The organism is Dyella sp. (assembly GCF_035503745.1).
Taxonomy (GTDB): Bacteria; Pseudomonadota; Gammaproteobacteria; order Xanthomonadales; family Rhodanobacteraceae; genus Dyella_B.
The window spans coordinates 55,108-112,778 of record NZ_DATJTC010000005.1; the positions used below are offsets into that span (position 1 = coordinate 55,108).

At 62.9% G+C, this 57,671-nt stretch carries 47 protein-coding genes and 3 tRNA genes (2 of these 50 only partly in view); 31 read left to right on the forward strand and 19 right to left on the reverse strand.

Going from position 1 to position 57,671, the window contains the following annotated elements; all coding sequences use genetic code 11:
* Positions 1–2,577, reverse strand: the 5' portion of a protein-coding gene (gene acnA / locus VME63_RS01255) for an aconitate hydratase AcnA (RefSeq protein WP_325429442.1). The gene continues 159 nt to the left of window position 1, outside the view; only the first 2,577 of its 2,736 coding nucleotides appear in the window; the start codon lies at positions 2,575–2,577; its stop codon lies off the left edge, out of view.
* A gap of 394 nt (positions 2,578–2,971) precedes the next feature.
* Here acnA and acnB point away from each other — a divergent pair, with 394 nt between their 5' ends.
* A complete protein-coding gene (gene acnB, locus VME63_RS01260) occupies positions 2,972–5,563 on the forward strand; it encodes a bifunctional aconitate hydratase 2/2-methylisocitrate dehydratase (RefSeq protein ID WP_325429444.1) in 2,592 nt (863 codons plus the stop codon).
* A 209-nt stretch (positions 5,564–5,772) separates the two neighbouring features.
* A complete protein-coding gene (locus VME63_RS01265; protein WP_325429445.1) occupies positions 5,773–6,675 on the forward strand; it encodes a LysR family transcriptional regulator in 903 nt (300 codons plus the stop codon).
* A 1-nt stretch (position 6,676) separates the two neighbouring features.
* Here VME63_RS01265 and hflD read toward each other — a convergent pair whose 3' ends face one another.
* The 3 genes from hflD to VME63_RS01280 are packed head-to-tail and all read right to left on the reverse strand — an operon-like array spanning position 6,677 to position 8,923.
* Entirely contained in the window at positions 6,677–7,300 is a 624-nt protein-coding gene (gene hflD / locus VME63_RS01270) for a high frequency lysogenization protein HflD (protein WP_325429549.1), read from the reverse strand.
* 10 nt (positions 7,301–7,310) lie between these two features.
* Positions 7,311–8,435, reverse strand: coding sequence for a tRNA 2-thiouridine(34) synthase MnmA (gene mnmA / locus VME63_RS01275; RefSeq protein ID WP_325429447.1), 1,125 nt, complete (start codon positions 8,433–8,435; stop codon positions 7,311–7,313).
* Entirely contained in the window at positions 8,432–8,923 is a 492-nt protein-coding gene (locus VME63_RS01280; protein ID WP_325429449.1) for an NUDIX hydrolase, read from the reverse strand. The genes mnmA and VME63_RS01280 overlap by 4 nt, the downstream gene beginning before the upstream one ends.
* 126 nt (positions 8,924–9,049) lie before the next feature.
* Here VME63_RS01280 and clpS point away from each other — a divergent pair, with 126 nt between their 5' ends.
* Together clpS and clpA are read left to right on the forward strand one after the other, a co-directional pair.
* Positions 9,050–9,376 (forward strand): ATP-dependent Clp protease adapter ClpS, encoded by a 327-nt coding sequence (clpS, locus tag VME63_RS01285; protein ID WP_325429451.1) that lies wholly within the window; start codon positions 9,050–9,052, stop codon positions 9,374–9,376.
* Between the two features lie 77 nt (positions 9,377–9,453).
* Positions 9,454–11,724 (forward strand): ATP-dependent Clp protease ATP-binding subunit ClpA, encoded by a 2,271-nt coding sequence (gene clpA / locus VME63_RS01290; protein ID WP_325429453.1) that lies wholly within the window; start codon positions 9,454–9,456, stop codon positions 11,722–11,724.
* Positions 11,725–12,003: 279 nt separating this feature from the next.
* On the opposite strand, the gene infA is transcribed toward clpA, so the two are convergent.
* Together infA and VME63_RS01300 are read right to left on the reverse strand one after the other, a co-directional pair.
* On the reverse strand, positions 12,004–12,222 hold the full coding sequence (infA, locus tag VME63_RS01295; protein ID WP_115476254.1) for a translation initiation factor IF-1: 219 nt from the start codon (positions 12,220–12,222) through the stop codon (positions 12,004–12,006).
* Between the two features lie 81 nt (positions 12,223–12,303).
* Positions 12,304–12,579: a polyhydroxyalkanoic acid system family protein gene (locus tag VME63_RS01300; RefSeq protein ID WP_325429455.1), complete on the reverse strand. Its 276-nt coding sequence runs from the start codon at positions 12,577–12,579 to the stop codon at positions 12,304–12,306.
* Between the two features lie 99 nt (positions 12,580–12,678).
* Here VME63_RS01300 and VME63_RS01305 point away from each other — a divergent pair, with 99 nt between their 5' ends.
* The 11 genes from VME63_RS01305 (at position 12,679) to VME63_RS01355 (ending at position 21,457) form a co-directional block, all read left to right on the forward strand.
* Positions 12,679–13,449 (forward strand): FHA domain-containing protein, encoded by a 771-nt coding sequence (locus tag VME63_RS01305; protein WP_325429457.1) that lies wholly within the window; start codon positions 12,679–12,681, stop codon positions 13,447–13,449.
* Between the two features lie 112 nt (positions 13,450–13,561).
* A complete protein-coding gene (gene serC / locus VME63_RS01310; RefSeq protein ID WP_325429459.1) occupies positions 13,562–14,647 on the forward strand; it encodes a 3-phosphoserine/phosphohydroxythreonine transaminase in 1,086 nt (361 codons plus the stop codon).
* An 87-nt stretch (positions 14,648–14,734) separates the two neighbouring features.
* On the forward strand, positions 14,735–15,823 hold the full coding sequence (gene pheA / locus VME63_RS01315; protein ID WP_325429461.1) for a prephenate dehydratase: 1,089 nt from the start codon (positions 14,735–14,737) through the stop codon (positions 15,821–15,823).
* On the forward strand, positions 15,820–17,136 hold the full coding sequence (gene aroA / locus VME63_RS01320; RefSeq protein ID WP_325429463.1) for a 3-phosphoshikimate 1-carboxyvinyltransferase: 1,317 nt from the start codon (positions 15,820–15,822) through the stop codon (positions 17,134–17,136). Before pheA ends, aroA begins: the two co-directional genes overlap by 4 nt.
* Positions 17,137–17,191: 55 nt before the next feature.
* On the forward strand, positions 17,192–17,971 hold the full coding sequence (kdsB, locus tag VME63_RS01325; protein WP_325429465.1) for a 3-deoxy-manno-octulosonate cytidylyltransferase: 780 nt from the start codon (positions 17,192–17,194) through the stop codon (positions 17,969–17,971).
* Positions 17,968–18,429, forward strand: coding sequence for a low molecular weight protein-tyrosine-phosphatase (locus VME63_RS01330; protein ID WP_325429467.1), 462 nt, complete (start codon positions 17,968–17,970; stop codon positions 18,427–18,429). The genes kdsB and VME63_RS01330 overlap by 4 nt, the downstream gene beginning before the upstream one ends.
* A 54-nt stretch (positions 18,430–18,483) precedes the next feature.
* The gene (gene uvrC / locus VME63_RS01335; protein ID WP_325429469.1) at positions 18,484–20,310 is read left to right on the forward strand and encodes an excinuclease ABC subunit UvrC; all 1,827 of its coding nucleotides are present in this window, start codon (positions 18,484–18,486) and stop codon (positions 20,308–20,310) included.
* Between the two features lie 43 nt (positions 20,311–20,353).
* Entirely contained in the window at positions 20,354–20,965 is a 612-nt protein-coding gene (pgsA, locus tag VME63_RS01340) for a CDP-diacylglycerol--glycerol-3-phosphate 3-phosphatidyltransferase (RefSeq protein ID WP_325429471.1), read from the forward strand.
* 37 nt (positions 20,966–21,002) lie between these two features.
* Positions 21,003–21,078, forward strand: a tRNA-Gly gene (locus tag VME63_RS01345).
* A gap of 147 nt (positions 21,079–21,225) precedes the next feature.
* Positions 21,226–21,301, forward strand: a tRNA-Gly gene (locus tag VME63_RS01350).
* 82 nt (positions 21,302–21,383) lie between these two features.
* Positions 21,384–21,457, forward strand: a tRNA-Cys gene (locus VME63_RS01355).
* Positions 21,458–22,069: 612 nt separating this feature from the next.
* Here the strand turns inward: VME63_RS01355 and VME63_RS01360 are convergent.
* The 4 genes from VME63_RS01360 to VME63_RS01375 all read right to left on the reverse strand — a co-directional run bounded on the left by VME63_RS01360 (position 22,070) and on the right by VME63_RS01375 (position 24,427).
* Positions 22,070–22,366, reverse strand: a complete 297-nt coding sequence (locus tag VME63_RS01360; protein WP_325429551.1) for a HigA family addiction module antitoxin — start codon at positions 22,364–22,366, stop codon at positions 22,070–22,072.
* Between the two features lie 73 nt (positions 22,367–22,439).
* Complete coding sequence (locus VME63_RS01365) at positions 22,440–22,718, reverse strand: type II toxin-antitoxin system RelE/ParE family toxin (protein ID WP_325429473.1); 279 nt, start codon at positions 22,716–22,718, stop codon at positions 22,440–22,442.
* A 487-nt stretch (positions 22,719–23,205) separates the two neighbouring features.
* Positions 23,206–23,754 carry a hypothetical protein gene (locus VME63_RS01370; RefSeq protein ID WP_325429475.1) on the reverse strand — a complete coding sequence of 183 codons (549 nt, stop codon included), beginning with the start codon at positions 23,752–23,754 and terminating at the stop codon, positions 23,206–23,208.
* 31 nt (positions 23,755–23,785) lie between these two features.
* Positions 23,786–24,427 carry a Pr6Pr family membrane protein gene (locus VME63_RS01375; protein ID WP_325429477.1) on the reverse strand — a complete coding sequence of 214 codons (642 nt, stop codon included), beginning with the start codon at positions 24,425–24,427 and terminating at the stop codon, positions 23,786–23,788.
* Between the two features lie 262 nt (positions 24,428–24,689).
* Between VME63_RS01375 and VME63_RS01380 the strand changes: the two genes are divergently transcribed.
* From VME63_RS01380 to VME63_RS01400, 5 genes are all read left to right on the forward strand, one after another.
* Positions 24,690–27,203: a TonB-dependent receptor gene (locus VME63_RS01380; protein WP_325429479.1), complete on the forward strand. Its 2,514-nt coding sequence runs from the start codon at positions 24,690–24,692 to the stop codon at positions 27,201–27,203.
* Positions 27,204–27,495: 292 nt separating this feature from the next.
* Positions 27,496–28,767 carry a TolC family protein gene (locus VME63_RS01385; protein ID WP_325429481.1) on the forward strand — a complete coding sequence of 424 codons (1,272 nt, stop codon included), beginning with the start codon at positions 27,496–27,498 and terminating at the stop codon, positions 28,765–28,767.
* On the forward strand, positions 28,764–29,840 hold the full coding sequence (locus VME63_RS01390) for an efflux RND transporter periplasmic adaptor subunit (protein WP_325429483.1): 1,077 nt from the start codon (positions 28,764–28,766) through the stop codon (positions 29,838–29,840). Before VME63_RS01385 ends, VME63_RS01390 begins: the two co-directional genes overlap by 4 nt.
* Positions 29,837–32,899 carry an efflux RND transporter permease subunit gene (locus VME63_RS01395; protein WP_325429485.1) on the forward strand — a complete coding sequence of 1,021 codons (3,063 nt, stop codon included), beginning with the start codon at positions 29,837–29,839 and terminating at the stop codon, positions 32,897–32,899. Before VME63_RS01390 ends, VME63_RS01395 begins: the two co-directional genes overlap by 4 nt.
* Before the next feature lie 19 nt (positions 32,900–32,918).
* Positions 32,919–34,346 (forward strand): deoxyribodipyrimidine photo-lyase, encoded by a 1,428-nt coding sequence (locus tag VME63_RS01400; RefSeq protein WP_325429487.1) that lies wholly within the window; start codon positions 32,919–32,921, stop codon positions 34,344–34,346.
* On the opposite strand, the gene VME63_RS01405 is transcribed toward VME63_RS01400, so the two are convergent.
* On the reverse strand, positions 34,316–35,515 hold the full coding sequence (locus VME63_RS01405; RefSeq protein WP_325429489.1) for a cation:proton antiporter: 1,200 nt from the start codon (positions 35,513–35,515) through the stop codon (positions 34,316–34,318). The two genes, VME63_RS01400 and VME63_RS01405, sit on opposite strands and share 31 nt — an antisense overlap.
* A 43-nt stretch (positions 35,516–35,558) precedes the next feature.
* Positions 35,559–37,013: an MFS transporter gene (locus tag VME63_RS01410; protein WP_325429491.1), complete on the reverse strand. Its 1,455-nt coding sequence runs from the start codon at positions 37,011–37,013 to the stop codon at positions 35,559–35,561.
* A gap of 165 nt (positions 37,014–37,178) precedes the next feature.
* On the opposite strand from VME63_RS01410, the gene ligA reads away from it, so the two are divergent.
* Complete coding sequence (ligA, locus tag VME63_RS01415) at positions 37,179–39,569, forward strand: NAD-dependent DNA ligase LigA (RefSeq protein ID WP_325429493.1); 2,391 nt, start codon at positions 37,179–37,181, stop codon at positions 39,567–39,569.
* 5 nt (positions 39,570–39,574) lie between these two features.
* A complete protein-coding gene (gene epmA, locus VME63_RS01420; RefSeq protein WP_325429495.1) occupies positions 39,575–40,543 on the forward strand; it encodes an EF-P lysine aminoacylase EpmA in 969 nt (322 codons plus the stop codon).
* Positions 40,544–40,548: 5 nt separating this feature from the next.
* On the opposite strand, the gene VME63_RS01425 is transcribed toward epmA, so the two are convergent.
* Positions 40,549–41,205 carry a response regulator transcription factor gene (locus tag VME63_RS01425; RefSeq protein ID WP_325429497.1) on the reverse strand — a complete coding sequence of 219 codons (657 nt, stop codon included), beginning with the start codon at positions 41,203–41,205 and terminating at the stop codon, positions 40,549–40,551.
* Between the two features lie 159 nt (positions 41,206–41,364).
* Here VME63_RS01425 and VME63_RS01430 point away from each other — a divergent pair, with 159 nt between their 5' ends.
* Entirely contained in the window at positions 41,365–42,066 is a 702-nt protein-coding gene (locus tag VME63_RS01430) for a response regulator transcription factor (RefSeq protein ID WP_325429499.1), read from the forward strand.
* Positions 42,067–42,193: 127 nt separating this feature from the next.
* Positions 42,194–42,454 carry a hypothetical protein gene (locus VME63_RS01435; protein WP_325429501.1) on the forward strand — a complete coding sequence of 87 codons (261 nt, stop codon included), beginning with the start codon at positions 42,194–42,196 and terminating at the stop codon, positions 42,452–42,454.
* A gap of 284 nt (positions 42,455–42,738) precedes the next feature.
* On the opposite strand, the gene VME63_RS01440 is transcribed toward VME63_RS01435, so the two are convergent.
* The 6 genes from VME63_RS01440 to VME63_RS01465 form a co-directional block, all read right to left on the reverse strand.
* Positions 42,739–43,440, reverse strand: coding sequence for a pirin family protein (locus tag VME63_RS01440; RefSeq protein WP_325429503.1), 702 nt, complete (start codon positions 43,438–43,440; stop codon positions 42,739–42,741).
* Positions 43,441–43,588: 148 nt separating this feature from the next.
* Positions 43,589–44,380: a hypothetical protein gene (locus VME63_RS01445; protein WP_325429505.1), complete on the reverse strand. Its 792-nt coding sequence runs from the start codon at positions 44,378–44,380 to the stop codon at positions 43,589–43,591.
* 144 nt (positions 44,381–44,524) lie between these two features.
* On the reverse strand, positions 44,525–45,985 hold the full coding sequence (locus VME63_RS01450) for an MFS transporter (protein WP_325429553.1): 1,461 nt from the start codon (positions 45,983–45,985) through the stop codon (positions 44,525–44,527).
* 217 nt (positions 45,986–46,202) lie between these two features.
* The gene (locus VME63_RS01455; protein ID WP_325429507.1) at positions 46,203–47,408 is read right to left on the reverse strand and encodes an acetyl-CoA C-acyltransferase; all 1,206 of its coding nucleotides are present in this window, start codon (positions 47,406–47,408) and stop codon (positions 46,203–46,205) included.
* A gap of 134 nt (positions 47,409–47,542) precedes the next feature.
* Positions 47,543–49,930 carry a 3-hydroxyacyl-CoA dehydrogenase/enoyl-CoA hydratase family protein gene (locus VME63_RS01460; protein ID WP_325429509.1) on the reverse strand — a complete coding sequence of 796 codons (2,388 nt, stop codon included), beginning with the start codon at positions 49,928–49,930 and terminating at the stop codon, positions 47,543–47,545.
* An 87-nt stretch (positions 49,931–50,017) separates the two neighbouring features.
* Positions 50,018–50,632: a TetR/AcrR family transcriptional regulator gene (locus VME63_RS01465; RefSeq protein ID WP_325429511.1), complete on the reverse strand. Its 615-nt coding sequence runs from the start codon at positions 50,630–50,632 to the stop codon at positions 50,018–50,020.
* A gap of 228 nt (positions 50,633–50,860) precedes the next feature.
* Between VME63_RS01465 and ndk the strand changes: the two genes are divergently transcribed.
* From ndk to der, 7 genes are all read left to right on the forward strand, one after another.
* Positions 50,861–51,286, forward strand: a complete 426-nt coding sequence (gene ndk, locus VME63_RS01470) for a nucleoside-diphosphate kinase (protein WP_325429513.1) — start codon at positions 50,861–50,863, stop codon at positions 51,284–51,286.
* A gap of 8 nt (positions 51,287–51,294) precedes the next feature.
* Complete coding sequence (rlmN, locus tag VME63_RS01475; RefSeq protein WP_325429515.1) at positions 51,295–52,419, forward strand: 23S rRNA (adenine(2503)-C(2))-methyltransferase RlmN; 1,125 nt, start codon at positions 51,295–51,297, stop codon at positions 52,417–52,419.
* Entirely contained in the window at positions 52,409–53,203 is a 795-nt protein-coding gene (gene pilW / locus VME63_RS01480) for a type IV pilus biogenesis/stability protein PilW (protein ID WP_325429517.1), read from the forward strand. The genes rlmN and pilW overlap by 11 nt, the downstream gene beginning before the upstream one ends.
* 71 nt (positions 53,204–53,274) lie before the next feature.
* Entirely contained in the window at positions 53,275–54,255 is a 981-nt protein-coding gene (locus VME63_RS01485; protein ID WP_325429519.1) for a RodZ domain-containing protein, read from the forward strand.
* 152 nt (positions 54,256–54,407) lie between these two features.
* On the forward strand, positions 54,408–55,058 hold the full coding sequence (locus VME63_RS01490; protein WP_325429521.1) for a tetratricopeptide repeat protein: 651 nt from the start codon (positions 54,408–54,410) through the stop codon (positions 55,056–55,058).
* Positions 55,055–56,254 carry an outer membrane protein assembly factor BamB gene (gene bamB, locus VME63_RS01495; protein ID WP_325429523.1) on the forward strand — a complete coding sequence of 400 codons (1,200 nt, stop codon included), beginning with the start codon at positions 55,055–55,057 and terminating at the stop codon, positions 56,252–56,254. Before VME63_RS01490 ends, bamB begins: the two co-directional genes overlap by 4 nt.
* Before the next feature lie 18 nt (positions 56,255–56,272).
* Positions 56,273–57,671: the 5' portion of a ribosome biogenesis GTPase Der gene (gene der / locus VME63_RS01500; RefSeq protein ID WP_325429525.1), read on the forward strand. The gene runs 2 nt beyond the window's last position; only the first 1,399 of its 1,401 coding nucleotides appear in the window; its start codon is at positions 56,273–56,275; the stop codon is cut by the window's right edge — 1 of its three bases falls inside, at position 57,671.

Here is a 57,671-nt window from a genome sequence, read left to right on the forward strand (position 1 = left end):
GCCGTCCTTGAGCCCGGTGATCTCAAAGGTTTCCTTGCCGGTCAAGCCCAGTGATTTGGCGTTTTCGCCGTCCTTGAACTGCAGCGGCAACACGCCCATGCCCACCAGGTTGGAGCGGTGGATGCGTTCGAAGCTTTCGGCGATCACCGCTTTGACGCCCAGCAGCAAGGTACCCTTGGCGGCCCAGTCGCGCGATGAGCCGGTGCCGTATTCCTTGCCGGCGAGCACTACCAGCGGTGTATGGTCGGTTTTGTATTTCATCGCCGCATCGTAGATGGCCATCTGTTCGCCGGAAGGCACATGCAGCGTGTAGCCGCCTTCCACGCCATCCAGCATCAGGTTCTTGATACGGATATTGGCGAAGGTGCCACGTACCATCACATCATCGTTGCCGCGGCGCGAGCCGTAGGAGTTGAAATCCTTAGGCTCGACGCCCTTGGAAATCAGGAAGCGTCCGGCCGGGCTGTCTTTCTTGATCGAGCCGGCCGGCGAGATGTGGTCGGTGGTGATCGAATCGCCAAACAGGCCCAGCACGCGTGCGCCGTGGATGTCCTCGATCTTGCCGGTCTCCATCGTCATGCCCTCGAAATAGGGCGGGTTCTTGATGTAGGTGGAATCGCTCCACTTGTAGACCGAGCCGTCCGGCGATTCGATGTGGTTCCAGCGCGTATCGCCCTTGAACACGTCGGCATAGTTTTTCTCGAACATCTGTGGATTGATCGCGCCGGCGATGACGTCGGAGATTTCCTTGTTGCTCGGCCAGATGTCCTTCAGGTACACCGGCTTGCCGTCCGTGTCTTCGCCGAGCGGATCCTTGGACAGATCCACATCCAGCGAGCCGGCCAGCGCGTAGGCGACGACCAGCGGCGGCGAAGCGAGATAATTCATCTTCACCTCCGGATGCACGCGGCCTTCGAAATTACGATTGCCCGACAGCACCGATGCCACCGCAAGATCGCCCTCGGCAATGCCCTTGCTGATTTCCTGCGGCAGCGGGCCGGAGTTGCCGATGCAGGTCGTGCAGCCATAGCCCACGATGTAGAAGCCGACCTTTTCCAGCTCCTTGAGCAACCCGGTTTTTTCCAGATAGTCGGTCACTACCAGCGACCCCGGGCCGATCGAAGTTTTCACCCACGGCTTTGCCTTCAGGCCCTTGGCGGCGGCTTTTTTCGCCAACAAGCCGGCGCCCAGCATCACGGCGGGATTGGAGGTATTGGTGCACGAGGTAATGGCGGCAATCACCACCGCGCCGTCTTGCAGATGAAACTCATGGCCGTTCATCGATACGCGCGGCCCCTTGGCCAGCGCACTTGCATCGTGCCCCACGGCGGTGCCGCCACCTTCGTTGGCAAAGCGCGCTTCGCCGCCGTTGCGATTGGCGGTCAATGCGCCGAGGCTGTCATGGAAGCTCTTCCTCACGCCTTCCAGCAGCACGCGGTCCTGCGGACGCTTCGGGCCGGCCATGGACGGTTTCACGTCCGCCAGGTCCAGTTCCAGCGTGGTGGTGAATTGGGCATGTGGCGTGTTTTCGTCGTGCCATAGGCCCTGCGCCTGGGCATACGCCTTGACCAGTTCGATCTGATCGTCTTTGCGGCCGGACAGGCGCAGGTAGTTCAGTGCTTCCTGGTCGATCGGAAAAATGCCGCAGGTCGCCCCGTATTCCGGCGCCATGTTGCCGATTGTTGCGCGATCGGCGAGCGGCAGATGCTTGAGGCCATCGCCGAAGAACTCGACGAATTTGCCGACCACGCCGAGCTTGCGCAGCATCTGCGTCACCGTCAGCACCAGGTCGGTGGCGGTGACGCCTTCGGCGAGCTTGCCGCTGAGCTTGAAGCCGACCACTTGCGGAATCAGCATCGACGAGGGCTGGCCGAGCATGGCCGCCTCCGCTTCGATGCCGCCCACGCCCCAACCCAGCACGCCGATGCCGTTGATCATGGTCGTATGCGAATCGGTGCCGAACACGGTATCCGGATACAGCCACTTCTCGCCGTCAACCTCTTTGGCGAACACCACGCGCGCCAGGTGTTCAAGGTTCACCTGGTGCACGATGCCGGTACGCGGCGGCACCACCTTGAAGTTATTGAAAGCCTTCTGGCCCCAGCGCAGGAACGAGTAGCGCTCCTGGTTGCGGTGGAATTCGATCTCGACGTTTTTTTCCAGCGCTGATTCGGAGCCGTACACGTCCACCTGTACCGAGTGATCGATCACCAGTTCGGCGGGCGCCAGCGGGTTGATCTGCTTGGCGTCGCCGCCGAGCTTCACCACCGCATCGCGCATCGCGGCCAGGTCGACCACGCAGGGGACGCCGGTGAAATCCTGCAGCACCACGCGCGCGGGCATGAAAGAGATTTCGGTATCGGGCTCGGCTTTGGGGTTCCACTTCGCCACCGCTTCGATTTCCTTCGCGGTGACATTGACGCCATCCTCGTGGCGCAACAGGTTTTCCAGCAGGATCTTCATGGAATAGGGCAGCCGCTTGATGTCCAGGCGCTGTCCGAGCTTGGTCAGGCTGGCAATGTTGTAAGAGCTGCCGTTGACCTTCAGGGTGTCGCGGGTGGCGAATGAATCCAGCATGGGGGTAACTCCTGTTGCGTGAAGTCAGGCGGACGCACGAGGCGTAGCAGGCAAATGCTAAACCAGCGAACGTTAGGGCAATTGCAAGGAGGGTCTTCTTCCGTCTGGGGATACGGCAAAGTTTGGGGCAAATCGAAAGGCGCGCAAGCCACTTTGGTGGCATTTCCAGCACGAACGCATTGCAAGATTTCGAATGCAGCCGGAAATGCCTTCTCCGATTGCGACGCCGATGGCGCGACTGGCAAAATATACGCTTGAAGGAAGCCCCCAAAGGGCATGAGGGCAGGCCATCGGGCTTGCCCGGCCCAGGCAGCGGCCGTGCCCCACCCCATCATGGGACGTATCCGCCCCCGCGGCGGAGGCAGCCCTTTTGTCAGCCAAAGGACGAGATCATATGCTCCAAGCCTATCGCCAACATGTTGCCGAGCGCGCCGCGCTGGGCGTCCCCCCGCTGCCCTTGACGGCCCAGCAGACTACCGAGTTGGTCGAGCTGCTCAAGCATCCGCCGGCGGGCGAAGAGGGCTTCCTCGTCGAGCTGATCGCCTACCGCGTGCCGGCCGGCGTGGACGATGCGGCCAAGGTCAAGGCCTCCTATCTGGCCGCCGTCGCCTTCGGCAGCGAAACGTGCGCGCTGATTACACGCCAGAAGGCGACCGAGCTGCTCGGCACCATGCTCGGCGGCTACAACATCCATCCGTTGATCGAGCTGCTCGACGATGCGCAGGTCGGCGGCATCGCGGCCGAGGCGCTGAAGAAAACCCTGCTGATATTCGACGCCTTCCACGACGTGAAGGACAAGGCCGACAAGGGCAACGCCAACGCGAAGGCCGTGCTGCAAAGCTGGGCCGATGCCGAATGGTTCACCAGCCGCCCGGAAGTGCCGCAGAGCCTCACCATCACCGTGTTCAAGGTGCCGGGTGAAACCAACACCGACGATCTCTCGCCGGCTCCCGACGCGACCACCCGCCCCGACATCCCGTTGCATGCGCTGGCGATGCTGAAGAACAAGCGCGATGGCGCGCCGTTCCAGCCCGAGGAAGACGGCAAGCGCGGCCCCATCCAGCAGATTCTCGACCTCAAGAACAAGGGCCACCTGGTCGCCTACGTCGGCGATGTGGTCGGCACCGGTTCCAGCCGCAAGTCCGCCACCAACTCGGTGTTGTGGTGGACCGGCGAAGACATTCCCTTCATTCCCAACAAACGCTTCGGCGGTGTGTGCCTGGGCAGCAAGATCGCGCCGATCTTCTACAACACGATGGAAGACGCCGGCGCGCTGCCGATCGAGCTGGACGTGTCCAAGATGGACATGGGCGAGGTGATCGAGCTGCGTCCGTATGACGGCAAGGCGCTGAAGAACGGCCAGGTCATCGCCGAGTTTCAGGTGAAGTCCGACGTGCTGTTCGACGAAGTGCGCGCCGGCGGCCGCATTCCGCTGATCATTGGCCGCGGCCTCACCGGCAAGGCGCGCGAAGCGTTGGGCTTGCCGCCGTCGAACCTGTTCCGCCTGCCGCAGAGTCCGGCCGATACCGGCAAGGGCTATACGCTGGCGCAGAAGATGGTCGGCCGCGCCTGCGGCCTGCCGGAAGGCAAGGGCGTTCGCCCAGGGACCTATTGCGAGCCGAAGATGACCTCGGTCGGCTCGCAGGACACCACCGGCCCCATGACGCGCGACGAGCTGAAGGACCTGGCCTGTCTGGGCTTCTCGGCGGACCTGGTGATGCAATCGTTCTGTCACACCGCCGCTTATCCCAAGCCGGTGGACGTGAAGACCCACCATGAGCTGCCCGCCTTCATTGCCACCCGCGGCGGCATTAGCCTGCGCCCGGGCGATGGCGTGATCCACTCCTGGCTCAATCGCATGCTGCTGCCCGACACGGTCGGTACCGGCGGCGACAGCCATACGCGTTTCCCGATCGGCATTTCCTTCCCGGCCGGTTCCGGCCTGGTCGCTTTCGCAGCGGCCACCGGCGTGATGCCGCTGGACATGCCCGAGTCGGTGCTGGTTCGCTTCAAGGGCGAGCTGCAGCCGGGCGTGACGCTGCGCGACCTGGTCAACGCGATTCCGCTGTACGCGATCAAGCAGGGCCTGCTCACCGTCGCCAAGCAGGGCAAGAAGAACATCTTCTCCGGCCGCATCCTGGAAATCGAAGGCCTGCCGAACCTGAAAGTGGAACAGGCGTTCGAGCTGTCCGACGCCTCGGCCGAGCGCTCGGCTGCCGGCTGCACGGTGCACCTCAACAAGGAACCGATCATCGAGTACCTCAACTCGAACATCACCTTGCTCAAGTACATGATCGCGCAGGGTTACCAGGATGGGCGCAGCCTGCAGCGCCGCATCAAGGCGATGGAAGCCTGGTTGGCCGACCCGCAGCTGCTGGAACGCGATGCGGATGCCCCGTACGCGGCCGTGATCGAGATCGACCTGGCCGACGTGCACGAACCGATCGTGGCTTGCCCGAACGATCCGGATGACGTCAAGACGCTCTCCGACGTTGCCGGTGCGGTCATCGACGAAGTGTTCATCGGCTCGTGCATGACCAACATCGGCCATTTCCGCGCCGCCTCGAAACTGCTGGAAGGCAAGCGCGATATCCCGACGCGCCTGTGGGTGGCCCCGCCGACCAAGATGGACCAGCAGCAGCTGACCGAGGAGGGTCATTACGGCGTGCTCGGCACGGCCGGCGCGCGCATGGAAATGCCCGGCTGCTCGCTGTGCATGGGCAACCAGGCGCAGGTGCGCGAGGGCGCGACGGTGTTCTCCACCTCCACCCGCAACTTCCCCAATCGCCTGGGCAAGAACTCCAACGTGTACCTGGGTTCGGCGGAACTGGCGGCCATCTGCTCGCGTCTGGGGCGTATTCCGACCAAACAGGAATACATGACCGACATCGGCGTGATCAATGCCAACGGCGACAAGATCTATCGCTACATGAACTTCGACCAGATCGCCGACTTCAAGCAAGTGGCCGATACCGTCGAAGCGTAAACACGCCGCACAGCAACCCTCCTTCCCCTGCGCGCAGCGGGGGAAGGCTGGGGTGGGGGCGAGTCCGCCACGTTTGCGGCAAGCTGGTGCAACCCCTCCTCGGTCCTCCCCTGCAAGCAAGGGAGGAGGCACATACTTGCCAAGCCCGGCCTGTGCCGGGCTTCGTCGTTTATGCTTTTGCCCACGGCAACGGTGGAGCAAGCGCGCGGATGATGTCTTCCCAACTATCGGTCGTGTCGTTGCGCGATCTCACCCTGGTGCAGGCTGTGCATCGGCACGGCAGCTTCAACAGCGCCGCGCGCGCCATGCATATCAGTCCGTCCGGCTTGTCCCATCAGGTGCAGAAGGTGGAGCAGGCCCTGGGCGCGCCGTTGTTCGAACGCGGCGGGCGCCGCATAGTGCCTACCGCCGGTGGCCGCAGGTTGCTTGAGCAGATCGATGCGGTGCTGCTGGCCGCCGAGCATCTGCAGCAGGCCGCGCGTGCCGGTGCCGTGGCTTTCGGCGGCGAGCTTCGGCTCGGTGTGCCGGTGTCGCTGGGACCGTATCTGCTGCCGCACCTGATCGAGCCTTTTCCCCAGCATTTTCCTGGCGCGCGGCTAAGCCTTTCGGAAGGCAAGCCGCGCGGATTGCTACGGCGCCTGCACGAAGGCGAGCTGGACGCGGTGCTGGCGCCGCCGGCCTCCACCGTGAGCGGTGTCGCCGTGAGCCCGCTGTTCTTCGAGCCATGGGAACTGATGCTGCGCGCCGATCATCCACTGGCCGGCAAGCGCAACGTAACCTTGGATCAACTCAGCGCCAGCGACGCGATCCTGATGGCCGAAAGCCACGCCGATGGCGAGGGCTATGTGCAGGACGTGAGCCTGGAGAGCCTCGCCGCGCTGGTCACGCTGCGCGGCGGCTACGCGCTGGTCCCGGCGCTGGCGCACGATCGGCTCGCCTCCATGCCCGACGTCGTGCTGGCGAAGATCAAAGGGCAGGCGACCGGGCGCGAAATCGCGCTGTACTGGCGCGAAGCCTCCCCCTGGCGCGGTGATCTGCAGGCGTTTGCGCAATTGCTGCGCAGATTGGCCCGCCAGCGCCCGGGGTTGCGCGTGATCGACACGGGGCACTAAGTCAGCGGTTGTCCAGCGTGGTGCCGGTCAGCAATCCGCGCGCAAGCATGCTGCACTGCCGGCGATGCAGCAGCAGCTGCCATTGGCGGCCGCCGATCTGCCGCCACAACACCGCCGAGCGCACGCCCGCCAGCAAGCTGGCGCGCACGCGTTCCACCAGCGCCGGTTGCTGCAGCCATTGCGGATTGCCCGTCACCATCACGCGCGGACGCAACGTCGAGATGGTGTTGGTGTAGAGCGCGGCCAGGCGCCCGAAAACCTGCGGCGAGCTGAGACCAAAATGGTCCACCTGGCGCTTGGTCGCCAAGATGCCCTGCTGCAGGTCGTCGAGCAGATCCTTGCGATGGGCCAGGCTGCGCTCCAGCCGCATGACCGTGACCACCATGCGGGTCATGGACATGTCGCGGCTGCTTTCGTCCAGTTGCCCGATCAGCGTACGCAACCCCAGGCGAATGCCCGATACGTTGCCGTAGACGCCGATTACCGAAGGTGCGTCGATGCGAAACACGCTGGCCAGGCTGGCGTCCAGCGCCAGGTCGTCGCAGCGGCCTTCGTTGGCCAGCTGGTGCGCAAGGGCCGAGGCCTGGAACAAACCGGCCAGCGCCAACACGCGCTCCTCGTTGATGGCTAAAGCATTAAACACGCAGTGACACTCTCGTTGCTGGGTCGTGGATGCCGCCGAACGCGGCGTCGGTCGCACAGATCACGGCGCCGCCCAGGCATTCCTCGCGGTCGTAGAAGACCACCGATTGCCCTGGCGTCACGGCGCGCTGCGGATCGTCGAAGCGTACTTCGATCTGGTCATGGCTTACCGACACCATGCAGGCCTGATCGTTCTGGCGATAACGGGTCTTGGCGGTACAGCGGAACTCGGCGGCCGGCGGATGTCCCGCCACCCAGGTGGGCGACTGGGCAAGCAGCCGCCGGGAATACAGCCATTGGCTTTCGCCACCCTGGGCCACGTACAGCACGTTGGCCGCCACGTCCTTGCCGACCACGTACCACGCTTCGCCGCTGGCGCCCTGGCGGCCGCCGATTCCCAGGCCGTTGCGCTGGCCCAGGGTGTAGTACATCACGCCCTGGTGCTCGCCGATCAGGTGCCCCTCGGGACTGCGCATCTGGCCTGGCCGGGCAGGGATGTATTGGCTCAGAAACTGCCGGAAATCACGCTCGCCGATGAAGCAGATGCCGGTGGAGTCTTTCTTGGCGTGGGTAGGCAATGCCGCTTCGCGGGCCAGGTCGCGCACCCGTGATTTTTCGATCTCGCCGATCGGGAATAAGGTGGCCGCCAGCTGCTGCTGGCCCAGCGCATGCAGGAAATAGGTCTGGTCCTTGCCCCCATCGACCGCGCGCAGCAGGCGGTGGCGGCCATCCAGGCAATCCACTCTCGCGTAATGTCCCGTGGCGATCTTTTGCGCGCCCAGCGCCCGGGCTTCATCCAGAAATGTCTTGAATTTGATTTCGCGATTGCACAGCACGTCCGGGTTGGGCGTGCGGCCGGCGCGGTATTCGGCCAGGAAGTGCTCGAACACCCCGTCCCAGTATTCGGCGGCGAAGTTGCGCGCATGGAAGGGAATGCCCAGCCGCCCGCACACGGCGACGGCGTCCTTGCGATCGGTGTCGGCGGTGCAGGGCCCGTTGCGATCGTCTTCCTCCCAGTTTTGCATGAACAGGCCTTCGACCGCGTGGCCGGCCTGTTGCAACAGCAGCGCGGCCACCGACGAATCGACGCCGCCGGAGATACCCAGCGTCACCTTCATGACAGGCCGCCGTCGGGCATCAGATTGCCCACGATCGACAGCGGCAGGCGCTGCCCGGCCAGCCAGTCCTCGATGCTCATCAGCACCATGGGGCTGCGCAGGCGCTCGCCCAGCCCGGCGATTTCGCCGTGGGTCAGCCACAGCGCTCGGCGCACGCCCGTATCGAGCGGCTGCTGAGGATCGTGATGCAAGGGCCTGGCGGCGAAGGTGAAACGCACGATCACCTCACCGTGCTCGCTGCTGCGCCACTGGTGTACGCCGATCAGGTGGGTCAGCTCCACTGTCCAGCCGGTTTCCTCCCGCGTTTCGCGCACGGCGGCGTGATGCAGGCTCTCATTGTCATCCAGATGGCCCGCCGGCTGGTTATAGGCGAGACGGCCGTTCACTTCCTCCTCGACCATGAGGTAGCGATCGCCCTCGGCCACCACGCAGGCTACCGTGACACGCGGGCGCCAGGCGCCGTTAGAGGAATCGTCGGATGGGTTCATCGGGAGTCAAAGGCCCAGGGGAGGGTCTGGAAATAGCGTTATTGTGCCATTACCTCAAGCCCGGCCGCCGAGGAGCACAATCATCCAAGGCGTATACTGGAACCGAACAGGCACAAATCCGGAACGATGGCGAACGAACCCGAACAAGAACACGGCAGTGGACACGGACTGGCCGTCGAAGTATCCAAGCCCGAAGTAGCGCGTCCCCCGCTATTTCAGGTTTTGCTGCTCAATGACGATTTCACACCTATGGACTTTGTGGTCGAGGTACTGCGTAGCTTCTTTGGCATGGATCAGGAGAAAGCCGTACAGATCATGTTGCACGTACACACCCGCGGTAAGGGCGTGTGCGGGGTGTTTACCCGGGAGGTGGCCGAAACCAAGGTTACCCAGGTAAACGAGTATTCACGTGCCAACCAGCATCCTCTGTTGTGCACGATGGAAAAAGTCTGACTGGAAACGGTCTGATTGGCCCCCATCTTGCATCCAACGCGGTGAATCCGCCCATCATTGCAGTGGAGTAGGTCCGGATGTTCAGCAAGGATCTCGAAGTCACAATCGGCCAGTGCTACAAGCAGGCCCGCGAGCAGCGCCACGAGTTCATGACGGTGGAGCACCTGCTGCTCGCCCTCACCGAGAACCAATCGGCGCTGGGTGCCCTGCGAGCCTGTGGTGCGGACCTTCCGCGTTTGACCCATGAGCTGGAAAAAATCATCGCCGAGACCGTGCCGGTATTGCCGCATGGCGACGAGCGCGATACCCAGCCCACCCTCGGTTTCCAGCGCGTGCTGCAACGCGCGGTCTATCACGTGCAGTCGTCCGGCCGTAAGGAAGTCACCGGTGCGAACGTGCTGGTGGCGATCTTCGGCGAGAAGGACTCGCACGCGGTGTACTTCCTGCACCAGCAGGAAATCACGCGGCTGGACGTGGTCAATTACATTTCCCACGGCATCGCCAAGATCGGCGACGAGCCGTCCTCCAGCATGCCCGGCAGCGAACGTGATAACGAAGAAGGCGGCGAGGGCAAGGGCAATCCGCTCGGCGAATACGCCTCCAACCTCAACGAGCTGGCGCTGGAAGGCAAGATCGACCCGCTGATCGGCCGCCAGGACGAGATCGAGCGCACCATCCAGGTGCTATGCCGCCGCCGCAAGAACAATCCGCTGTATGTCGGCGAGGCCGGCGTAGGCAAGACGGCGCTGGCCGAGGGCCTGGCCAAGCGCATCGTCGATGGCGAAGTGCCCGAAGTGCTCGAAAACGCCACCATCTGGGCGCTGGACCTGGGCGCGCTGGTCGCCGGCACCAAATATCGCGGCGATTTCGAGAAGCGCCTGAAAGCCGTCATCGGCCAGCTGAAGAAGCAGCCGGGGGCCATTCTCTTCATCGACGAGATTCACACCATCATCGGTGCCGGTTCCGCGTCGGGCGGCACCATGGACGCCAGCAACCTGATCAAGCCGATGCTGGCGTCGGGCGAGCTGCGCTGCATCGGTTCGACCACGTTCCAGGAATTCCGCGGTATTTTCGAGAAGGATCGCGCGCTGGCGCGCCGCTTCCAGAAGATCGACGTGGTCGAACCCAGCGTGGCGGAGAGCTTCGAGATCCTCAAGGGTCTCAAGTCGCGCTTCGAAGAGCATCACAGCGTGTCCTACACGGTGGAAGCGCTGAAGGCGGCGGTGGATCTGTCGGTCAAGCACATTCCCGATCGCCTGCTGCCCGACAAGGCCATCGACGTGATCGACGAGGCGGGCGCACGCCAGCGCCTGCTGCCGGCCGAGCAGCGCACCGGCAAGGTCGACGTGCCGGAGGTGGAATACATCGTCGCCAAGATGGCGCGCATCCCGGCCAAGCAGGTGTCGGCCTCCGATCGCGATGTGCTGAGGAATCTGGAGCGCAACCTCAAGATGGTCGTGTTCGGCCAGGATCCGGCGATCGAAGCCCTGGCGGCATCGATCAAGATGGCTCGTTCGGGCCTGGCCGATCCTTCCAAGCCGATCGGCTGCTTCCTGCTCGCCGGCCCGACGGGCGTGGGCAAGACCGAGGTCACCAAGCAGCTGGCCATGCAGTTGGGCATCGAGATGATCCGCTTCGACATGTCCGAGTACATGGAAGCGCATTCGGTCTCGCGCCTGGTCGGCGCTCCTCCGGGCTACGTCGGCTTCGACCAGGGCGGCCTGCTGACCGAGGCCGTTACCAAGCACCCGCATGCGGTGCTGCTGCTGGATGAAATCGAGAAGGCGCATCCGGATGTTTTCAACATCCTGTTGCAGGTGATGGACCGCGGCGTGCTGACCGATACCAACGGACGCGAGGCCAACTTCAAGAACGTGGTAGTGGTGATGACCACCAACGCCGGTGCGCAGCAGGCGTCGCGTCGGGGCATCGGCTTCGTCAAGCAGAGCCACTCGATGGACGCGATGGAAGTGATCCGCCGCACGTTCACGCCGGAATTTCGCAACCGCCTCGATGCGATCATCCAGTTCAATGCGCTGGACTTCGACCATATCCTGCGCGTGGTCGACAAGTTCCTGATCGAACTGGAATCGCAGCTGAGCGAGAAGCACGTGACGCTGGATGTGGATGCCGATGCCCGCCGCTGGCTGGCCGAGCACGGCTTCGATCCGCAAATGGGCGCGCGCCCGATGGCCCGCGTGATCCAGGAGAAGGTCAAGCGCGTGCTGGCCGACGAGCTGCTGTTCGGCAAGCTGGCCGACGGCGGCAAGGTGATGCTGAGCGTGCGCGAGGGCGAGCTGCAGGTGAATACCGAAGCGGCGGAGCCGGTGCCGGCGGCGGTGTCTTGAACGGATGGCCAGTCGATCGCGCAACCGCGGGAGATTGGCCACGGAAATGTCGGGTTTCAGACGCGAGTATGCGCGAAAGGCGCAGCGGCATCGGGAGCCGAACGACAGGCAGTACGACCGCAAGATGGAGGACAGAGTCAAACGGATGGATCCGGAGGAGCTCAGCGAATTGCTTTATGGCGATGACACCGAATCGGAAGCTGGTTGATTCTCCTATCCAAGACGAAAAAAGCCGCGCATGTGCGCGGCTTTTTCGTAAGGTGCCGGAAGCTGCGCAGCTTACTTCATGCGGTAGGTGATACGCCCCTTGGTCAGGTCGTAAGGTGTCATTTCCACCTTGACCTTGTCGCCCGTCAGGATGCGGATGTAGTGCTTGCGCATGCGGCCCGAGATGTGGGCGATGACAATGTGGCCGTTTTCCAGCTGCACACGAAACATGGTGTTGGGCAGGGTTTCCACCACCGTGCCTTCCATTTCAATGACGTCGTCTTTGGCCATGCGTTCCGGGAATATGCGCCGGCCACCATGGCCGCGTAAGCCCTCGATTATGCCACGTTTTGCAGGCGGGTCAAAGAAGCGTTAAGTGAAGTGTTCGTCCAGCTTGCGCCGGATTTCCTGCTCGATCATGGTCTTGAGCGGAGAAAACAGCAGTCCGAGCTGGGCCGTCACGCGGATTTCCTGGGCCTGGACGGCGATTTTGCCGCTGATCCCGGGGCGTTCGAATACCAGCGCGCCATCCTGCCAATGGCTCTTGAGGTCGAATTTCTCGCGCATGCGGTCGGCGACTTTGTCGATGACGCCGTGGGCGTCGGCTTCGGAGAGGCGATGGGGGCGGCGGATATCGATGCTTGGCATGGTCGGTTCGGGCTGGCAGGTCGGACATGATAAAGCGTTCCCGATGTCGATAGTTCCTACGCTTCTGATAGAGTCGCGCCGTCACGTTGTTGGTCGTTTATGCGCATCGAGTTTCCTCATTCCGCCCGGGCAAGTTTTCCTTGGAGTCAGTCGCTGCTGCGCATCGGCAGCGAGCCCGACAACGACCTGATACTTGCCTCGGGCCAGGCGGCAGCGCACCACTTGCGGATCTGCGTGGATCGCCGTGGCTGGGTGCTGGAAGTGCTGCCCGATGCCAACCGCGTCTACGTCAACGCCCGGCCGGTGCGCGAGCGCGCCATCCTGCGCCCCGGCGATACGCTCAGTGTCGGCGACTGCCGCATGCTGCTGTGCGTGGATGAGGCGCCAGAGGGCAGGGTTTCGCCCGGCCTGCCCGAGCAGGAACCCTGCACAGTGGCGCTGCGCGCTATCGCCGGGCCGCTCTCCGGGCAGGTGTTGCCGGTGCTGGAGCGGCTGGAACTGGGCCCTCACGGCCGCCTTCCGCTGGATCTGCCGCAGGGCGAAACGGCTTCGCTGGTCATTTTCTGGCGTGATGGCCAGTTACGCCTGGAAACCGAGCAGCCGCTAGCATCGCGCTATCCCCTGCGTGTGAACGGGAGCGCCACCCGGCAGACGGTGTTGTTGCCCGGTGACCAGATCGGCATCGGCATGCACCGTTTTGCGCTCGACGCCCCAGGCCTGGAGCCCGAGCCGGAAATCCTCGTGCCCGATCCGCCCGTCGAACCGCTGCCCGAAGATTTGGCCGGTCCGCGAGGCGAGGTCTGGTGGCTGATCGCGACAGCCGCGGTGCTTGCTTTAGGCATTGCCCTCTTGCTCTTCGTTCATTTCTGACAATTTCAAGTCGCAGGTACGGGATCTTCGAGCCGCAAGTGCTGCGTCCCGTTGACGATGCCTTGCTGCGGCGCGCCATAATGCGGCAGTCATCCTCGATGGGACATGCCGTGTGAGCAGGGTTTGGAACTTCAGCGCAGGTCCGGCGGCACTCCCGTTGCCGGTGCTCGAACGGGCGCAACGCGAATTGCTCGACTGGAACGGCAGCGGCGTCTCCGTGATGGAGCAGTCCCATCGCGGTAAACGATTTATCGCCATGGCCGAACAGGTCGAGGCGAACCTGCGCGAGCTGATGGGCATTCCATCCGACTACGCGGTGTTGTTCCTACAGGGGGGCGCCACCCAGCATTTCGCGCAAATACCCATGAACCTGGCCGGCGATGGCGCCAGTGCGGACTACATCCTCACCGGGCACTGGAGCGAGAAGGCGGCCAGCGAAGCGGCGCCCTACGTGCGCGTCAGTATTGCCGCGACCGACAAGCCCGACGGTTATCTGCGCATACCCCCGCGCGATACCTGGCAGCTTGATCCGAAGGCGGCCTACGTCCACATCGCGACCAACGAAACGATTCACGGCGTCGAGTTCGAGGACATCCCGCACGTGGGCGACGTGCCCCTGGTCGCGGACATGTCGTCCAACATCCTGTCCGGCCCGATCGATGTCCGCCGTTTCGGGCTGATCTATGCCGGCGCGCAGAAAAATATCGGTCCGTCCGGCCTGGTGCTGCTGATCGCCCGCCGCGACCTGCTCGAACGGCAAGCGCGCCCGATGGCACGGATCTTTCGCTACGCCGAGCATGCCGCCAACGAGTCGATGCTCAATACGCCCAACACGTGGGGCTGGTATCTGGCCGGACTGACCTTCGAGTGGCTGAAGGAAAACGGTGGCCTGCCGGCCATGGACGAACACAATCGGCTCAAGGCCGCACTGTTGTACACGGCCATCGACGGCTCGGGCGGTTTCTACAGCAATCCCGTCGATCCGGCCGTGCGTTCGCGCATGAATGTCCCCTTCATTTTGCACGACAGCGCCTTGGACGCACTGTTCCTGCAGGAGTCCGAGGCAGCGGGGCTGATGGCGTTGAAGGGGCACAAGGCGGTAGGCGGCATGCGCGCCTCGCTGTACAACGCGGTGCCGGTGGAAGCGGTGCAGACGCTGGTTGTCTTCATGCACGATTTTGCCGCACGCCACGGCTGATATCGTGCGAGGACTACGGACATTCCCGTTCGTTTCAGGCACTATGCGCCTTCGATTCAGACTTCTTTACGCTTGGACATCCATCGCATGAACCAACCCAAGTCATCGCTGGCCGAGGTGCGCGAGCGCATCGACAGCATCGACCGGCAGATCCAGGAGCTGATCTCCGAACGCGCTAACTGGGCCCGTGAAGTGGCCCGCGTGAAGGGCGAGGGGCTTTCCGCGATCGACTATTACCGTCCCGAACGCGAGGCGCATGTGCTGCGCATGGTGGTGGATCGCAATCATGGGCCGCTGTCCGATACGGAGATGGTGCGCCTGTTTCGCGAAATCATGTCCTCGTGCCTGGCCCAGGAAGATCCGCTCAAAGTGGGTTATCTGGGGCCCGAGGGCACCTTCAGCGAACAGGCCGTGCGCAAGCACTTCGGGCATGCCGCCTACGGCCTGCCTCTGGGCAGCATCGAGGAGGTATTCCAGGAGGTCGCCGCGGGCCACGCCGATTTCGGCATCGTGCCGGTGGAAAATTCCGGGCAGGGCATGATCCAGATTACGCTGGATCTGTTCCTCACCTCCGACGCACGCATTTGCGGCGAAGTGGAGCTTCGCGTGCACCAGTGCCTGCTGTCGCAGAAGGATTCGCTGGATGGCATCAAACGGGTCTATGGCCATGCGCAGTCGCTGCAGCAATGCAAGACCTGGCTGCGCGTGAACCTTCCCGATGCCGAATGCATCGCAGTGACCAGCAACGCCGAGGGCGCGCGCCTGGCACGCCATGCCGATGACGCGGCGGCGATCGCCGGCGCCACGGCGGCCAAGGTCTATGGTTTGAAAGTGGTGGAGAAAGCCATCGAGGACCGCGCCGACAACACCACGCGTTTCCTTGTCATTGGCCGCTCCTTGTTTCCGGCCTCGGGCAACGATCGCACCTCCTTGCTGATCACCGTCAACGACAAGCCCGGGGCGCTGTACGACGTCCTCAGCCCGTTCGCCAAGCACGGCGTAAGCATGAATCGCATCGAATCGCGCCCGGCGCACACCGGCAAATGGCAGTACGCGTTTTTCATCGATGTGTCCGGCCATATCGACGATGCGCCGCTGCAGGCCGCACTAAAGGACATGGGGCCGGTGGCCACGCAGGTCCGCGTGCTGGGCTCCTACCCGGTGGCGCTGCCATGAGCGGCGCGCAGCGACTGGATTGGAGCAGCCGTTCGGTCGAATCTTTGCAGGGCACGGTAGCGGTTCCGGGCGACAAATCCGTTTCCCATCGGTCGATGATGCTGTCGGCCATCGCCGAAGGCACTTCGCATATCCGTGGATTCCTGGAAGGCGAAGACACTCGCGCCACCGCCGCCGTACTCGCGCAACTGGGCGTTTGGATCCAAGCCCCGTCAGCGGGCGAGCGCATCGTGCATGGCGTGGGCTTGCACGGCCTGCGTGCATCGGACCGGCCGCTCGATTGCGGCAACGCCGGCACGGGCATGCGTCTGCTCGCGGGGTTGCTGGCGGGGCAGCGGTTCGACAGCACCTTGATCGGCGACGAATCGTTGTCGAAACGCCCGATGCGCCGCGTGACCGATCCGCTCGCCAGCATGGGCGCGCGGATCGACAGCCAGGATGGCCTGCCGCCGCTGCATGTACACGGTGGCCGGCCGCTGCACGGCATTCGTTACGAACTGCCGGTAGCGAGTGCGCAGGTCAAATCCGCGTTGCTGCTCGCAGGTCTGTATGCCCAGGGCGCTACGGAAGTGATCGAACCGCATCCGACGCGCGATTACACCGAACGCATGCTTGCCGCTTTCGGCTGGCCGATCGACTTTTCGCCAGGCCATGCCAGGCTCGAAGGCGGCCATCGCCTGCGCGCCACCGATGTGGTGGTGCCGGCTGATTTTTCATCCGCCGCTTTCTTCCTGGCCGCGGCGAGCATCGTGCCCGGTTCGCAACTGCGCCTGCCGGCCGTCGGCCTTAACCCGCGACGCACCGGCTTGCTGGAGGCACTGCGGCTGATGGGCGCGGACATTCGCATCGAACATCAAGCCCAGAGCGGCGGCGAAGTCATCGGCGACCTGGTCGTGCGTCACGCTCCGCTGCACGGCATCGAACTGCCGCAGGCGCTGGTCCCGGACATGATCGATGAGTTCCCCGTGCTGTTCATCGCCGCGGCGGTGGCGAAGGGACGCACCGTCATTCGGGGCGCGGCCGAGCTGCGGGTGAAAGAATCGGACCGTATCGCCACCATGGCGGCCGGCATGCGGGCGCTGGGTGTGCAGATCGAGGAAACGCCGGACGGCGCGATCATCGACGGTGGCCGCATCGGCGCTGGCAGCGTGGATACCCACGGTGACCACCGCATTGCCATGAGCTTCTGTGTTGCGGGTCTGGTCGCCGACGGCACGGTGACCATTCGCGATTGCGCCAATGTCGCTACCTCGTTCCCGGGGTTCGTCGAGTTGGCCAACGGTTGCGGATTCGCCCTGGGCACCGCCGGCTAACTCGTCTGCCGATGCGGTTGCAGGTACGCTTGCGCGCGTTCCCCACGAGGTTTTCATGTCCGTAGCCCAGCCCCCCTTTATCGTCGCCATTCCTGCCCGCCATGGCTCGACGCGCCTGCCGGCCAAACCCTTGCGGACCATCGGCGGTGTGCCGATGGTGGTCCGGGTCGCGCAGCGCGCGCTGCTGGCCGGGGCTTCGCAGGTCGTAGTGGCGGTGGACGATGCCCGTGTGGCCGACGCACTTGCCGGGCAGGGTGTTGAGGTCTGCATGACGCGCAGCGACCATGCGTCCGGCAGCGATCGATTGGCCGAGTGCGCCGCGCACTACGGTTGGCCTGCCGACGCCATCGTGGTGAATCTGCAAGGCGACGAACCCTTCGCTCCTGCGGCCGGTGTGCGCGAAGTGGCCCGCGCATTGGCCGCCGATGACGCGCCCATGGCGACACTCGCCACGCCGATTGCCGATGCGCACGAGTTGTTCGACCCCAACGTGGTGAAAGTGGTGGGGTCTTCCCGTGGCCGCGCCCTGTATTTCAGCCGTGCGCCGTTGCCCTGGGCGCGCGATGCCTTTGCGGCGAACCGCGACGTGTTGCCGGAAGGGTTCCCCTTTCTGCGGCACATCGGTATCTACGCGTACCGCGCGGGATTTCTCCAACAATACGCCGCGCTTGCGCGCACGCCGCTGGAACAGGCCGAATCGCTGGAGCAATTGCGCGTGCTTGAGCACGGGTTTGCCATTGCCATGCGCCTGACGCCCGAACCCTTTCCGCCGGGTATCGATACCGAAGCCGATCTGCAGCGTGCGCAAGCCTGGCTGGCTAGCCTGCCGCCATGATCGAACGCATCCTGTTCGTGTGCCTTGGCAATATTTGCCGATCGCCGCTGGTCGAAGCGGTAGCGCGCCAGCGTTTTGCCGAGGCGGCGCTGGACATCGAAGTGGCCTCGTGCGGCACGGGTGGCTGGCACGTTGGCGCCGGTGCCGACGGGCGCATGCAAGAGGCGGCTGCCGCGGCGGGCTATCGGCTGGACGACCATCGCGGCAGGCAGCTCAGCGTCGCGGATTTTGCGCATTACGATCTGCTGCTGGCCATGGATTGCGCCAATTTGCGCGATATGCGCCGGCTCGCGCCGCACGCCATCGAACGCACCGCGCTGTTTCTCGACTGGGCCGGCGTGGCGCCGATGCTGGAGTTTCCCGACCCGTATTTTGGCGGGCAAGCCAGTTTCGTCGCGTCGGTGAAGCTTGCCGAGCAGGGCGTCGCGGCGCTAATCGAGCGTTTGCGCGCCGGCTGAATAGCTTGCCCCAACCGGCCCGGGAGACCGCGCAAACGGGCTAGAATTGCAGCCATGCAGCCCGCCTCCTCACAGGCCTTCGACGGCAAGGCCTTTGTTCGCACGCTTACCAGTTCCCCCGGCGTCTATCGTTATTTCGACGAGGAGGGGGAGCTGTTGTACGTCGGCAAGGCCGGCAACCTCAAGAAGCGCGTCAGCAGCTATTTTCTCAAGCCGCGCATGGAGCCGCGCATCGCGGCGATGGTGTCGCAGATCGCGCGCTGCGAGATCACCATCACGCGCACCGAAGCCGAAGCCCTGCTGCTCGAATCGCAGCTGATCAAGGCGCTCAAGCCGCGCTACAACATCCTGCTGCGCGACGACAAAAGCTACCCGTACGTTTACCTCTCGGGCAACGAGGAGTACCCACGGCTTGCCTTCCATCGCGGCGCGCGCAACCAGCCGGGGCGCTACTTCGGCCCGTTCCCCAGTGCCTTTGCCGTGCGCGAAAGCCTCAACCTGATGCAGAAGCTGTTCAAGGTCAGGCAATGCGAGGACAGTTATTTCCGCAATCGCTCGCGGCCCTGCCTGCAATACCAGATCGGCCGTTGCACCGGACCTTGCGTGGCGCTGATCAGCCCCGAGGATTACCGTAGCGATGTGCGCCATGCGGAAATGTTCCTGGAAGGCCGCAGCAGCGCGGTGATCGACGAGCTGGCTGGCGCCATGGAACAGGCCAGCGCCGCGTTGAATTTCGAACGTGCCGCCGCGCTGCGCGACCAGGTTGCCGCGCTGCGCAAGCTGCACGCGCAGAACCACGTGCAGGGCGCCACGGCGGATATGGATGTGATCGCCTGCCGCATCGAATCGGGTATCGCCTGCGTCAGCGTGCTGTTCTTCCGCAACGGCATCAGCCTGGGTACGCGCGATTTTTATCCGCGCCTGCCGCTGGATGCCGAGCCTGCGGATGTGCTGGCGCAATTCATTGCACAGTATTACCTCGACCGTCCCGTGCCGCGCGAAATCATTCTTGGCGAGGCGATCGCCGACGAGCAACTGCTGGGCGAGGTGCTGGCCCAGCAATCGGGGCACGCGGTGGAGATCAAGTCGCGTGTGCGCGGCGATCGGGCACAATTTCTGCAGATGGCCGAGCGCAATGCGCAGGCTTCGCTCACCTCCCGCATCGCCAGCCGGCAAACCCTGGGCACGCGCCTGGAAGACCTGCAGAACCTTTTGGGCCTGGATGAGCCGCCGCGTCGTATCGAATGCTTCGACATCAGCCATATGCGCGGCGAGGCGACGGTGGCGTCCTGCGTCGTGTTCGGTCCTGAGGGACCGGAGAAATCCCACTACCGCCGCTTCAACATCGCCGGCATCACACCGGGCGATGACTACGCCGCCATGCACCAGGCGCTCACGCGCCGCTTCCGCAAGGTGGCCCAGGGCGAGGGGGCTCGCCCCGACATTCTGCTGATCGATGGCGGTACCGGGCAGGTGGCCCAGGCCCTGGATGTGTTGAGGGAACTGGGCATCGCGGGGATCGAGGTAGTGGGCGTGGCCAAGGGTCCGGGCCGGCGCGCGGGCGAGGAAACCCTGGTGCTGGCCGGATCGGGCAGGGAGATCCACCCCGGCCCGACTTCGCCGGCGTTGCATCTGGTCGCGGCCGTGCGCGACGAATCGCACCGCTTCGCCATCAGTGGCCACCGCAAGCGGCGCGAAAAGGCCCGCGAACGCAGCGTGTTGGAGGATGTGCAGGGCGTAGGTGCGCGTCGCCGGGCCGCGCTGCTCAAGGCTTTCGGGGGGCTCGCCGGCGTGGAGGCCGCCGGGGTGGAGGAACTGATGCAGGTCAAGGGGATTGATCGCGGCCTGGCCGAACGCATCTATGACGCACTCCATGCCTGATTTGTGCCCTCTCGTGCGACACTGAACAAAACGGAAGAGATCGATGCGCATCAACCTGCCGACTTGGCTAACGCTGTTCCGCGTAGCGCTGCTGCCGGTGATGGTGCTGGTGTTCTACTTGCCCTTCCACGGGCACAACTTCACGGCTGCCGTTGTATTCACCCTGGCCGGCGTCACCGACTGGCTCGACGGCTACCTGGCCCGGCGGCTGAACATGGCTTCCAAGTTCGGGGCCTTCCTCGATCCGGTCGCCGACAAGCTGATGGTGGCGGTGACGCTGTTCATGCTGGTCAACTCCCAGCGCGGCGATTGGTCGGGCATCGTCATGGCGATCACGGCTGCGATCATTGTCGGGCGCGAAATCAGCGTCTCGGCACTGCGCGAGTGGATGGCCGAAATCGGCATGCGGGCCACGGTGCGCGTGGCCTTCATCGGCAAACTGAAAACCGCGATGCAGATGGTGGCCCTGATCGTGCTGATCCTGCAGCATGAGAAAAGCGCCGAAGCCTTGCGCCTGTACCACATCGGTGAAGCGCTGCTGGTGATTGCCGGGGTGCTGACCATCTGGTCGGGCCTGTATTACCTGCGCGCGGCATGGCCGGCCTTGCAGGGCGACGCCCCCGTTCTTACGCCCGAGCGCGATCGAAACGCTTGACGATCGCTGGACAGCCGCTACAATGCGCGGCTCCGATGCGGGAATAGCTCAGTTGGTAGAGCACGACCTTGCCAAGGTCGGGGTCGCGAGTTCGAGTCTCGTTTCCCGCTCCAGATTCCGGACAAAGCCCCAGGCGCAAGCCTGGGGCTTTGTTTCATGGGATGCTTCAAGTTTACGCGGCAAGTGGCTTGAATCCCTGCAAAAAGTTGGCATTGGCTATTCACAACGTCGGCCAATCTGCTATAGTTGCACGCTCCGATGCGGGAATAGCTCAGTTGGTAGAGCACGACCTTGCCAAGGTCGGGGTCGCGAGTTCGAGTCTCGTTTCCCGCTCCAGTTTCAAGCAAAGCCTCGGACTACCGGGGTTTTGTTGTTTAAGGCGGATCCCGGCTAGTCTTGGCCGCGAATTTCGCGCAATGGCCAGGTGGCAGAGTGGTCATGCAGCGGCCTGCAAAGCCGTGTACGCCGGTTCGATTCCGACCCTGGCCTCCATTGCAAATCAAGGAAATCAAGCAACTAACCGCCGCAAGGCGGTTTTTTGTTGCGACGAAATCCCTACAGACAGGGAGCAAAGACCCTACTTTGCCACGCGGTTTTAAGTGGCAAGCTGGCGCAAACGTCCAGTTTCCCCGTGTACGTGAGTTTCCAAGGGTGGCAACAAAAAGATTGAGAGCCGGTAAGTGGCGGCGCGTCATCAAGCGCGCGGTAATGCTTCCGAAAAACGAGGGCCGTCCTTTTCGAAAATGAGATCGTGCCTTTGTAGGCGCGCCTTTTAGCCCTTAAGGACATGTGCGGGAAGGCCGTCATTTCTTTCAGGCAAACGCCCGGATCTAGGTAGCGAACGATAACGTCTTTCGACAGCGCGGGTCTCGCCGGAAAGCTCAAAGCGATCACCGCGAAAGGCGTCTATGTGATCGAAGGAAGGGACTTTGACGTATGCCATGTCGTGCTGTCGAATACGAACAAGTTGCGCACTGGGGGCTCCCAGGGTCGAGAATTGTGCAGCACGAATGGAAGGTGGAAGCACGGCGTGCGACGGCACGCGAACGGGTCACGCCAGATCCTGACAGTGCCGAATCAGGGCATTCGAGCCTAAATGAGCCGTCACGCTGCGCGGGGATGAATACTCTCTAGCACGTCACCAATCTCACGGCGCGCAGTTTCCAGCTCATAGCGCTTTTGGAGGTTGAGCCACATGTCGGCCGTCGTGCCAAAGTAGCGCGCAAGACGAAGAGCGGTGTCGGCAGTAATGCCGCGGCGTTCGTTGATGATCTCGTTTACGCGAGCAGCTGTCACCCCGATGGCTTGTGCGAGCGCAGTGCTCGTTAGCTCAAACGGAAGCAGGAACTCCTCTCGCAAAATTTCGCCCGGGTGAACCGGTGGTAGCAGTTTTTTTGCCATGGTCGTGTCTTCAATTCTGGGCAATTCTTCGGTGGTCTTTGTAACCGTCGTCACTCTCGTCTTTTCGCGCGTGTCAGTGGTAATCACAAATTTCCACATCGTAGGCATGCCCCTCGCTCCATCGAAAGCACACCCGAAACTGGTCATTAATCCGGATGCTGTGCTGGCCCTTCCGGCCGCCTTTTAAAGCCTCAAGGCGATTGCCAGGTGGTACCCGCAATTCGTCCAACACGGTGGCAGCTTCCAATAGCTCGAGCTTTCGCCTCGCGGCCTTTTCGATGTTGATGAAGCAGCGTACCGATTCACCATCGAAGAGAGCTTTCGCATCCTTGCGTGCAAACGTCTTAATCATGGGGAATATCGTATATCGATATGCGATATTTTACAAGCCTTCGGTTCAGCAATAGGCAGCCGCTGAGCGAGTGCACTCGATTGCATGGCCGAATCCGGAGTCAGGGTGCGCTTTCTCGACATGGGCAAGACATTCGAGAGTAACCCCAGGGGTGAGTACGTTCCGGGGCGTCAGGTGCCGCTTCGACAAGGTGACGTCACGTCGTTTCCGGAAAGTCATCCTGGCGATCCGATGTGCTGCTGCCTCCTCTTGTGCGTAACAGCACCTTCAAGTTCGCCACAAACCGCGTGCGATTGCCCAGCGAGTTGTAGAGCAATCGCAATCAATCGGGGGAAATTCAGGGGGCAAGTTACGCGTCGTGGCTGTGCTGTGGGCCTGCTGGCAATCGCCTTGCCTATGCCGGACCGGAAGACAATACGGCGTCCATTGCGATTGTAGAGAGTACCATCACGGCGCCTTTCCTTTTCATGCAGCCAGGACGCCTGTTCTAACGTTTGCGTCCAAACAGGAAATAGCCGTTGTAGTTGCCTGCGTTGCTACTGTGCAGGTTGTAGTGCTCGGCTTTGAATAAATCGCGGTATCGCGATTCCAGGTCGGTGTGTTTTCCCACTTCCATGCCTTTGTCCGTAGCCACCATCGCGGCGGACGTCTGTATCTGGAAGTCATATATCAGGCCGGGATTGTGCGCTGTGCACCACTGTTCAAGCCGGCTCAAGTCGTAGGAGGCGCGCAACTTGCCGGATGCAAACACGATCTCGGTGGGGCGCAATGTCCTGAGCCAGTCGAGCATGTCGCTCTTGATGTCTTGGCGTTGAGCCATCAGCGCCTGGTATGTGCGCGACCCTAACGTGGAGGCGTGCACCTGTTCGCCAAAGGTCAACAGGGCCAGCGCAGGGTAATGGAAGGCGCCGGCATACCCTACGGTAGCATTGATACCGGCAATGAAAGTGCACGAGTACAAAGCCGTGGTGATCACTGCAAGCTCGGTGGCGCGTGCGATCACGCCCTGGCCCATTTCAATGGAATACACCGGCATTTTTACCTCCGATGAAAGTGTGCTTGCCTATTCATGCCGCGCGATTTCTTGCCAGCGCGAAACGCCAGATCAACAGCAACGCATACGACAGCAGGAGAAATGCCAGCAGCAGCATGAATCCATTGCGCACCGTCATGGCATAACCGAGCCGGTCAACATTGATGAACCCATACGGATAGCGGTCGATCAGCGCGCCGCGAATCAGTGCATAAATGAAGTAGACGATCAGGTACAACGCCCACCACAAAGGTGCAGCCCATGGCAGCGCTGTTCCGCGCAAGCCGATGGCGGCATAGATGGCGACCATGGCTGGCACGGCATAGTGCAGTAATACGTTGGCCAGCCAGCCGAGGCCTTCCTTCGGTCCATTCCGGCTCAGCAGCAGGAAATAGGCGATGCCTACGAACAGGATGCTGGATGTCACCCAGCCGATGACGTCCTTGCGCATGAAGAAGCGGCCAGCCTTTGAATGAGGTGCCAGCAGCGGAGTAGCCATGGCCAGAAACACCAGGCCATTGGTCCATTCGGTAAGAAATCCGAAGTAATCGATCAGGCCCTTGGCCACGCTAGTGCCATCGTGTAGCGTCAAATACAAGCGCAGCACTAGCGCAAAGCCGCCGACGGCCGCCGTCAAGGCCGCCAGGTTCCTGGCCTTGCCATCCGTTACGTCCATACCGATGCCACCCATGCGGAAACGGGACGATCATAGAGCGGGCGCTCGACCCGTGAACAGGCCAACGTTGCGTCATAAAGTGGGGTACAAAAAATGGCTGCAGCAAAGTCCATGGCGCTGCGTTCGGCATGCGCCTACGCTTGCCTGGCGCGCAAGTGAGGTGCGTACGTCGTCATGTGCATGTCATAACCGTTGGTGAGGATAAAAAAATCAGGCATTTTCAATGCGTTTCAAACGCAAGAACTTAAGGGGAATCCACCGCATGTCGCACCAGGCCACTTGCCGCAAGGCACAGGTGGCAAGCCGCCGTTGGCTTGCTCTTTCCATCCAGATGGCGCTCTTGGGAATGCCATGCGCGCTGCACGCGCAAGCTACCGACAGCAGCGCCGCAAGTACTCGTACGCAGACGCCAGGCAAGTCAAAAGCGAGCAGCACGACGGTTGGCCAGTCCGCATCGTCGAAGGTCGTCAATCTCAACACCATCGTGGTCAGCGCGCAGAAGCGTGAGCAGCAGGTGCTGGATGTGCCGGCGGCGATTACCGCGCTATCGGGGGACTTTCTCAAGCAGTACGGCATCACCTCCATGGACGATCTTGGCCGCTACGTACCAGGCGTGCAGGTGCAGGTGCAAAGCCCGAACACGCCGAGCCTGTCGATCCGCGGCGTCACTATCGACGACACCGCTGCCAATACGCCCTCGCGCGTTTCGGTGTTCCAGGATGGTGTGGATATCAGTAGCCAGAGCGGCTCGATCGTTGCCCTGTACGACATGGCCGACGTTGAAGTGTTGCGCGGCCCGCAAGGAACGCTGTTCGGCCGTGCGGCAGAAAGCGGTGCGTTTGCGCTTAATTCCAATCGCCCCAACGACACCACCTCGGGCGGCTTCACCGCACAGGCCGGTAACTACGGTAGCTATCTGTTTACCGGTTATTTCAACGCGCCGATCAGTTCCAGCGTCGACACGCGCGTTGCCGTTTACGACAACTCGCACGATGGCTACATCGCCAATACCGAAGGCGGCCGGCTGGATGGCGCCGACACCAAGGCGATTCGCGCCAGCTTGCATATCAAGCTGGACGGCAACAGCTTCTACGACATCATCGCCAGTTACGAACGCGATGCACCGCCGGGTACCGATTTCCGCAGCGCATTGCCCAACGTGTACGGTTCGACCAACATTTATGGCGAGGCATCGCTGTATGGCGGCAACGAGCTTGGCGTGCGCCGCAAGATCACCGGTCTCACCGGCCTGGGCAGCTTCGTCATCAACGACGACTGGACCTTGTCCAGCACGACGGGTCTGCGCAGGTATGACTCCGATGAAAACTTCAATGCTTCCGGCACGCAGGCGCCGGTGCTGCAGTTTGGCAACAGCCAGGGCGAGCACCAGCTCAGCCAAGAGCTGCGCATGAACTATGACAGCGGCGGCCGCTTCACCGGTTTCTTCGGCGTAGACTTTTTCTACGAAAACGGCCACCAGACCGTGCCGTTCACGACCAATGAAAGCAGCCTGCTGACGGCGATCACGCCCTTGGTCAAACAACTGGCCCAAAGCCTCGACGGCGGAAAATACCTTGGGCTGGTCGACGATGTGTTCGGCAATCCATCGCTGCTCACCGCCAATTACCAGCCGAATCTGTCGCAGACCAAGTTTCCGGTGCTGGGTATCCCGCTTAATCCCGATGAGAGCGAAGGTTATACCAATCGCGGCAGCTCGCGTTCTTATGAGTTTTTCGCGGACGGTACCTTTCACGTCACCGATCAGTTCGACCTCACCGCGGGGTTGCGCGCCACGCATGAGCAGATCTGGGCCGGTTATGAGGTATACAACGCCACCGGCAAGAACGCAGCCGTCATCGGACCTGCGTTCGCGGAGCTGGGCGAACTGCTTGGCGTGGGCCCGCTCGGACTCGATGGCGTGACCGCGCCTAATGACATTTTTGCGCCAACTCATGGCCTGCTGACCAACGCGACCTCGACCAATTCGGTCGTGGGCCGCTTGATCGGCAGTTATCACATCAACGACGACACCAATACGTATGTGAGCGTGTCGCGCGGCCGACGTCCGGAAGATCTCACCTTCAACGTCAACGCAGCTCCCGCCCTGGGGTACACCAAGACCATCCTGCCGGCGGAAATACTGATGAACTACGAGGCAGGCATCAAGGGTTCGGCCGATCAGGGCAAGTTCGCCTACGACGTTTCCGCGTACTACTACCGATACACCAACTTCCAGAGCCAGGTGTACCAGAACGCCCAGTACATCACGGTCAATTCGGGGCGCGCCACGGCGCCGGGCATCGAGACCTCGTTGCAGGAAGCATTTACGCCGAACTTCAACGTCTTTCTCAATGCCGCCTACGAGCATGCGCGCTACGGTAGTCCGGCTGCGGGTACGCCCGCGGAAGACGATTTCGATGGCGACCATCTGCGCCTCGCGCCGGATGTCACTGCCGCCGTGGGCATGAATTGGAGCATCCCGCTCAACAATGATTATCTTGGCTATGTGCGGCCGAGCTACACGTGGCGTTCCAAGACATGGTTCGAGGACGGCGGTGCTACGGAAACCTTCACCCAGGGCGCTTATGGCCTGCTCAATCTGCGGATCGGCGTGACCTTCGACCGAAACCGTTGGGACGTCGGCCTGTTCGCCAACAACCTGTCCAATAAGAAGTACCTGATCGACGCCGGCAACACCGGTGCGCAGTTTGACTTGCCGACCTATATTCCCGGCCCGCCGCGCACCTATGGCGTAAGTATTTCCGGCCATTTCTGAGTTGGCACCACCAGCCCGGACGTCATGTCGGCAAGTGCCTGAAGCATGAGCCCGGGCTGAAAATTCATCGGGCGATGAACCGTTTGCAAAGTTAGCGCTAAGCCAAAACGGCTAGTCTCGCGCCGATATCGGCTATGGGGCTGGAGGCGTTTGGGTGCGGTCGTTCAGGGTTCGGGCTCATCAGAAGGCGGCGTTCGGCGGGTGCCTGTGGCGGGCGGCCGTAGCGGGCGGCGTGTTGGCGCTGGGCGCCTGCGCGACCTATTTGCCGTTGCCACTGAGTCAGGGGCAGGGGGTGAAGGATGTTTCGCAGCTCACGGTGAATGCCGCGGACATGCCCTTGCCGGCGCTGCGCACGCATCCGTTCGACCCTTCCCATGGCCTGGACGTGACGGATGTGGCCATGCTCGCCGTGGTCAATAACCCGGACCTGCGCCTGTTGCGCGATCAACTGGGTATTGCGCGGGCGCAGGCATTCGCGGCGGGGCTGTTGCCCGACCCGCAGATTTCCATCAACCGGGAGTTTCTCGACCACGCCCAGCCCGGCTATACGACGTCGTACGCCTATGGCATCAGCGAAGACATCACCAGCCTGTTGCTGCGCTCCACGCGCAAGGTCGCCGCCAACGGCCAGGCCGAACAAGTGAATTTGCAGTTGCTGTGGGCAGAATGGCAGACCATCGCGCAGGCGCGACTGCTGTTCAATCAGGTGAACTCCCTGCGTGCGCAGCAGCGGCAACTCCTCGGGGAGCAGGCCGCGCTCGCGCCCATCGACGCCTACGTGCGCGACGCGTACCAGGATGGCAACCTCACGCATGATGCGGCCAGCGCCGGCATCAATGCCTATGCCGACGCCAGCAAACGGTTATCGGATGTCACTGTGCAGTTGCATCAGGCCGAACACGATCTTCGGTTGCTACTGGGGCTTGCGCCGGATGCTTCGCTTGATCTGGTGGGCGCACCGTTCCAGGCGTCGCCCAGCGTCGAACAAGTGCAGGCGGCGCTGGCCAGCCTGCCGCAAAGACGTCCGGATCTGCTGGCTCTGCAAGCCGGTTACAAGGCGCAGGAAGCAATCTTGCGCGGTGCCATCCGTGCGCAGTTTCCCGCCGTAAATCTGGGTGTCGATCGTCAAAGCGACAACAACGGCGTGCTGTCGCACGGTATCAACATCGGCCTTACGCTGCCGTTGTTCGACCGCAACCGCGGCAACATCCGCATTGAAACAGCCACTCGCCAGCAGCTAAAAGACGATTACGATGACCGTCTGCTCACTACCCGCAGCGATATCGCGCAGTTGACGGCGGATCTTGAAACCCTGGGCCGCCAGCGCGATCAACTGCAACGTCAGTCCATACGCATGGACGAGGCCAGGCGTGCAGCGGACGCCGCTTGGCAGAAGGGTCTGATCGACTGGCCCACGTATCTTTCGATCCGCGCCAATGCACTGAGCGCCGACATGGACTTCATCGCCGCGCGCGACCGGCAGTCGCAGGAGGCCATCGCGCTTCAAGCCCTGCTCGGCGATACCGATCTTCAACCGTCTCCATCGGCTAACCCAAAATCATGAATCGATTTTTGCTGACCAATGCCGCCTTGGTGGCCATGCTTGCCTTGTTAGGTGGATGCGGTAGCGGCGGCGCGGGCGATGCCGATGATGCCGCCGATGTGAGTGGCCAGGTGCTGGTCACCACCACGCTGCCGATCAGTCAGACGTTCCACGATACGATTCAGGCATGGGGCAACGCGGTAGGCGATCCGCATCGCGCGACCAACATCAGCCTGGGCCACGGTGGCCTGGTGGGGGCGCTGGATGCGGTAGCCGGACAGCACGTGCATCGGGGCCAGGCGTTGCTGCACGTCGTTCCCGATCCCGTTGCGCGCAATGCCTATCGTCAAGCGGAGAGTGCATGGACGCTGGCGAGCGGCGAGTTCAAGCGCACCGAGCAGATGGTGGCGCAACATCTGGCGACGCAATCGCAATTGGCCACCGCGCGCAAGGCGCTCGACGATGCGCAAGCAGGCTTGCAAGCACAGCGCGCACTTGGCGGCGGTGCGGCCCTGGAAGTCGTCAGTGCACCGAGTGATGGGGTGGTCACGGCGCTGGACGTTAATCGGGGCGATCGATTCCAGGCTGGCGCCGCGTTGATGTCCTTCACGCCGGCGCATGAACTCATCGCGCGCCTGGCTGTGCAACCCGAACAGGCGCCGCGCCTGAGGCCGGACATGTCCGTGCAAGTGCAGGCCGAATACGGTTCGGACGAGGTATGGAAAGGGCAGGTCTTCATGGTCGGCCAGTCGATCGACGCGCAGACGCATCTGGTGCCGCTTCTGGTGACCTTGCCGCCCGATGCGGGCAACACGCTGGTGGCAGGTGCTGCGGTGCGCGCCAGCATCGATACGACCGGCTACACGGCTTGGGCTCTGCCACGCGATGCGGTGCTGCATGACGACAAGGGCGACTACGTCTTCACCGTCGATCACGGCAACGCCAAACGCATTGACGTTACGCTCAAGCATCCCGCGGGCGATACGGTGGGAGTAGAAGGCGCTCTGGACGCCAAGACACCCGTCATTGTGCTCGGTAATTACGAATTGAACGACGGCGATGCGGTGCGCGAGCAGCGGGAGCCGTCCAAGTGAGTGTTGCAGCGTGGACGCAACGCCATCGGCGTTCGCTGTGGTTTCTGGTATTGATGCTGGCGATCGGCGGCATCGCCAGCGCGATCTACATGCCGGTCGCATTGTTCCCCAACGTTGCCTTTCCGCGCGTACAGCTTTCGCTCGACGCAGGCGACCGGCCGGCGGACCAGATGGCGATCGAGGTCACCACGCCGATCGAAGATGCGCTACGCCGCGTACCCGGCGTGCGCGACGTGCGCTCGACCACCAGCCGCGGCAGCGCCGACATTGCCGTGACCTTCGATTGGGGCACGGACATGAGCCGAGCCCTGGGCGACGTGAATGCCGCCGCCAGCCAGGTGCTGCCTCAATTACCGGCGGGAACGGTACTAACGAGCCGGCGCATGGATCCGACCGCCTTTCCAATGCTGGCCTATAGCCTGCGTTCGCATACGGTATCGCCCAGTGCGCTTTACGACATAGCGCAGTACCAACTGCGCCCTCTGCTCAGTAGCGTCCGGGGTGTTGCGCACGTAAGCGTGCAGGGCGGCGAAGTGGCGGAGTTCCACGCCGATGTTGATCCTGGCAAGTTGCGCGCGTTCGATCTCAGTCTGGTCGAGGTCGCCGCCGCGGTCACCCACGCGGCGACCATTCAGGCGATGGGGCATGTCAGTGACCACTACAAACTGTATCTGCTGCTGGCCGATAACCAGCCGGGTACGGTGGCGGCGCTGCGCGATATCGTCGTACGCGCCGATGGCCACAGCGTCGTGCGCCTGGGCGATATTGCCGAGGTTACGCTCAGTCACGTGCCGCAATGGATTCGCGTCACCGCCGATGGCCAGGATGCGGTACTGCTGCAGATCTTCCAGCAACCCGATGCCAATAGCGTGCAGATCGCCCGCGACGTGAAACAGCGCCTGCATGACTACGCCGCGCAGATGCCGCCCGGTGTCAGGGTCGCCAACTGGTATGACCAGACTCAGCTGGTCAGCGGGGCGGCTGCAAGCGTGCGCGATGCGATCGTGGTCGGCATCGTGCTGGCCGGCCTGGTGTTATTCGTCTTTCTGCGCAACACACGTGTGATCCTCGTGGCGATGATCGTCGTGCCGACGGTGCTCGCGATCACCGTACTGTTGCTGCGCACGTTGGGGATGAGCTTCAACATGATGACCCTGGGCGGCATGGCCGCCGCCGTGGGGCTGATCATCGACGATGTGGTGGTGATGCTGGAGCACATCATGCGCCGATTGCACGATGCTTCAGGCGATGTGCGCCAACGCATCGCGCATGCAGCGGGGGAGTTCACGCGACCGCTTACCGGTTCCAGCGCTGCCACGGTGGTGATCTTTCTGCCGCTTGCCTTGCTCACCGGCATCACCGGAGCCTTCTTCAAGGCATTGTCGCTCACCATGGCCAGCGCACTGGTGATCTCCTATCTGCTCACCTGGTTGGTGGTGCCGTTGCTGTCGGAACAATTGCTCGAGCGTGGGCACATTGCCGATCGTGCGCCCAGCCGTGCGTTGCAGCGATTGATCGGCGGCTATCGGGGTGTATTGCGGCGATGGCTGCGGCGTCCGGCCTGGATGTTGGTTTTGGTGTTGCCGCTGTTGGGCGTGGGGGCGTTGGCGTATGCCCGCGTAGGCACCGGCTTCATGCCAGCCATGGACGAGGGTGGCTTTACTCTCGACTATGTTGCCAAGCCGGGTACCTCGCTGGAAGAAACCGGACGCCTGCTCCATCAGGTCGAAGACATCATTCGATCCAATCCTTACGTGGATACGTACTCACGCCGCACGGGCCTGCAGCTGGGCGATTGGCTGACCGAGGCCAACACCGGCGATATTTTCGTTCGCCTCAAGCAAGGTGCGCGTCCCGCCACCGATGAGGTGATGAACGACATCCGCAAGGAGGTCGAGCAGAAGGTGCCGGGTTTGGATGTCGACGTGTCGCAGCTGATGGAGGACATGATCGGCGACTTGGTGGCGGTGCCCGAACCGATCGAAATCCAGCTTTACGGCGACAACGCCGATCTGCTCAACGATACCGCGCGGCGTGTGGCTGACGCGTTGAGCAAGATCAAGGGCGTCAATGGCGTGCTCGACGGTATCAATCCGGCTGGCGACGCGCTCACCATGACGGTGCATCCGGACAAGGCCGCGCTGTTGGGCCTGGATCCCCAGGCGGTGACCGACCAGGTTACGGCGGCGATCGATGGCACCGTGGCGGCGCAACTGCCATCGGAAGGGCGGGTAGTGGGCGTACGCGTGCGCTTGCCGGTGTCCTCGTATCGGCATCTGGAGCAAGTGTCCGCGTTGCCGATCCGTGCGGCCGATGGACATCTACTGCCGCTTTCGCAAATCGCCACCTTGACGGTGGTGCAAGGACAGCCTGAAATTACGCGCAACAACCTCAAGCGCATGGTGGCGGTGACCGGCCGCATTGCCGGCCGCAGCATGGGTGCGACGGTGGACGATGTGAAAGCCATGCTGGCCCGGCCCGGTTTGTTGCCCAAGGGGATGTATTACCAGCTCGGTGGTTTGTACCAGCAGCAGCAACAGGCCTTTCGCGGGTTGACAGTGGTACTGCTGGCCGCGATTGCGTTGGTGTTTACCTTGCTGCTATTCCTGTACGAGAGCTTCCGCGTCGCCATCGCGATCCTGCTGATGCCGTTGCTGGCCATGGGGGCGGTCTTCATCGGCCTGTGGATCACCGGCATCGAGTTGAATATTTCCGCGATGATGGGCATGACGATGATCGTGGGCATCGTCACTGAGGTGGCGATTTTTTACTTTTCGGAGCTGGACGAGGTGGCCGCGACGCAGCCCCTGCACGAGGCCTTGCTGACTGCGGCCCAGCATCGGGCGCGCCCGATCCTGATGTCCACGCTGGCCGCCATCCTGACCTTGCTGCCGCTTGCCCTGGCCCTGGGCTCGGGGTCGCAGATGCAACAGCCGCTGGCGGTGGCGATCATCGCCGGCCTGCTGGTGCAGGTGCCGCTGGTACTGCTGGCCATGCCGGCGCTGTATGCGGCACTGGTGCGCTCGCGGATGGAAAGTGCCACTTTGACTTCGCGCTGATTCCCGCCACACTGACGGCATGAGCATCGCCATCGTGTGGTTCAGGCGCGATCTGCGCCTGGCGGACAATGCGGCACTTCACCATGCGTGCGCCCATCACACCGTGGTGCTGCCGCTCTACATCCACGCACCGCAGGAAGAGGGCGGCTGGATGCCCGGCGCCGCCAGCCGCTGGTGGTTGCATCACGCGCTGCATGCGCTGGACAACGGCCTTCGGCGGCACCACGGCTCGTTGCACATCCGCCAGGGCGATAGCCTGGCGACGCTGCTGGAGGTCGCCAGACAAAGCAACGCCGAGGCCGTTTACTGGAACCGCTTGTACGAACCGGCGGCGGTTGCGCGCGATAGCCAGATCAAGGCATCGTTGCGCGAGCACGGCATGGCGGCGCACAGTTCCGGCGGTGCGCTCTGGCATGAACCTTGGCAGCTTGCCACGCAGGATGGACAACCCTACCGGGTATTCACACCCTTTTGGCGCAAGCTGCGTCCGCTGGTCGAAGACGTCAAACCCCTGCCTGTGCCTTTGCCTCTGCGCATGCTTTCCTTGAAAGACAGCTTGCCGCTGTCGGCGCTTGGCTTGTTACCCGCCGTTGCGTGGGACAAAGGCATGCGCGATGCCTGGGAGCCCGGCGAGAAGGGCGCGCATGCCATGCTCGAATTGTTTGCGGACGATGCGGTGGGCGACTATTCCGTTGCACGGGATGTCCCCGCTCGACACGGCACATCCCGGCTATCGCCGCATCTTCACTTCGGTGAAATCACGCCGCGCCAGATTCTGCATGGCCTGGGCGCCATGCTGCAGGCGCGCGACCGGAAGCGCCGCCCTGACCTGGAACCTTTCCTGCGCGAATTGGGATGGCGCGAATTCGCACACCATCTTCTGTATCACTTTCCGACCACACCGACCGAGAATTTCAGCGCACGATTTCAAACATTTCCGTGGGCGGCCGACGACGATGCCCAGCTTCAACGCTGGCAACAAGGGCGTACTGGCATTCCATTCGTCGACGCCGGCATGCGCGAGCTATGGCACACGGGCTGGATGCATAACCGGGTACGCATGATCGTGGCCAGCTTCCTCACCAAAAACCTGCGCCAACACTGGCGGCATGGCGCACGCTGGTTCTGGGATACGCTGGTGGACGCCGATCTTGCCAACAACACCCTGGGGTGGCAGTGGGTGGCCGGCTGCGGCGCCGATGCGGCACCTTACTTCCGCGTGTTCAACCCGGTGACGCAAGGGCAGAAATTCGATCCGAAAGGCGTCTATCTGCGTCGCTGGCTGCCGGAACTGGCCGACGCGCCGGACGCCTGCCTGCACGAACCCTGGAAAGATCCCGCACGGCTCAAGCGCAGCGGCTATCCCCTGCCCATGGTCGATCTAGGGCAATCGCGGCAATCCGCGCTGGCGGCCTATCAAGCGTCGCGAGCTTCGCCCAATGGCTGATCGACGGCCCGCTTGAGCAACACGGCAAGTATCGGCGGCGTGATCATCGCCGTGAGCAGCGACATCGCCACGATGATCGCGTACATCTGATCGTTGAAGACCCCCGCGGCGAGGCCAAGGCTGGCGATGACCACACCCACTTCCCCGCGCGGCACCATGCCGAAGCCCACAATGGATGCGCCCAGGCGCCCCAGCGACAGTGCTCCCAGGAAGCCGCCTAGCAGCTTGGACACGACGGCGATTACCGTCACCACCGCCAGCGCGATCAACGCATCCGCGCTGCCCAGCAATTGCAGATTGATCTTGCTCCCCGTCAGCACGAAGAAGAACGGCGTAAGCAGGGCAAGCAAGGGCTGTAGCTGATGCTCGAGCGTGTGCTGCTGGCGGGTTTCCGAAGCGATCATGCCGGCAAGGAAGGCGCCGATGATCGCCGCCAGACCGAACAGCGTGGATACGTAGGCGAGGCCAAGACATAGGGCCAGTACGATCAGCAGGGGCGAATGGGCGCTGCGCGGTTTTTCCAGCCAGTCCGAATTCCAGCGCATGACGCGCGTGCCGCCCCAGCCGATCACGGCGATGAAACCCATTGCACCAGCCAGCACCAGCACCAGGTTGGAAGCCTTCAAGCCTTCGCCGCCCTGCAGCGACACGACCACGCCCAGCAGCAGCATCGCGAGAATATCGTCGATTACCGCCGCGCCGAGTATCACTTTGCTTTCCACGCGCTGCAGTACGCCCAACTCCTGCAGCACGCGGGCGGTAATGCCTGCGGAGGTCGCCACGAATGCGGCGGCGACAAACAGCGACCTGTCCCAGTCATAGCCGCTGGCATGCGCCCAGAACGTGCCCATGCCGAACGGCAGCAGCACGCCGAGCACACCGACCAGCATGGCCGATTTACCCACCTTCTTGAGATCTTCCAGCCGTGTTTCCAGGCCTACGGAGAACAGCAGCAGCACCACGCCGATTTCGGACAGCACATCCAGCGGTGTACCTTCGCCGATCTGTTGAACCGTGATCCAGCCCAACACTGAAGGGCCGATGATGCATCCGGCGGCGATTTCGCCGACGACGCCGGGCAGCTTCAACCGCTGCGCGATCTCCGCGCCGATTTGCGCGGCGACGAAGACGATGAACAGGGAAAACAGGATTTCGTTGGCGTGGTGCATGGTCGGAGTCCTTCGATCTCGTGCATCCGGACATGCTACTCGTTCAGGCGGTGGATGACACTGGTACGTTCGCCCTCTTTTGGAGGCTGGCAAAGATCCGGCTCGCTCCCGCAGTGATGATCGCCAGGATGACGACCGTCCAACGGAATGCCACCACATAGTCGGCCGCCTCGCCGTGACCGTGCAGCACCGTCTGCATGAGTAGGGTCGCCATGGCGATGCCAAAACTCATGGAAAGGTATTGCGTGGTCGAGGCCATGGAGGAAGCCATCGACGCGTGCTTGATGTCCAGGTCCGTGTAGATCAACGTATTCATGCTGGTGTATTGCATGCCCACGAAGCCACCGTAGACAAACACCAGCAATACGATCAACGGTACCGGCGTATGCGGGCCGAGCAGGGCGAACGTGGCCAGCAGCAGCGATACGATCAACGTGTTCGCAAACAGCATGTTTCGATAGCCCATGCGTATGAGCAGGCGATTCACCAACCATTTGGCGCTGATCGAGCCGATCGCCTGCGGCACCATCATCAAGCCGGCCATCAGCGGCGACCAGCCGCAGCCGATCTGCAGGAAAAGGACGATCAGCAGAAACATGCCGCTGACACCAAGACGCGTAAGCAGACTGCCCGACAGCGATACCCACACGCTGCGCACGCGCAGCAGGCGCAGGTCCGCCACCGGGTGCGCGGCGCGGCGGCTATGCCACACATAGCCGGCGCCGAATGCGATGGCCAGCACGATCAACGCGTTCATTTGCCCCCAGCGAACGGTCTCGTCCGCGGCAAATTCGGATGCCGTCAGCGCCAAGGCCGAGGCGGCGGCGAACAACAGGAAACCCAGCAGATCGAAGCGGTTGGCATGCTCAAGCCGGTATTCGGGCATCTCGCGCCGATTGAGCCACAACCCCACCAGCCCGACCGGTACGTTAAGCAGAAAGATCAATCGCCAACTGGTGTACTGCACCAGCGCCCCGCCGAGCAGGGGCTCCAGCACGGAACCGAGCAAACCGAAGGTGGCGACGGTGCTCATCACTTGCACGAAATCGCGTTTGTCGATGGTGCGCACCAGAACATAACGCCCCACCGGCATCAGTGCAGCGCCCCCACAGCCCTGCAGTACGCGCGCCAGCACCAATTCCGGCAGCGTCTGCGAAATGCCGCAGAGCAGGGAGCCGATCGCAAACACGCTGATCGCTACGCCAAACACCCGCCGGGTGCCAAAGCGATCGCATAGCCATGGGCTTGCCGGAATCAGAATGGCCAGCGTCAGCACATAGCTGGTCAGCGAGCTGCGCATGTTCAGCGGCGTCTCGCCCAGCGCGTTGGCAATGGCCGGAACCGCGGTGTTGACGATGGTGGAATCGAGCGCTTGCATGAAGAACGCGGCCGCGACCAGCCAGATCAGGCCGCGGTAGCGCTGGCGGGATGACGGTTTGTCCAACTCCCCGGCGGCCGCATCGGCGATGGTGGAGGAAGCGACAGACGGAGGGGGCATGCCTGCTATGATACCTGCTATGGCAGCTAACTGCGTGAATGGAAGCCATGCCGGCATGGCATAGGCTGCGCTCGCTTGGGAAAAGGGCGGCAAAAGCCGGCTGCCAGCGCGGCCTGCCCAGGCCGGGGTATCAACCGGCGAGCTCCGAATCGTTACACTTTGCGGATGAGCAAACTGTCAGCATCCCCTTTGCCGGTACAGCGCGCCAACGAGCTGCGCCAACGGATCGATCACGCCAACTACCTTTACTACGTGCTCGACGATCCGCAGATCCCCGACGCCGAGTACGACGCCCTGATGCGCGAGCTGGAGGCGCTGGAACAGGCCCATCCGCAGTTGGCGACGCCCGATTCGCCGACGCGCCGCGTAGGTGCCCGCGCCCACGGCGGCTTTGCCCAAGTGCGGCATGCGCTGCCGATGCTCTCCTTGAACAATGCCTTCGAACAGGAGGGCAGCGACGACCGCGACCGCTACCGTGAGATCGTCGAATTCGAACGTCGCGTCGAGCAAACCCTGGGTCGCAGCCAACCGGTGTTCTCGGTGGAACCGAAACTGGATGGCCTGGCGATCAGCCTGCGTTACGAGAACGGCATCTTCGTGCAAGGCGCGACACGTGGCGACGGTGAAACCGGCGAGGATGTCACCGCCAATCTGCGTACCGTGCGCGCCATCCCCTTGCGCCTGCGCGGCGAGGATTGGCCGCGCGTGCTTGAAGTGCGTGGCGAGGTGATCATGCTGCGCAAGGATTTCGAGGCATTCAACGCCTATGCGCGAGAGCATGGCGAAAAGACCCTGGCCAATCCGCGCAACGGTGCCGCCGGTTCGCTGCGACAGCTCGATCCGGCCATCACCGCCAAGCGCAAGCTCAGCTTCTACGCCTATGCGGTGGGCGTAGTCGAGGGGCAGGAACTGCCGCCGACCCATTCCAGCACGCTCAAGCAATTGCGCGGTTGGGGTTTTCCGGTGTCGCCGGAAGTGGACATCGCCACCGGTTTCGATGGTTTGATCGCCTATTTCAAGCGCATTGGCGCCAAGCGCGACCGCCTGCCTTACGACATCGATGGTGTGGTCTACAAACTGGACGACTACGCCGGGCAGCGCGACATGGGGTTCGTTGCGCGCGCGCCGCGTTGGGCGATCGCGCACAAATTTCCCGCGCAGGAACAAAGCACCACGGTCGAGGCGATCGAAATCCAGATCGGCCGCACAGGCGCCGCCACGCCGGTGGCGCGCCTGGCACCGGTGCAAGTGGCTGGCGTGACCGTCACGAACGCCACCTTGCACAACGCCGACCAGGTGGCGCGGCTGGACGTGCGCATCGGCGACACCGTCATCATTCGCCGTGCGGGCGACGTCATTCCCGAAGTGGTGCGCGTCATTCCCGAAAGACGGCCGCAAAAAGCCAGGCCCTGGCACATGCCCACGCTCTGCCCCGTGTGCGGATCGGCACTGGTGCGCGAAGAAGGCGAGGCGGCATGGCGCTGTTCCGGCGGGTTGATCTGCGCCGCGCAACGCAAGGAGGCGCTGATCCATTTCGCTTCGCGCCGCGCCATGGATATCGAAGGCATTGGCGAGCGTTTCGTCGATGCGCTGGTCGATTTCGGCTATGTGCACACGCCAGCCGATCTCTACGGCCTGACGCTCGCACACTTCCTTGAGATGAAGCAACGTGCCGACGAACGCGACGGCACCACGCCCGAAACCGTCAAAGCGGGCAAGATCGCCACGAAATGGGCGGAAAACCTGGTCGAGGCCATCGAGGCCAGCAAGCACACGACGCTGGCGCGGTTTCTTTATGCGCTGGGTATCGTGCACATCGGAGAGAGCACGGCTAAGACCTTGGCGAACTGGCTGGGAAGTTTGCAGTGGGTGCGCAGCGCGCCGGCGGCGATCCTGCGGGAATTGCCCGACATCGGCGGCGAAGTGGCCGGTTCGATCGAGGCGTTCTTCGCGCAGGAGGGCAATCGTGCGGTGGTCGATGCGCTGCTGAAGGCGGGCATCCGTCTGACCGATGAAGCCATGCCATCGCCCCGGCTGCATCAAAAGCTGAGCTTTGCCGTCTTGCTGGAAAGCGCGGGCATCAACGGCGTGGGACGCCGCAATGCCCAATGGCTCGCCACCCATTTTCCGACGTCCGCCAAGTTACGCAGCGCAGGCAGCGCACATTGGATCACGGCTGGCCTGCCTCAGAACGCCGCCGTGAATTTGGAGCAATATCTTTCCGACGAGGCGCGATTCAAGGCGCTGCACAATGCAGAAATGGCGATGCATCATCTGCTGGCGGCTGCTCCACAAGAGGACGTCGGCGACGACAAACTGCCGCTATCGGGGCAGACCGCCGTACTCACCGGCACGCTGGCAAGCATGGGCCGCGACGAAGCGAAGGAGAAGCTCGAAGCCCTCGGCGCGAAGGTGGCCGGCAGCGTGTCGAAGAAAACCCATTTCGTGGTAGCGGGCGAGTCTGCCGGATCCAAGCTCGACAAGGCACGGGAGCTTGGCGTGGAGGTGTGGGACGAGCAACGCCTGCTCGATCTGTTCAAGAAGCACGGAGGCTAAGGCGTATGGACACCCATACTGTGACGCCATTTCGCAACCGCCTGCAGGGACGCGCCCAGCTCTACGCGCTGATTCGCGCGTTCTTCGCCGAACGCGGCGTGCTGGAAGTGGAGACGCCAATCCTGTCCGCGGCCGGCAATACCGATCCGAACATCGAAAGCTTCAACGCGCCTTTCAGCGGTCACGTCGACGCGGGTGCGCGCGAACGTTGGCTAAGGACCTCGCCCGAACACCCATTGAAGCGGCTGCTGGCCGATGGCGTGGGCGACTGCTACGAACTGGGTCGCGTATTTCGCAATGGCGAAGCAGGTGAACGGCACAATCCCGAATTCACCATGCTGGAGTGGTATCGCGTGGGCTGGAACCACCGGCAATTGATGGAAGAGACCATCATGCTGGTTGAAAGCGCGCTCGCACTCGTGGGGCGGCGCGCGGAAGTGTTGATCGAGGGCTACCGGCAATTTTTCATCGACGAACTGGGTGTCGATCCGCTGCACGCCCAGATCGACGCATTGCGCGAGCCGCTGGCCCGCTACGACATCGATCCGGCGGGTCTCACACGCGACGACTGGCTGGATTTGCTGATTACCCACCTGCTACAGCCGGCTTTTCCCCGCGATCGCATCACGGTCATTCACGACTACCCGGCCAGCCAGTCCGCGCTGGCGCGGATCCGGCCGGGTGATCCGCCGATGGCGGAACGATTCGAGTTGTACCTGGGGCCTTATGAACTGGCCAATGGCTATCATGAATTGAACGACGCGGCCGAGCAGCGCGCGCGTTTCATGCGCGACAACGAGCGCCGCCGCGAACGCGGCCTTCGTGAAATGCCGATCGACGAGCAACTGCTCGCGGTACTTGGCGACATGCCAGACTGTGCCGGCGTGGCGCTGGGCATCGAGCGCTTACTGATGTGCCTGGCGGGAACGGACAAGATCGGCGATGTGCTGGCCTTCCCCTTCTCAAGGGCCTGAACGCATCATTCACCCAGCGGCTTTTTTTGGGTCAACCCAAGTTCGATCGCGTACTTGAACAGATCGGCGTCGTTGTCGATGCCAAGCTTGCGCATGGCATTGACCTTTTGCGTGCTGATGGTCTGTTTGCTGCGCTTCATTTTGTCCGCGATGGCGCTGATGCTGGCGCCACCGACGTATAGCGCGATCACCTCCGATTCGCGTTGCGAAAGACGCGGGTAGTTGCCGGCCGGCGGCAATGCCCTGAGCGTGCTGGCAATGCTGGGGGAGTGGTAGCGGCGACCGATGCGCGTGGCCTGTACGGCGGCGCGCAAATGCGACATGTCATCGGTCTTGCTGAGAATGGCGTTGACGCCATACACCATCAGGCTGCGAATTAACGCCAGCTTCTCGATGCCCGTAAGCACCACGATGCGCAGGTCCGGGTAATGGCGGCGGATGAACGCAATCAGCTCAAGGCCGTCGCCATATTGCCCGCCCGGCATGGCGTAATCGGTGATGAGAATGTCGCAGGGACGAGCATTGAGAAGGGTAATAAGCTGTGTCGAATCGGCAACGGAACCTACTCGCTCGACGAAGGGCATGTCGTCGAGCGTGGCCTCGATGCCCATTCGTATGACTTGGTGGTCGTCAGCCACTACGACCCGGCTAAGGTTGTCCATCCTGGCAGCACCTATTTAATGCACTGCTTGAAGATACTAGCTCTAGTCTTACAGCGAAGATGTAGTGCAAAGACGACAATTCGTGTCAGCGTTGGCATACAAGACTTGTGCTAATTTATAGTCTCTTTTCGCGGTTCTGCCGTACGCAAGGAGCAGGGATTGACCATACGGGTTGCCGTCGCCGACGACCACCCGGCCTCGTTGGCCGGCATGGAACACGTGCTGTCCAGCGCCGGCAACCTGTCGCTGGTTGGCATGGTGACCAGCTCCACAGGGCTGATAGAACTGCTGGGCCGGACGCCCTGTGACGTCGTCGTCACGGATTTTTCCATGCCGCATGGGCGTTACGGCGATGGCTTGTCGCTGCTGCGATTTCTAAAACGGCGTTTTCCCACCACGCGTTTGGTGGTGCTTACCGGCATCGAAAACACAGCTGTCCTGCAGGGTATTTTGGGGGTCGGCTCGGTGGGGATCGTCAGCAAATCCGACGATTTGCAGCACCTGGAGCAGGCCATTGGCACGGCTTATGCCGGCGATCGCTACCTGTCGCCAGCGGTAGTGCGGATCCTTGCGCAGTGGAGCGCTAAAGCGAGTGCGTCCCAGTCGCTGCCGCAACTGAGCAAACGTGAAACCGAAGTGCTGCGCCTTTATGCGGAAGGACTTTCCGTGTCGGAAATCGGCACGCGCGCGGGGCGCAGCAGCAAGACCATCAGTGCGCAGAAAATGGCCGCGATGAGAAAGCTCGGCCTGCTGCGCGATGCGGATATCTTCAAATATGCGCTTGCACATGGTCTGGTCTCCGCTTCGGAGATGTCGCGGCAAAGGGCCAGGCAGACCGACGATGATGTGGGAAATGGCTGATACCGTGTACGGTAATGCTTAACTTTGAGTCGGCATTGCCTGACAGCGCGTTCGTCGCCATTCAGATAGACTTTTTGAACCTCGGGCCAATCTTGGACAGGCCCGCATTGCGCGGAGGCCCGTATCATTGGACGATTCGTACGACACGGAAGTCTATGCCGTACTGCTTAGCTTCGGCATGCTCAACAAGGCGCAGCGCCATGCGTTCGCCGAACAGTTCAACCGGTTCACCTGGGGATCGGCGCAACTGCAACGCAGGTTGATGCAGCAATGGTCCGGACGATGCCGCGACGACGCAAACCCCATGACACGCATGATTGCCGAATCATCGGCAGTCTACGTCGCTACGCCGCGGAAAAGACGAGGTAGTAAAAAGCCGAGCGAGTGAAGCGCGTGCAGGTGCTCGGCTACCCAAGTCTTATACAGATGGCCAGCTTAGCAGCGCAGTGCCCGTTTGCCGGTGTGCGCACTGCTTTCCATCAACCCATGCGCTTGCACCGCGTCCTTGGCAGCAAAACCTGGTGAACGGCTGGCCGCAAATGCTTTTCGTCAAATAGCGGCCACCCGTGTTGGGTGAGATTGAAAGCTTCTGCTTGACTACGCGTGATGTGTGCGTGAGCTTTCTGGCCGACATACACACTTGCCAGAACACTTCGCCTATTGCGATACGGGTTATCGCGCAGTGTCGACAAGCACCAGTTCAGTGTCTGCGAGGGCTTTTACGTCCAGCGAGGGTTCGTTGAGAATGGCCACGCCGTCGCGCGCATCGATTCGTACGCCGTTGACCTCCACCGAGCCCTTGGACGGAACCAGATACGCGTAGCGATCCTTCTGCAGCGCATAGCGCGTGGTTTCGCCCGCCTTGAGCGTAGCGCCCAGTACGCGCGCGTTGGTACGCAGGGGCAGGGCGTCGCCATCTTCCTTGAAGCCGCTGGCCAGGGCCACGAAGCGCCCCGACCGCTCGCCGGCTGGAAACGGCTTGGCGCCCCAGGAAGGCGGCTGGCCGTGCTCATCGGGCATGATCCAGATCTGGAAGATGCGCGTGTCGCCCGGTTCCAGATTGTATTCACTGTGCGTGATGCCGGTACCCGCGCTCATCACTTGCACGTCGCCCGCCTCCGTGCGGCCCTGGTTGCCCAGGCTGTCGCGATGGGTGATGGCACCCTCGCGCACGTAGGTAATGATTTCCATGTCCGCGTGCGGATGCGGCGGAAAGCCGGTCTGCGAAGCGATGGTGTCGTCGTTCCATACGCGCAGCGCGCCCCAGCCCATGCGGCGCCCGTCGTGATAGTTGGCGAACGAAAAATGATGTTTGGCCTTGAGCCAGCCATGGTCGGCTCCGCCAAGGCTGTCAAAGGGGCGACGTTCGATCATGAGAGCACCTGTAACCTGAGTGATTGCGGCGGTCCCCAAGATAAGGCCAAGCAGCGATTCGGGTAGCACCTGAATCGGAAACAGTGTGTCGCCGCCGCGAACGGCGGCAAGGGCGCGGGGGCGGCCGCCGCGCCCTTGGGCACGATGGCTACTGTTTATCGGCGACGAAGGTGGTGGTGGTGCCGCGCAGCTTGTCGTGGACTACGACATTCATGGTGTGGCCGTCGGGCGCGACTTTCACTTCGGCGATGGAGATGGGCTTTCCATCGCGTTTGTCCGTCTCGGTAAAGCTGTTCGCGCCGGTCTTGGTCACCGTGACGCTGGTGATGCCCGGATCGCCCTGGTAGGGCGTCTCGGTACCGTCCATCTTGGCGTTGTAGGACTGGCCCGTCGGGGTGCTCATGTTCAAATGATCGCCATCGACCTTGAAGGTCATCACCAGGCCATTGTCGGACAGGCTCTGCATTTTGGTGTTGCGCCAGGAGCCTGATATGGCGTGCGCACCAACAGGGCCGGGCGCGACGCGAGAGAGGGTTGCCTTGCCGCTGACGGGCGCGGCGTCGGTATCGCTGCTGTCGGTGAACTCGACTTCGGCGGTCTTGCCGTCGGAGGAAACCGCGATCGTGGAGGTGGCCACGACCTTGCCATGCTTCTTGTCCGTTTCCTGGATGGTGTGGGCGTCGACAACCTTGATCGCGACCGAGTCGTAATACGGGTGGCCGGTGACGCTGTGGTCGTTGCCATCGGCCTTGACGCTGATGGCCGGCGTGCAGGTCTTGCATTGGTAGATGCCCTTCTCAAGCACCAGCACGTCGGGTTTGGCTGGCATGTGCACTTTGCCCAGATCGATCTTCCACGTTCCGTCGAAAGCGCTTTGCGCCATCGCCAATGCTGGCAGCAGAGAAAGCAGTACGACCCCTGACAACCATGACGTTTTCATCGTCGATCCTCCTTTGGGGTTGGATGGGTAACGGGGTGCCCGGGAACGCTGCAAAAACGCCCCTGCCGCTCGTTTTGCGCCCGAATGGCCACCCCGCCGAACAATGTACGCTGATGCATGCCCAACAGGTAGTGACTGCGGGCTTTAGCGAGAACCTTCGGCGTTCGATCCGGGCCGGCGATGTCCGCTCATTTCGTGTCCCGCGTCAGGGGAAAAGGCACGATGCCAGTGCGTGGAACTGAGCGAGATCAGGGTGACGACCAAAAAAGCCACCGAAAAATTGAGCCGGCTCGGCTCGCTGTTGTGGCTTGCGGCCATCGCGAGCTTCAGGATCAGCGCCCCGCAACACACGCCCACCGACAGCATCAGCTGCTGCAGGGTGGAGTAGAAGCTGTTGGCGGCGCTCATGCGATCGGTAGGCACGGACTCGTAGGCGATAGTGTTGTAGGCGGCGAACTGGAACGACATCACCACGCCGCAGCAGGTCAGCAAGCCGAACATCAGCCAGAACGGCCAGTCGGCCTGGAAAAACGCGCAACTGGCGTAGCTGAGGCTGGCCAGTACGCCGTTGTAGACCATGGCGCGGCGAAAGCCGATCCGGCGCAGGATGCGCGTGGTGAGCAGGCGCGCCGCCAGTGCGCCCAGGGAAATGGCCAGGATCAACTGGCCGCTGCGCAAGGCGGAAAACCCAAGGCCGATTTGCAGTAGCAATGGCAACAGGAACGGCTGCGCACCTTGCGTAATGCGCATCAGCGAACCTGAGATGACCGACAGCCGGAACGAATCGATGCGCAGCAAAGTGAGATCCACCGCCGGATTGGCGCAGCGGCGCGCGTGCCATACATATGCCAGGCAGGCTGCCACGCCCATGGCAACCAGCAGCACGCCGTTGCGCATGTCGGCGTTCTGGCCAAACAGCTCCAGCCCGAACAAGACGCACGACAGCCCGGCGCCGCAAAGTACAAAACCGAACCAGTCGAAGCGGGAAGGTTGGGTGAGGCTGTTCACGACGGGGATGTAGCGCCGCACCAGCCAGTAACCCAGTATGCCGATCGGCACGTTGATATAGAAAATCCAGCGCCAGTCGAAATACTCGACGATGAAGCCGCCCAGCGGCGGCCCGGCCATGGTGCCCAGAATCGCCGGGATCAGCGTCCACATCATCGACGACACGAGATGGCGGCGTTCCACCGTGCGCAGGATCACCAGCCGTCCGACCGGCGCCATCAAGGCGCCGCCAGTGCCTTGCAGCAGCCGCGCCGCCACCATCATTGGCAGCGTCTTGGTCAGCGAACACAGCATCGAGCCGATGATGAACACCACGATGGAACTGTTGAACACGCGCTTGGCGCCAAAGCGATCGGACATGGCGCCACTGACAGGAATCAGGATCGCCAGCGCCAGCAGGTAACTGGTCACCGCCGCACTCATGGCCGGCGCCGAAACATGGAAATCGCGCGCCATCGTCGGCAATGCCGTTGCCAGCACGGTGCCGTCCATTTGTTCGAGGAAGATCGCGCAACCGACGATCAGGGAGGTAATGCGGTAGTCGGGAAACACCGGCGGGGCGGGAGTGGGTGTGCCTGGGTTTTCCTCGCTCTGCAGGGGTAACACGTTGCATCCTTGAACGAGCGTGTGCAGCAAGGCAACACGGCACGCCGGCTAGGCTCGTCGAGATATCGGCACATGGGGTATGCGCCGCAATAGGTGCATTATTCGACGCCGGGGGCGGGCCATCAAGCAATAGGCTTTGCCGTCCGGGCAAAAAGAACGGCGCCGTTTAGGCACGGCGCCGTTTCCGTTCTTCACGCGGGGTGGACGATCAGAGCGCTTCGAAAATGCCCGCCGCGCCCATGCCCGTGCCGATGCACATGGTCACCATGCCGTACTTCTGCTTGCGGCGGCGCAGGCCGTGCAGCAGGGTTGCCACGCGGATGGCGCCGGTGGCGCCCAGCGGATGGCCCAGGGCGATGGCGCCGCCCAGCGGATTGACCTTGGCGGTATCCAGGCCCAGATCGCCGATCACCGCCAGCGCCTGTGCGGCGAAGGCTTCGTTGAGCTCGATCCAGTCCAACTGGTCTTGCTTGATGCCGGTGGCCTTGAGCGCCTTGGGAATGGCTTCTTTCGGGCCGATGCCCATGATGTCCGGGCGCACGCCGGCTACCGAGTAGCCCACGAAGCGGGCGAGCGGGGTGAGGTTGTAGTCCTTGATCGCCTGCTCGCTGGCCAGCAGCACCGCGCCGGCGCCGTCGGAGGTCTGCGAGGAGTTGCCGGCCGTCACCGTGCCGCCGAACTGGCCGTTGCGGAACACCGTCTTGAGCTTGCCCAGCACGTCGGGCGTGCTGCCGGCGCGCGGGCCTTCGTCGGTGTCGATCAGGCGGCTGTCGGTCTTGATGCCGCGCGTGGCCAGGTCGGGGTAGTGGTCGTCGAGCTTGAACGGGGTGATTTCGTCCTTGAATTGGCCGGCCTTGATCGCGGCCAGCGCGCGCTCGTGGCTTTGCGCGGCGAACGCATCTTGCGCCTCGCGCGACACCTTCCACTGCTTGGCCACGTTTTCGGCGGTGATACCCATGCCGTAGGCGATGCCGATGTGCTCGTTGTCGAAAATCCCGGGGTTCATGGCCACCTTGTGGCCCATCATCGGCACCATGCTCATGCTCTCGGTGCCGCCGGCGAGCATCAGATCCGCTTCGCCCAGGCGGATGCGGTCGGCGGCCATGGCCACGGCCTGCAGGCCGGAGGAGCAGAAGCGGTTGATGGTGACGCCCGGCACAGTGTCGGGCAGGCCGGCCAGCAGCAGGCCGATGCGCGCGACGTTCATCCCTTGCTCGGCCTCGGGCATGGCGCAGCCGATGATGACGTCGCCGATGCGGTGCGGATCGATCCCCGGCGCCTGCGCGAGCACGGCGCGGATCACATGGGCGAGCATGTCGTCCGGACGGGTGTTGCGGAACACGCCGCGTGGCGCCTTGCCGACCGGGGTGCGGGTGGCGGCGACGATGTAGGCGTCTTGCACTTGCTTGGTCATGGTCTTTGCTCCGTGGCGTCGCGCGAATCGCGGCGACGCCGTTTGGTTTTGATCGTCATCCCGGCGAAGCGGGATCCAGGGTCTTTGTGGTGATCCAGATCGCTGGGCTCCGGTGTGCGCCGGAGCGACGAGCGTCAGTTACGCAGCGGCTTGCCGGTGGTCATGGTGTGGGCGATGCGCGCCTGGGTCTTTTCCGTTTGCGCCAGTTCGACGAAGTGCTTGCGCTCCAGATCCAGCAACCATTCCTCATCGACCAGCGAGCCGCGCTCGATCGCGCCGCCGCACAACGCGTCGGCGATGCGCGTGGCGATCGCGACGTCGTGCTCGGACGCAAAGTAACCGGCCTGCAGATTGGCCAGCGAGGCCTTGAACGTCGCCGTGCCAACATCGCCGGCGACGGGGACGTTGCGGTCGTACAAGGGTGCGCGCCAGCCGCTTTCGGCAAGCGAGGCGGCCACTTGCTTGGCGACGTAGAGCAGTTCGTAGGGGTTGAACACCACCACGTCGCTGTCACGCAGCAAACCCATCTGCTTGGCTTCCAGCGCGCTGGCGGAAACCTTGGCCATCGCCACCGTTTCGAACACTTTCTTCAGCGCTTCGAACGGGTCGCCAGGATTGGACTGCGCGGCGCGGATCGCCAGTTCATGCAGTCCGCCGCCGGCCGGCAGCAGGCCGACACCGGCCTCGACCAGACCGATGTAGCTTTCCAGCGCGGCGACCGTACGCGCCGAATGCATCTGGAATTCGCAGCCGCCACCGAGGGCGAGGCCGCGCACGGCCGACACCACCGGCACCAGCGAGTGCTTGATGCGCATGCTGGTGCGCTGGAAGTTGGCGACCATGGCCTTGAAGTCATCGACCTTGCCGGCCTGCAGCAGGCCCAGTGCGCCTTTCAGGTCGGCGCCCGCGGAGAACGGTTCGCCGGTCTGCCAGATCACCACGGCCTTGAGTTTTTCCTCGGCGACGCCGATCGCGTGCTGGATGCCGTCGAGCACCTGGTCGTTGACCGTGTTCATCTTGGTCTTGAACGAGATGATGCCGACGCTGTCCTCGCCCAGCGTCCACAGGCGGATGCCGTCGTTTTCCCACACGGTGGTGCCCTGGTCGAACTTTTCGCCGAGGATCGGATCGGGGAACAGCTGGCGCTTGTAAACCGGATGCTGCGAGCGCGGCTTGTCGGCGTTGGCGGCGGCGGAGTAGGAGCCGTTCTTGCCATGCACGCCAGTGCGGCCGTCGGTAACCCATGCCGGCAGCGGTGCCTTGCTCATGGCCTTGCCGGCGGCGATGTCTTCGGCGATCCAGCCGGCCACTTGCTGCCAGCCGGCGGCCTGCCAGGTCTCGAACGGGCCGAGTTTCCAGCCGTAACCCCAGCGGATGGCGAAATCGACGTCGCGCGCCGTGTCGGCGATGTCGGCCAGGTGGTAGGCGGTGTAGTGGAACAGGTCGCGGAAAGTCGCCCACAGAAACTGCGCCTGCGGATCGGCCGATGCGCGCAGCTTGCCGAACTTCTCGGCGGGATCCTTGATGGCGAGGATCGCCGACACTTCGTCGGACGCTTTCTGTTCGGACGGACGGTAATCGCGCTTGGCCACGTCCAGCACCACAATGTCCTTGCCGGCCTTGCGATAGAAGCCGGCACCGGTTTTCTGGCCCAGCGCGCCTTGCTCGATCAGGCCGCTCAGCCACGCCGGCGCTTTGAAGTATTCGTGCCAGGGATCGTCGGCCAGCGTGTCGGCCATGGTCTTGATCACGTGCGCCATGGTGTCAAGGCCCACCACGTCGGCGGTACGGTAGGTGGCGCTCTTAGGGCGGCCCACGGCCGGGCCGGTCAGGGCATCGACGGTGTCAAAGCCCAGTTTGAACTGCTCGGTGTGGTGCATGGTGGCGAGCATCGAGAACACGCCGATGCGGTTGCCGATGAAGTTCGGGGTGTCCTTGGCATACACCACGCCCTTGCCGACCGTGGTGGTGAGGAAAGCTTCCAGCCCTTCGAGCACGGGGGTGTCGGTGAGCCGGGTCGGGATCAGTTCGACCAGATGCATATAGCGCGGCGGATTGAAGAAGTGCACGCCGGTGAAACGGTGGCGCAGTTCTTCCGGCAGCGCCTCGGCCAGGCCGTTGATGGACAGGCCCGAGGTGTTGCTGGCCAGGACGGCGGTCTTGGAGACGTGTGGTGCGATCTTCTTGTAGAGATCGAGCTTCCAATCCATCCGTTCGGCGATGGCCTCGATTACCAGATCGACGTCCTTCAGGTGCGCCAGGTCATCGTCGTAGTTGGCCGCAATGATGGCGGCGGCGCGGGTGTTGTCGGCCAGCGGCGCCGGGGAAAGCTTCTTCAGATTCTCGATGGCCTTGAGCGCGATGCCGCTCTTGGGACCTTCCTTGGCGGGCAGGTCGAACAGCACAGTCTCGACGTTGGCATTGGTCAGGTGCGCGGCGATCTGCGCGCCCATGACGCCGGCGCCAAGCACTGCGGCCTTGCGGATGCGTAGTGCCGACTTCGGTTGAGTTGGAGCGGTCATTGGCTTCTCCGAGGGTACGAATGCAAAACAGGATGAACGAAGCAGGTTGCAGCAGGGGGACGGCCGGGGAGGGCCGCACTGTGAAAATCAGGGGGCACTGAGACCGGCGGCGGAAAAACGGATCAGGTGCGCGGCGGTCTGCTCGCGATGGACGGTTTCGCTGACGTCGCTTTTGCGCTGGATGATGCCGAAGCCGGACATGGCATGGGTCAGGGCGCCGGTGACCAGGTCGATGCGCCAATAGAGCTCTTCCTTGCTCAGGTGGGGCAGCAGGCGGGCGAATTCGCCGGTGAATTGGCGCATCACGTGGCCGTAATTGTCCGACAGGAACCGGCGCAGGCTGTCGTCGTGCTCGGCAAAGGCGCGCGCCAGCACGCGCATGAACAGGCCGCCGCCGCCGTCGTGCGAAAGATCCAGAGCGGGGCGGATAAAGGCGGCCAGGACGTCCTCCAGGCTCGTTTCAGACTGCCCCATGACCTGCTTCAAGGCCGCCAGGCGACGGGCGTTGAGCTGGTCCAGGCGACGCTTGAACACTTCTTCGACCAGCTTGTCCTTGGAGCCGAAGTGGTAGTTCACCGCCGCGAGGTTCACCCCGGCGGCGGCCGTGAGCTGGCGTAGCGAGGCACCTTCAAAACCCCGCTGGGCAAACAGTGCTTCGGCGGAGGCGAGGATGCGTTCCTTGGTGGAGGCGGAGCTGTTCACGGCGATCGCCCATGGCAGGAAATCAAACGATCGTTTGAGACTACACGGATGGCGCGGGGGCAGTCAAACGGTCGTTTGCCGGAGGCCTCGGCCGGGGTTGCTTATGGGCTAGAATCTGTCAAACTTTCGTGAGCTAAATCCGCATTTCGTGACGCATTTAGTTCTACATTCGCTGACACGTAGTCAGGCCGCCCTTTTAAAAAAATCCGTAGACCCGGAGCAGACCGTATGGCGCTGGAGCGCACCCTTTCCATCATCAAACCCGATGCCGTCGCCAAGAATGTCGTCGGTGAAATCTATGCGCGCTTCGAGAAAGCGGGCCTGAAAGTCGTTGCCGCAAAGATGAAGCATCTTTCGCGCAAAGAGGCGGAAGGTTTCTACGCAGTGCATCGCGAGCGCCCGTTTTTCGGCGCGCTGGTGGAATTCATGATCTCAGGTCCAGTCATGATCCAGGTTCTGCAGGGCGACAATGCCATTCTCAAGAATCGCGATCTGATGGGCGCGACCAATCCCAAGGATGCCGCCAAGGGCACGATCCGCGCCGATTTCGCCGATTCGATCGATGCGAATGCCGTGCACGGCTCCGATGCCGCCGAAACGGCCGCGGTCGAAATCGCCTATTTCTTCGCCGCTACCGAAGTGTTTCCGCGCTAAGAGACGTGATGCAGGTGAATCAGGTAGAAAAGGTCAATCTGCTCGACTTCGATCGCCAGGGTCTGCGCGAGTTTTTCGCGCAGCTGGGCGAGAAGCCGTATCGCGCCGAGCAGGTGATGAAATGGATCTACCATCACCTGGAAGACAACTTCGAAAACATGACCGACGTGGGCAAGGCGCTTCGAGCAAAACTCGAGGCGTCTTGCTATATCGGCCCGCCCAAGACGATGTTCGACAAGGGCGCGGCCGACGGCACGCATAAATGGCTGCTCGGCATGGACGGCGGCAACGCCGTGGAAGCGGTATACATTCCCGAACCCACGCGCGGCACGCTGTGCGTTTCCTCGCAGGTGGGCTGCGGCCTGAACTGCCAGTTCTGCTCGACCGCAACGCAAGGCTTCAACCGCAACCTGGCCACGTCCGAAATCATCGGCCAGATGTGGGTGGCCGCCAAATACCTGGGCAACATCACGCACCAGAACCGCCGCATCACCAACGTGGTGATGATGGGCATGGGCGAGCCGCTGCTCAACTTCGACAACGTCGTGAAGGCGATGAGCCTGATGCGTGACGACCTGGGTTTCGGTCTCGCGTCCAAGCGCGTCACGCTGTCCACGGCGGGCCTCGTGCCGATGATCGACAAGCTTTCCCAGACCATCGACGTGTCGCTGGCCGTGTCGCTGCATGCGGCCAACGACGACTTGCGCACCGAACTGGTGCCGCTCAACAAGCGTTTTCCGATCGCCGAACTCGTTGCCGCTTGCCAGCGCTGGATCGCGCGCAAGCCCAGGACGTCGATCACCTTCGAATACACGCTGATGAAAGGCGTTAACGATCAGCCCGAGCACGCGCGCCAGTTGATCAAGCTGATGCGTCGCCTGCCCACGTGCAAGGTCAACCTGATTCCGTTCAACCCATTCCCTGGCACGCGCTTTGAGCGCTCCGAACCGGATGTGATCCGTTCGTTCCAGACGCAACTGCTCAACGCCAATATCCTGACCATGCTGCGCCGTACCCGCGGCGACGACATCGATGCCGCCTGCGGGCAGCTCAAGGGCCAGGTACTGGATCGCACGCGTCGCCAGGCCGAATTCCGCAAACGTCTGGACGAGGATGCAGCTCATGCGGCGTGATTGGATCCTGCTTGGCATCGGCATGGCGGTGTTGGTCGCGGGCTGTTCCAAGACGGATATGGTCGTGCCGCAGGCGCCGACGCCCAAGCTGCCGGAGGAAACGCGCGCGCAGAAGGCGCAAAACGCCGCCGACGTGCACACCCGCCTGGCCCAGCACTACATTGATATCAACGACCTGCAGGGCGCGCTGCAGAAGGTCAAGCTGGCCGTCATCGACGATCCCAACTACGTGCCCGCGCAAACGGTGATGGCGTACGTCTACGAACGCATCAACGACATGCCCAACGCGGAGATCCATTACCGCAGGGCGGTCGAGCTGGCTCCCACCAAGGGCGACACCAACAACAATCTGGGCGCGTTCCTTTGCCGCATAGGCAAGGTGCAGGAGTCCTTCGCGTATTTCAGCAAGGCGCTGGCCGATCCGTTCTACGCCACGCCCGACGCCGCACTGGACAACCAGGGCGTGTGCCAGTTGAAACTCAACGATCGCGTCGCTGCCGAAGCCAGTTTCCGCAGTGCGATAGAGCGCAATCCCACCAATGCGGGCGCGTTGCTGGAGCTGGCCAACGTGCTTTATATGAAGCACGACTACTTCAATGCCAGCGCTTATCTGCAGCGCTTCGACGCGCTGGGCAAGCCCAGCCCCGATTCGCTCAAGCTCGGCTATGACATAGAAACCCATCTGGGCGACAAGGATGCCGCTCAAACCTACAGCAAACGGCTTATGGACCAGTTCCCGGATTCGGAACAGGCCCAGGCCCTCAATCAAATCGCACGCCCATGATTTCCGAGCAGTCCCATCCGGTAGGCCAGGAGGAACAGTCCTCCCAGGTGCCCGCCACGACCGCAGTGAACATGGATCCGAACACTGCCGAATTCCGCTTCAATGAAGCTCCTGGTTTTGGCTCGCGCCTGCGCGCCGTGCGCGAGTCGCGCGGCCTGGACCTGGAAACGTGCGGCCATGCGTTGCGCCTGCCGGTGAAGGTTCTGCGCCAGCTCGAAAGCAACGAGTTTGAAGCCATCGACTACCAGGTGTACCTGAGCGGCTATATCCGCAAGTACGCGCGCTTTCTTGAGGTGGACGACGCCCAGATCGACGCCGCGCTCGCCAGGCTGCGTCCCGCTCAACCTCCTCTGATAGCCACCGGCGGCGTCTCGCATTCGCGCTATCTGCTCGACCGCTACGCCACGGCGGCCACCTACGTGGTGCTGACGCTGGTCATCGCGGTACCGACGGTATGGCTGGGCATGCGCGGCACGCTTACACGCGACATGAGCCATCTGGCACCTCTGGATGCCACGCCCGTCGCGCAGCAGGATGCGCGCGCCCCCGCCGCTCCGGCTCCTGCGGGCAGTACGGCGAAGGCGCCGCTCATGCCGGTGGCCAGTCCCACGCAAAACCTGGCGCAAGCCGCCGCCCGGGTGCCCGCTACCGCATCTTCCGCGCCGCGCCCGGCCGATCAGCAGCCGCTGCTGGCCTCGATGGTGCCGGTACCCAATCTCGATACGGATGCCAATGCGGCCCCGGCGCCGGCCAATGCGCCGGCGGCTTCGGTCGGCAGCGGCAGCCACACCCTGACGCTCAACCTGCCCAATGGCAGCTGGGTGGAGGTTACCGGCAAGGATGGTTCACGTCTTGAATATGGCCTGCTGCCCGCGGGAACGGTCAAAACCTATCGCAGCGACCAGCCGCTTGATGTGCGCATCGGCAATGCCACCGGCGCCGAGGTCAACCTCGATGGCCAGCCGGTGACGCTCGATCCCTACCGGCACTCGAACGTGGCGCATTTTCGCGTCGACATCCAGGATGGCAAGGCGGCTCCGGCCGGCGCCTGAGCGCGGCTCCGGCGTCCCTCGCTCATCCCCGATCGGTTATGCTTGCGCATTGTCCGTCCTACCGACGGGCAATGCCGGCTGCCCCCGGATAGCGGCGGCTTTCCAACACCCCCACTAGCGCTTCGCGGCGCCTCTCGCGACACGGTGATTGCATGGCATTTGATGCTTACGACGACTACGAACAAAGCGAACGCGTACAAAAGTGGCTTAAACAGAATGGCCTGTCGATCGTCGTGGGCGTGGTCATCGGTTTGATCGGTATTTTCGGCCTTCAGCAGTGGCGCAGCCACAAGGCGGCGCATCAGGCTGCCGCTTCGGAGCTGTACCAAGAATTGCAGCCGCTGCTGGACACCGGTAACAGCAACGCGGTCGATATCGTCATGCAGCACCTGATGAGCGACTACGCCGACACGCCATATGCGATGTTCGCCGTCAGCGACCGCGCCCGCCGTCAGGCGGAAGCCAAGCAATGGGACAAGGCACTGGAGTCGCTCAACTGGGCCGAGCAGCACGCGCCGAGCCCGGAGCTGAAGGCCCTGGTGGATCTGCGTATCGCCCGCGTACAGCTCGCCCAGGGCCATGCGCAGGATGCCTTGAGCGTCCTTGATCGCATCCCGGCCGGTGGCTACGCCGTGGTGGGACAGGAACTACGCGGCGATGCGCTGGTCAAGCTTGGACGGCGCGATGAAGCCCTCAAGGCTTATCAGGCCTCCATAAAGGCCATGGGCCCGCAGGCCCCCGAGGGCAATGAAGTGCAAATGAAAATCGACGATCTGGCCACGGCCGGGAAGCAGGGTGCATGAAACGTTTTTGGCTGATCGTATTGACCGGTTCGCTGGTGGCGCTCGCAGGCTGCCACTCGTTCAAGAAAGAAAACATCCAGCCGCCCACCCCGCTGGCCAAGGATTTCAAGCCCACCGTGCAGGTGTCCAAGGTATGGAGTGCGCGCGTGGGCCATGGCGCGGGCGTCAGCGGCGTGCGCATGCGGCCGACGATCGTGGACGGCGTGCTCTACGCCGCCAGCACCGATGGCGTGATCGATGCGTTCGATGCCGCCACCGGTAAGCAATTGTGGGAAAAGAAGACGCGCACGCACGGCTGGTTCGGCTGGGGCGACAGCAAGCGTCCTGATGCGTTCTATTCGGGCGGTCCGGCCGTTTCCGGTGACCTGCTGGCCATCGGTACGCTGGACGGCCATGTGTACGGCCTCAATGCCAAAGACGGCAGCCAGCGCTGGCTGATCGCCTTGCCGTCGGAAGTGATCGATTCGCCGACCATCGCCGGGCAGCTCACCATCGTGCGTACGCAGGATGGACGTGTGTATGGCCTGGACAGCAATACCGGCGAACGCCGCTGGGTGAACGACCAGGGCAACGTGCCGCTGCTCAGCCTGCGTGGCAATGGGCCGCTGCTGGTGGCCAATGGCGTGGTGTTCTTCGGCAGCGACGACGGCAAGCTGATCGCGCTGCGCCTGGATAACGGCGAAAAGCTGTGGGAGCAGAAGCTGTCCACCGGCGAAGGCCGCACCGACATCGAGCGCATGAACGACGCCGATGGCAGCATCCTGCTTGACGGCAGCAACCTGTACGCGGGCGCCTATCATGGCAGCCTGATGTCGGTGGACGGCCCCAGCGGCCGTCCGGTGTGGGCACGTCCGTTCTCTACCTACACCTCGCTCGCGGTGTCCGGCAACAGCCTGCTGGCGGTCAACGACGACTCCCAGGTGTGGGCGTTCGACAAGAGCAGCGGCGCCGACATGTGGAAGCAGGACGGCTTGAAATACCGCTGGCTGACGGCACCGGCCGTGCAGGGCGACTATGTAGTAGTCGGCGATATCGAAGGCTACGTGCACTGGCTGCAGATCGGCGACGGTGCGCTGGCCGCGCGCGAGCGCCTGTCCAAGAAAGCCATCCGTGGACAGCCCGTGGTCGCTGGCGGTCTGGTTTACGTGATCGACGTGCAGGGCCACCTGGTGGCCTATCGCCTCGGCGCGAAATAATTTCTGGAATCATGCTTCGTGCTGCCCGTCATCGCCCTGGTCGGTCGTCCCAACGTCGGTAAGTCGACCCTTTTCAATGCGCTGACGCGTAGCCGTGACGCCCTGGTCGCCGACATGCCGGGCGTCACGCGCGATCGTCACTACGGTGTGTGCCGCACCGGCCTGCAGCCGTTCGTCGTGGTCGATACCGGCGGCCTCTCCGGCGTCGAGGAAGGCCTGGACGCGCTGACCGCGCAACAGGTGCGCCTGGCCGTGGAAGAGGCCCAGGTGCTGGTGTTCGTGCTGGACGCGCGCGATGGCGTGCTGCCTCAGGATCGCAGCATCCTCGACGAACTGCGGCGCAGCGGCAAGCCGATCGTGGCGGCGGTCAACAAGACCGACGGCCTGGACGTGCAGCACGTGCTGGCCGAATTCGCCACCTTCGGTATCGCCCAAACCTTGCCGTTGTCGGCGGCGCACAATCGCGGCACCGAGGAGTTGATCGCCGCGGTCCTGCCCATGCTGCCGGAAGACGCGCACGAAGAGCAGGTCCCCGAAGGCGACGACAGCATCCGCGTCGCCATCGTCGGTCGCCCCAACGCCGGCAAGTCCACGCTCATCAACCGCCTGCTCGGCGAAGAGCGGCTGATCGTTTCGGATGTCGCCGGCACCACCCGCGACCCGATTCGCGTACCGCTGGAACGCGATGGCAAGCGCTATACCTTGATCGATACCGCCGGCGTGCGGCGCAAGGCGCGCGTCGAGGAAGGCGTGGAGAAATTCAGCGTCATCAAGACGCTGCAATCGATGGCGGCGGCGCAGGTCGTGGTGGTCATGATCGATGCGCGCGAAAATCTTGCCGATCAGGACCTTACCCTGATCGGACACGTCCTCGACGAGGGCAGGGCGCTGGTCATCGCCGTCAACAAGTGGGACGGCATGGATGCGTACGAGCGCGAGCAATGCCAGCGCGCCCTGGATCGACGCCTGGCATTTGTCGAATGGGCCAAGCACGTATTCATTTCGGCCAAGCACGGTTCGGGGCTGCGCGAACTGATGCGCGCCATCGTGCGCGCCCATACGGCGGCCACCAAGGAACTGGGTTCGTCCGATCTCACCCGCACGCTTGAACGCGCCTACGAAGGCTACCAGCCGCCGCTGGTGCGCGGGCACGCGCCGAAGCTGCGTTTCGCGCATCCCGGCGGCAACAATCCGCCCACGGTCGTCATTCACGGCAGCCGCACCAAGCACATTGCGCCGGCTTATCGCCGATACCTGGAAAACTTCTTCCGGCAGCGCTACAAGCTGGAAGGCACGCCTATTCGCATCGAGTTCCGCGACGGCGACAATCCCTTCGCCGGCAAAAAAAATGTGCTTACCGAAGGACAGCAGCGCAAGCGCCAGCGCATGATCCGCGAGATGAAACGCCGCAAGCGTT

What these genes read in the sequence shown, in the direction of transcription:
- VME63_RS01405 (WP_325429489.1), bottom strand. Translation starts at nt 35,515, where the DNA reads ATGCACCACGCCAACGAAATCCTGTTTTCCCTGTTCATCGTCTTCGTC.
- VME63_RS01455 (WP_325429507.1), bottom strand. Translation starts at nt 47,408, where the DNA reads ATGACCAAGCAAGTGCAAGACGCCTACATCGTCGCCGCCACCCGCACC.
- VME63_RS01410 (WP_325429491.1), bottom strand. Translation starts at nt 37,013, where the DNA reads ATGCCCCCTCCGTCTGTCGCTTCCTCCACCATCGCCGATGCGGCCGCC.
- VME63_RS01400 (WP_325429487.1), top strand. Translation starts at nt 32,919, where the DNA reads ATGAGCATCGCCATCGTGTGGTTCAGGCGCGATCTGCGCCTGGCGGAC.
- infA (WP_115476254.1), bottom strand. Translation starts at nt 12,222, where the DNA reads ATGGCCAAAGACGACGTCATTGAAATGGAAGGCACGGTGGTGGAAACC.
- epmA (WP_325429495.1), top strand. Translation starts at nt 39,575, where the DNA reads ATGGACACCCATACTGTGACGCCATTTCGCAACCGCCTGCAGGGACGC.
- acnB (WP_325429444.1), top strand. Translation starts at nt 2,972, where the DNA reads ATGCTCCAAGCCTATCGCCAACATGTTGCCGAGCGCGCCGCGCTGGGC.
- pgsA (WP_325429471.1), top strand. Translation starts at nt 20,354, where the DNA reads ATGCGCATCAACCTGCCGACTTGGCTAACGCTGTTCCGCGTAGCGCTG.
- VME63_RS01445 (WP_325429505.1), bottom strand. Translation starts at nt 44,380, where the DNA reads ATGAAAACGTCATGGTTGTCAGGGGTCGTACTGCTTTCTCTGCTGCCA.
- VME63_RS01265 (WP_325429445.1), top strand. Translation starts at nt 5,773, where the DNA reads ATGATGTCTTCCCAACTATCGGTCGTGTCGTTGCGCGATCTCACCCTG.
- mnmA (WP_325429447.1), bottom strand. Translation starts at nt 8,435, where the DNA reads ATGAAGGTGACGCTGGGTATCTCCGGCGGCGTCGATTCGTCGGTGGCC.
- VME63_RS01305 (WP_325429457.1), top strand. Translation starts at nt 12,679, where the DNA reads ATGCGCATCGAGTTTCCTCATTCCGCCCGGGCAAGTTTTCCTTGGAGT.
- ligA (WP_325429493.1), top strand. Translation starts at nt 37,179, where the DNA reads ATGAGCAAACTGTCAGCATCCCCTTTGCCGGTACAGCGCGCCAACGAG.
- VME63_RS01330 (WP_325429467.1), top strand. Translation starts at nt 17,968, where the DNA reads ATGATCGAACGCATCCTGTTCGTGTGCCTTGGCAATATTTGCCGATCG.
- pilW (WP_325429517.1), top strand. Translation starts at nt 52,409, where the DNA reads ATGCGGCGTGATTGGATCCTGCTTGGCATCGGCATGGCGGTGTTGGTC.
- VME63_RS01490 (WP_325429521.1), top strand. Translation starts at nt 54,408, where the DNA reads ATGGCATTTGATGCTTACGACGACTACGAACAAAGCGAACGCGTACAA.
- VME63_RS01485 (WP_325429519.1), top strand. Translation starts at nt 53,275, where the DNA reads ATGGATCCGAACACTGCCGAATTCCGCTTCAATGAAGCTCCTGGTTTT.
- VME63_RS01360 (WP_325429551.1), bottom strand. Translation starts at nt 22,366, where the DNA reads ATGGCAAAAAAACTGCTACCACCGGTTCACCCGGGCGAAATTTTGCGA.
- VME63_RS01390 (WP_325429483.1), top strand. Translation starts at nt 28,764, where the DNA reads ATGAATCGATTTTTGCTGACCAATGCCGCCTTGGTGGCCATGCTTGCC.
- bamB (WP_325429523.1), top strand. Translation starts at nt 55,055, where the DNA reads ATGAAACGTTTTTGGCTGATCGTATTGACCGGTTCGCTGGTGGCGCTC.
- VME63_RS01300 (WP_325429455.1), bottom strand. Translation starts at nt 12,579, where the DNA reads ATGCCAAGCATCGATATCCGCCGCCCCCATCGCCTCTCCGAAGCCGAC.
- VME63_RS01375 (WP_325429477.1), bottom strand. Translation starts at nt 24,427, where the DNA reads ATGGACGTAACGGATGGCAAGGCCAGGAACCTGGCGGCCTTGACGGCG.
- clpA (WP_325429453.1), top strand. Translation starts at nt 9,454, where the DNA reads ATGTTCAGCAAGGATCTCGAAGTCACAATCGGCCAGTGCTACAAGCAG.
- VME63_RS01365 (WP_325429473.1), bottom strand. Translation starts at nt 22,718, where the DNA reads ATGATTAAGACGTTTGCACGCAAGGATGCGAAAGCTCTCTTCGATGGT.
- rlmN (WP_325429515.1), top strand. Translation starts at nt 51,295, where the DNA reads ATGCAGGTGAATCAGGTAGAAAAGGTCAATCTGCTCGACTTCGATCGC.
- kdsB (WP_325429465.1), top strand. Translation starts at nt 17,192, where the DNA reads ATGTCCGTAGCCCAGCCCCCCTTTATCGTCGCCATTCCTGCCCGCCAT.
- VME63_RS01440 (WP_325429503.1), bottom strand. Translation starts at nt 43,440, where the DNA reads ATGATCGAACGTCGCCCCTTTGACAGCCTTGGCGGAGCCGACCATGGC.
- VME63_RS01425 (WP_325429497.1), bottom strand. Translation starts at nt 41,205, where the DNA reads ATGGACAACCTTAGCCGGGTCGTAGTGGCTGACGACCACCAAGTCATA.
- VME63_RS01370 (WP_325429475.1), bottom strand. Translation starts at nt 23,754, where the DNA reads ATGCCGGTGTATTCCATTGAAATGGGCCAGGGCGTGATCGCACGCGCC.
- aroA (WP_325429463.1), top strand. Translation starts at nt 15,820, where the DNA reads ATGAGCGGCGCGCAGCGACTGGATTGGAGCAGCCGTTCGGTCGAATCT.
- ndk (WP_325429513.1), top strand. Translation starts at nt 50,861, where the DNA reads ATGGCGCTGGAGCGCACCCTTTCCATCATCAAACCCGATGCCGTCGCC.
- uvrC (WP_325429469.1), top strand. Translation starts at nt 18,484, where the DNA reads ATGCAGCCCGCCTCCTCACAGGCCTTCGACGGCAAGGCCTTTGTTCGC.
- VME63_RS01460 (WP_325429509.1), bottom strand. Translation starts at nt 49,930, where the DNA reads ATGACCGCTCCAACTCAACCGAAGTCGGCACTACGCATCCGCAAGGCC.
- VME63_RS01380 (WP_325429479.1), top strand. Translation starts at nt 24,690, where the DNA reads ATGTCGCACCAGGCCACTTGCCGCAAGGCACAGGTGGCAAGCCGCCGT.
- pheA (WP_325429461.1), top strand. Translation starts at nt 14,735, where the DNA reads ATGAACCAACCCAAGTCATCGCTGGCCGAGGTGCGCGAGCGCATCGAC.
- clpS (WP_325429451.1), top strand. Translation starts at nt 9,050, where the DNA reads ATGGCGAACGAACCCGAACAAGAACACGGCAGTGGACACGGACTGGCC.
- VME63_RS01280 (WP_325429449.1), bottom strand. Translation starts at nt 8,923, where the DNA reads ATGAACCCATCCGACGATTCCTCTAACGGCGCCTGGCGCCCGCGTGTC.